General features: G+C 73.3%; 48 protein-coding genes and 1 riboswitch (1 of these 49 cut by a window edge). Of the genes, 17 read left to right on the top strand and 31 right to left on the bottom strand.

Annotated elements, in window-relative coordinates; all coding sequences use genetic code 11:
- The first annotated feature begins 295 nt into the window (after positions 1–295).
- Together ACWDEN_RS15460 and ACWDEN_RS15455 are read left to right on the top strand one after the other, a co-directional pair.
- Positions 296–1,168 carry a hypothetical protein gene (locus ACWDEN_RS15460; RefSeq protein ID WP_450859348.1) on the top strand — a complete coding sequence of 291 codons (873 nt, stop codon included), beginning with the start codon at positions 296–298 and terminating at the stop codon, positions 1,166–1,168.
- 133 nt (positions 1,169–1,301) lie between these two features.
- Positions 1,302–1,931 carry a hypothetical protein gene (locus ACWDEN_RS15455; RefSeq protein ID WP_450859346.1) on the top strand — a complete coding sequence of 210 codons (630 nt, stop codon included), beginning with the start codon at positions 1,302–1,304 and terminating at the stop codon, positions 1,929–1,931.
- Between the two features lie 284 nt (positions 1,932–2,215).
- Here ACWDEN_RS15455 and ACWDEN_RS15450 read toward each other — a convergent pair whose 3' ends face one another.
- The gene (locus ACWDEN_RS15450; protein ID WP_450859344.1) at positions 2,216–3,013 is read right to left on the bottom strand and encodes a BPL-N domain-containing protein; all 798 of its coding nucleotides are present in this window, start codon (positions 3,011–3,013) and stop codon (positions 2,216–2,218) included.
- 138 nt (positions 3,014–3,151) lie between these two features.
- On the opposite strand from ACWDEN_RS15450, the gene ACWDEN_RS15445 reads away from it, so the two are divergent.
- A complete protein-coding gene (locus ACWDEN_RS15445; RefSeq protein WP_450859379.1) occupies positions 3,152–3,733 on the top strand; it encodes a histidine phosphatase family protein in 582 nt (193 codons plus the stop codon).
- Between the two features lie 59 nt (positions 3,734–3,792).
- Here ACWDEN_RS15445 and ACWDEN_RS15440 read toward each other — a convergent pair whose 3' ends face one another.
- The 3 genes from ACWDEN_RS15440 to ACWDEN_RS15430 form a co-directional block, all read right to left on the bottom strand.
- Positions 3,793–4,545, bottom strand: a complete 753-nt coding sequence (locus ACWDEN_RS15440) for a CbtA family protein (protein ID WP_351613685.1) — start codon at positions 4,543–4,545, stop codon at positions 3,793–3,795.
- 19 nt (positions 4,546–4,564) lie between these two features.
- Complete coding sequence (locus tag ACWDEN_RS15435; protein ID WP_351613687.1) at positions 4,565–4,786, bottom strand: CbtB domain-containing protein; 222 nt, start codon at positions 4,784–4,786, stop codon at positions 4,565–4,567.
- A 37-nt stretch (positions 4,787–4,823) separates the two neighbouring features.
- Positions 4,824–4,961, bottom strand: a riboswitch (cobalamin riboswitch).
- A gap of 73 nt (positions 4,962–5,034) precedes the next feature.
- Positions 5,035–5,397, bottom strand: a complete 363-nt coding sequence (locus ACWDEN_RS15430; protein ID WP_351613694.1) for a hypothetical protein — start codon at positions 5,395–5,397, stop codon at positions 5,035–5,037.
- A gap of 324 nt (positions 5,398–5,721) precedes the next feature.
- Between ACWDEN_RS15430 and ACWDEN_RS15425 the strand changes: the two genes are divergently transcribed.
- The gene (locus ACWDEN_RS15425) at positions 5,722–6,486 is read left to right on the top strand and encodes an alpha/beta hydrolase (RefSeq protein ID WP_450859341.1); all 765 of its coding nucleotides are present in this window, start codon (positions 5,722–5,724) and stop codon (positions 6,484–6,486) included.
- A gap of 51 nt (positions 6,487–6,537) precedes the next feature.
- On the opposite strand, the gene ACWDEN_RS15420 is transcribed toward ACWDEN_RS15425, so the two are convergent.
- The 11 genes from ACWDEN_RS15420 to ACWDEN_RS15370 form a co-directional block, all read right to left on the bottom strand.
- Positions 6,538–6,864, bottom strand: a complete 327-nt coding sequence (locus tag ACWDEN_RS15420; protein WP_450859339.1) for an LmrA/YxaF family transcription factor — start codon at positions 6,862–6,864, stop codon at positions 6,538–6,540.
- Between the two features lie 108 nt (positions 6,865–6,972).
- A complete protein-coding gene (locus ACWDEN_RS15415; RefSeq protein ID WP_450859337.1) occupies positions 6,973–8,166 on the bottom strand; it encodes a sensor histidine kinase in 1,194 nt (397 codons plus the stop codon).
- Between the two features lie 333 nt (positions 8,167–8,499).
- Positions 8,500–10,236: a sodium/solute symporter gene (locus ACWDEN_RS15410; RefSeq protein ID WP_450859335.1), complete on the bottom strand. Its 1,737-nt coding sequence runs from the start codon at positions 10,234–10,236 to the stop codon at positions 8,500–8,502.
- Positions 10,237–10,267: 31 nt separating this feature from the next.
- A complete protein-coding gene (locus ACWDEN_RS15405; RefSeq protein WP_450859333.1) occupies positions 10,268–10,516 on the bottom strand; it encodes a hypothetical protein in 249 nt (82 codons plus the stop codon).
- Between the two features lie 248 nt (positions 10,517–10,764).
- A complete protein-coding gene (locus ACWDEN_RS15400) occupies positions 10,765–11,580 on the bottom strand; it encodes a LytR/AlgR family response regulator transcription factor (protein WP_351621668.1) in 816 nt (271 codons plus the stop codon).
- A 181-nt stretch (positions 11,581–11,761) separates the two neighbouring features.
- A complete protein-coding gene (locus tag ACWDEN_RS15395) occupies positions 11,762–14,131 on the bottom strand; it encodes a glycoside hydrolase family 65 protein (protein ID WP_450859330.1) in 2,370 nt (789 codons plus the stop codon).
- A gap of 2 nt (positions 14,132–14,133) precedes the next feature.
- Complete coding sequence (locus tag ACWDEN_RS15390; protein WP_450859377.1) at positions 14,134–16,218, bottom strand: xanthine dehydrogenase family protein molybdopterin-binding subunit; 2,085 nt, start codon at positions 16,216–16,218, stop codon at positions 14,134–14,136.
- 1,087 nt (positions 16,219–17,305) lie between these two features.
- Complete coding sequence (locus ACWDEN_RS15385; RefSeq protein WP_450859328.1) at positions 17,306–18,301, bottom strand: FAD binding domain-containing protein; 996 nt, start codon at positions 18,299–18,301, stop codon at positions 17,306–17,308.
- Positions 18,298–18,837, bottom strand: coding sequence for a (2Fe-2S)-binding protein (locus tag ACWDEN_RS15380; protein WP_450859326.1), 540 nt, complete (start codon positions 18,835–18,837; stop codon positions 18,298–18,300). Before ACWDEN_RS15380 ends, ACWDEN_RS15385 begins: the two co-directional genes overlap by 4 nt.
- Positions 18,838–18,931: 94 nt before the next feature.
- Positions 18,932–21,145, bottom strand: coding sequence for an RICIN domain-containing protein (locus ACWDEN_RS15375; protein ID WP_450859324.1), 2,214 nt, complete (start codon positions 21,143–21,145; stop codon positions 18,932–18,934).
- A gap of 21 nt (positions 21,146–21,166) precedes the next feature.
- The gene (locus ACWDEN_RS15370) at positions 21,167–22,525 is read right to left on the bottom strand and encodes a lectin (RefSeq protein WP_450859322.1); all 1,359 of its coding nucleotides are present in this window, start codon (positions 22,523–22,525) and stop codon (positions 21,167–21,169) included.
- 174 nt (positions 22,526–22,699) lie between these two features.
- Here ACWDEN_RS15370 and ACWDEN_RS15365 point away from each other — a divergent pair, with 174 nt between their 5' ends.
- Positions 22,700–23,443 carry a class I SAM-dependent methyltransferase gene (locus ACWDEN_RS15365; protein ID WP_450859320.1) on the top strand — a complete coding sequence of 248 codons (744 nt, stop codon included), beginning with the start codon at positions 22,700–22,702 and terminating at the stop codon, positions 23,441–23,443.
- 4 nt (positions 23,444–23,447) lie between these two features.
- Here ACWDEN_RS15365 and ACWDEN_RS15360 read toward each other — a convergent pair whose 3' ends face one another.
- A complete protein-coding gene (locus ACWDEN_RS15360) occupies positions 23,448–25,373 on the bottom strand; it encodes an ABC transporter ATP-binding protein (protein ID WP_450859375.1) in 1,926 nt (641 codons plus the stop codon).
- A gap of 96 nt (positions 25,374–25,469) precedes the next feature.
- On the opposite strand from ACWDEN_RS15360, the gene ACWDEN_RS15355 reads away from it, so the two are divergent.
- Both ACWDEN_RS15355 and ACWDEN_RS15350 read left to right on the top strand, forming a co-directional pair.
- Complete coding sequence (locus tag ACWDEN_RS15355) at positions 25,470–26,444, top strand: lysylphosphatidylglycerol synthase transmembrane domain-containing protein (protein WP_351616023.1); 975 nt, start codon at positions 25,470–25,472, stop codon at positions 26,442–26,444.
- Between the two features lie 40 nt (positions 26,445–26,484).
- Positions 26,485–27,249: a crotonase/enoyl-CoA hydratase family protein gene (locus ACWDEN_RS15350; RefSeq protein ID WP_351616020.1), complete on the top strand. Its 765-nt coding sequence runs from the start codon at positions 26,485–26,487 to the stop codon at positions 27,247–27,249.
- A 36-nt stretch (positions 27,250–27,285) separates the two neighbouring features.
- Here the strand turns inward: ACWDEN_RS15350 and ACWDEN_RS15345 are convergent, their stop codons facing one another.
- From ACWDEN_RS15345 to ACWDEN_RS15335, 3 genes are read right to left on the bottom strand one after another with little or no spacing between them, the layout of a single operon-like run.
- The gene (locus ACWDEN_RS15345) at positions 27,286–28,710 is read right to left on the bottom strand and encodes an NAD(P)/FAD-dependent oxidoreductase (protein WP_351616017.1); all 1,425 of its coding nucleotides are present in this window, start codon (positions 28,708–28,710) and stop codon (positions 27,286–27,288) included.
- Positions 28,707–30,113 carry an FAD-dependent oxidoreductase gene (locus ACWDEN_RS15340; protein WP_351616015.1) on the bottom strand — a complete coding sequence of 469 codons (1,407 nt, stop codon included), beginning with the start codon at positions 30,111–30,113 and terminating at the stop codon, positions 28,707–28,709. Before ACWDEN_RS15340 ends, ACWDEN_RS15345 begins: the two co-directional genes overlap by 4 nt.
- Positions 30,110–31,540, bottom strand: coding sequence for an FGGY family carbohydrate kinase (locus tag ACWDEN_RS15335; protein WP_351616012.1), 1,431 nt, complete (start codon positions 31,538–31,540; stop codon positions 30,110–30,112). The genes ACWDEN_RS15340 and ACWDEN_RS15335 overlap by 4 nt, the downstream gene beginning before the upstream one ends.
- Before the next feature lie 248 nt (positions 31,541–31,788).
- On the opposite strand from ACWDEN_RS15335, the gene ACWDEN_RS15330 reads away from it, so the two are divergent.
- The 3 genes from ACWDEN_RS15330 (at position 31,789) to ACWDEN_RS15320 (ending at position 35,637) form a co-directional block, all read left to right on the top strand.
- A complete protein-coding gene (locus tag ACWDEN_RS15330) occupies positions 31,789–32,775 on the top strand; it encodes a hypothetical protein (protein WP_351616010.1) in 987 nt (328 codons plus the stop codon).
- Positions 32,776–32,817: 42 nt separating this feature from the next.
- Positions 32,818–34,350 (top strand): amino acid permease, encoded by a 1,533-nt coding sequence (locus ACWDEN_RS15325; protein WP_351616008.1) that lies wholly within the window; start codon positions 32,818–32,820, stop codon positions 34,348–34,350.
- Positions 34,351–34,533: 183 nt separating this feature from the next.
- Entirely contained in the window at positions 34,534–35,637 is a 1,104-nt protein-coding gene (locus ACWDEN_RS15320) for a mechanosensitive ion channel family protein (RefSeq protein WP_351616005.1), read from the top strand.
- 638 nt (positions 35,638–36,275) lie between these two features.
- Here ACWDEN_RS15320 and ACWDEN_RS15315 read toward each other — a convergent pair.
- The 3 genes from ACWDEN_RS15315 to ACWDEN_RS15305 all read right to left on the bottom strand — a co-directional run bounded on the left by ACWDEN_RS15315 (position 36,276) and on the right by ACWDEN_RS15305 (position 37,962).
- Positions 36,276–36,704 carry a DUF7144 family membrane protein gene (locus ACWDEN_RS15315; RefSeq protein WP_351616002.1) on the bottom strand — a complete coding sequence of 143 codons (429 nt, stop codon included), beginning with the start codon at positions 36,702–36,704 and terminating at the stop codon, positions 36,276–36,278.
- A 32-nt stretch (positions 36,705–36,736) separates the two neighbouring features.
- The gene (locus ACWDEN_RS15310) at positions 36,737–37,204 is read right to left on the bottom strand and encodes an SHOCT domain-containing protein (protein ID WP_450859315.1); all 468 of its coding nucleotides are present in this window, start codon (positions 37,202–37,204) and stop codon (positions 36,737–36,739) included.
- Between the two features lie 110 nt (positions 37,205–37,314).
- Positions 37,315–37,962, bottom strand: a complete 648-nt coding sequence (locus ACWDEN_RS15305; protein WP_450859314.1) for an HdeD family acid-resistance protein — start codon at positions 37,960–37,962, stop codon at positions 37,315–37,317.
- 239 nt (positions 37,963–38,201) lie between these two features.
- On the opposite strand from ACWDEN_RS15305, the gene ACWDEN_RS15300 reads away from it, so the two are divergent.
- Positions 38,202–39,611 (top strand): DUF2252 domain-containing protein, encoded by a 1,410-nt coding sequence (locus ACWDEN_RS15300; RefSeq protein ID WP_450859312.1) that lies wholly within the window; start codon positions 38,202–38,204, stop codon positions 39,609–39,611.
- 22 nt (positions 39,612–39,633) lie between these two features.
- Here ACWDEN_RS15300 and ACWDEN_RS15295 read toward each other — a convergent pair whose 3' ends face one another.
- The 6 genes from ACWDEN_RS15295 to ACWDEN_RS15270 all read right to left on the bottom strand — a co-directional run bounded on the left by ACWDEN_RS15295 (position 39,634) and on the right by ACWDEN_RS15270 (position 48,279).
- Positions 39,634–39,831, bottom strand: coding sequence for a hypothetical protein (locus ACWDEN_RS15295; protein ID WP_351615993.1), 198 nt, complete (start codon positions 39,829–39,831; stop codon positions 39,634–39,636).
- 110 nt (positions 39,832–39,941) lie between these two features.
- The gene (locus ACWDEN_RS15290; protein WP_351615990.1) at positions 39,942–40,460 is read right to left on the bottom strand and encodes a hypothetical protein; all 519 of its coding nucleotides are present in this window, start codon (positions 40,458–40,460) and stop codon (positions 39,942–39,944) included.
- A 17-nt stretch (positions 40,461–40,477) separates the two neighbouring features.
- Positions 40,478–42,106 carry an MFS transporter gene (locus ACWDEN_RS15285; RefSeq protein ID WP_450859309.1) on the bottom strand — a complete coding sequence of 543 codons (1,629 nt, stop codon included), beginning with the start codon at positions 42,104–42,106 and terminating at the stop codon, positions 40,478–40,480.
- 145 nt (positions 42,107–42,251) lie between these two features.
- A complete protein-coding gene (locus tag ACWDEN_RS15280; protein WP_450859307.1) occupies positions 42,252–44,918 on the bottom strand; it encodes a LuxR C-terminal-related transcriptional regulator in 2,667 nt (888 codons plus the stop codon).
- Between the two features lie 209 nt (positions 44,919–45,127).
- Positions 45,128–46,366, bottom strand: coding sequence for a hypothetical protein (locus tag ACWDEN_RS15275; protein WP_450859305.1), 1,239 nt, complete (start codon positions 46,364–46,366; stop codon positions 45,128–45,130).
- A gap of 1,007 nt (positions 46,367–47,373) precedes the next feature.
- Entirely contained in the window at positions 47,374–48,279 is a 906-nt protein-coding gene (locus ACWDEN_RS15270) for a YhjD/YihY/BrkB family envelope integrity protein (protein WP_450859303.1), read from the bottom strand.
- Positions 48,280–48,516: 237 nt separating this feature from the next.
- Between ACWDEN_RS15270 and ACWDEN_RS15265 the strand changes: the two genes are divergently transcribed.
- From ACWDEN_RS15265 to ACWDEN_RS15255, 3 genes are read left to right on the top strand one after another with little or no spacing between them, the layout of a single operon-like run.
- The gene (locus ACWDEN_RS15265; RefSeq protein ID WP_351615978.1) at positions 48,517–48,975 is read left to right on the top strand and encodes a DUF6325 family protein; all 459 of its coding nucleotides are present in this window, start codon (positions 48,517–48,519) and stop codon (positions 48,973–48,975) included.
- A gap of 60 nt (positions 48,976–49,035) precedes the next feature.
- Positions 49,036–49,368 carry an SHOCT domain-containing protein gene (locus tag ACWDEN_RS15260; protein ID WP_351615976.1) on the top strand — a complete coding sequence of 111 codons (333 nt, stop codon included), beginning with the start codon at positions 49,036–49,038 and terminating at the stop codon, positions 49,366–49,368.
- 32 nt (positions 49,369–49,400) lie between these two features.
- Positions 49,401–49,811, top strand: a complete 411-nt coding sequence (locus tag ACWDEN_RS15255; RefSeq protein ID WP_351615973.1) for a DUF4186 domain-containing protein — start codon at positions 49,401–49,403, stop codon at positions 49,809–49,811.
- Here ACWDEN_RS15255 and ACWDEN_RS15250 read toward each other — a convergent pair whose 3' ends face one another.
- Complete coding sequence (locus ACWDEN_RS15250; protein WP_450859300.1) at positions 49,812–51,359, bottom strand: M1 family metallopeptidase; 1,548 nt, start codon at positions 51,357–51,359, stop codon at positions 49,812–49,814. It lies immediately after the preceding gene.
- A gap of 212 nt (positions 51,360–51,571) precedes the next feature.
- Between ACWDEN_RS15250 and ACWDEN_RS15245 the strand changes: the two genes are divergently transcribed.
- From ACWDEN_RS15245 to ACWDEN_RS15235, 3 genes are all read left to right on the top strand, one after another.
- The gene (locus ACWDEN_RS15245) at positions 51,572–53,791 is read left to right on the top strand and encodes an NADP-dependent isocitrate dehydrogenase (protein ID WP_450859298.1); all 2,220 of its coding nucleotides are present in this window, start codon (positions 51,572–51,574) and stop codon (positions 53,789–53,791) included.
- A gap of 309 nt (positions 53,792–54,100) precedes the next feature.
- Positions 54,101–54,880 carry an N-formylglutamate amidohydrolase gene (locus ACWDEN_RS15240; RefSeq protein ID WP_450859296.1) on the top strand — a complete coding sequence of 260 codons (780 nt, stop codon included), beginning with the start codon at positions 54,101–54,103 and terminating at the stop codon, positions 54,878–54,880.
- A 176-nt stretch (positions 54,881–55,056) separates the two neighbouring features.
- Positions 55,057–56,280 (top strand): cytochrome P450, encoded by a 1,224-nt coding sequence (locus ACWDEN_RS15235; protein ID WP_351615962.1) that lies wholly within the window; start codon positions 55,057–55,059, stop codon positions 56,278–56,280.
- Positions 56,281–56,294: 14 nt separating this feature from the next.
- Here ACWDEN_RS15235 and ACWDEN_RS15230 read toward each other — a convergent pair whose 3' ends face one another.
- Together ACWDEN_RS15230 and ACWDEN_RS15225 are read right to left on the bottom strand one after the other, a co-directional pair.
- The gene (locus ACWDEN_RS15230) at positions 56,295–56,774 is read right to left on the bottom strand and encodes a hypothetical protein (RefSeq protein WP_351615959.1); all 480 of its coding nucleotides are present in this window, start codon (positions 56,772–56,774) and stop codon (positions 56,295–56,297) included.
- Positions 56,771–57,344, bottom strand: the 3' portion of a protein-coding gene (locus ACWDEN_RS15225) for an RNA polymerase sigma factor (protein WP_351615956.1). Its footprint extends 65 nt past the window's final position; only the last 574 of its 639 coding nucleotides appear in the window; its start codon lies beyond the right edge, outside the window; the stop codon is at positions 56,771–56,773. The genes ACWDEN_RS15230 and ACWDEN_RS15225 overlap by 4 nt, the downstream gene beginning before the upstream one ends.

The following is a 57,344-nucleotide window of genomic DNA, read 5'->3' as shown; positions in this document are numbered from 1 at the left end:
TCGGTCGGTTGGAAGGGCGCCCGACTCTACTCGCCCGACTCGGTCGGCCGGAAAGCCACCGGGCCCCCAACTCACCCCATCCGCACGACCGGAAAGGCACCGGCCCCCCAACTCGCCCCACCCGGAGGGCGGGAAAGCCACCGGCCTCCCAACTTGCCCCACCCGGACGCCGGAAAGGCACCGGACCCCGACTCGCCCCACCCGGACGGCCGGAAAGCCACCGGACCCCGACTCGCCCCACCCGGACGGCCGGGGGTGGCCCCGCCCCCCCATACGAACACCCAACGGAGATCGCATGACCACGTACGCCCTGCCCGTCCCGAGCCGGCCCGTTGCCGCCGAGCCGCGGACCGTCTACACCGTGGCCAGCGGTGACCTGCGCCCCGCCGCCAACGTCACCTGCTGGCCGACCCAGGAGAAGCTGGAGAAGGACCTCGCCGCGGCGCTGACCGACCTCGGGTGGCAGGTCCGCCGTGGGCATGCCTTCGACGCGGCCAAGGGGCACGGCTTCATCGACAGCCAGCGCGCGGGCATCGAGGTGTTCAGGACACTGCCGAAGGACGCGCCGCTGATCGTCGTGGAAGGTGTCTGGCAGTACAGCCACCACGTCCTGGCCGGGCTGCGCGACCACCGGGGACCGATCCTGGTCGTCGCCAACTGGAGCGGCGAATTCCCGGGCCTGGTAGGCCTGTTGAACCTCGCGGGCAGCCTCACCAAGGCCGGGCGCGCGTACTCCGTGCTGTGGAGCCCGGACTTCACCGACGACTGGGCCCGCGACGGCCTGCGTACCTGGCTGGAGACCGGCACCCTCACCCACGACACCAGCCATGTCCGGCCGTTGCCGCCGCTGCCCGAGGACCCAGAGACCGAACTCGGCGTGGCCCTGGCCCGGCAGCTGCGCGAGGAGAAGGCGGTCATCGGTGTCTTCGACGAGGGCTGCATGGGCATGTACAACGCCATCATCGACGACGAGTTCCTCAACCCGCTCGGCATCTACAAGGAGCGGCTGTCGCAGAGTGCCCTGGTCGCCGAGATGAACAAGGTCTCCGACGAGGAGGCGCAGGTGGTCCGCGCCTGGCTGGACCACGCCGGCATGACCTTCCACACCGGTACGGACGAGGCCACCGAGCTCACCGACGCCCAGTTGCTCAGCCAGTTCAAGATGTAACATAGCCGCGCTGCGCATCGCCGACGACTTCGGGCTCGACGCGGTCGGCATCCAGTACCAGCAGGGCCTGAAGGACACCGTCCCGGCGAGCGACCTCGCCGAGGGTCTGCTCAACAACGTCCAGCGCCCGCCGGTGTTCAGCCGCGACGGGGCCCGTGAGCTGTACGCCGGCGCGCCGCTGCCGCACTTCAACGAGGTGGACGAGGGTGTCGCCGTCGACTCCCTGGTCACCAACCGGATCTGGACGGCGATGGGCCTGGACCCGGCCACCACGCTGCACGACATCCGCTGGGGCGAGGAGTACGACGGCCGGTTCGTGTGGGTCTTCGAGATCTCCGGCTCGGTGCCCGCCTCCCACAACGGCGGCTACCACAAGTCGTACAGCATGCGGCAGCCCCCGATGTACTTCCCGCTCGGGGGCGGCACGCTCAGCGGGGTCTCCAGGCCGGGTGAGGTCGTCTGGTCCCGGGTGTTCCTGATGGACGGCCGGCTGCATGTCGACCTCGGCCGGGCCACCGCGATCGAGCTGCCGGCGGAGGAGACCCGGCGCCGCCTCGAGGCCACCACCCCGCAGTGGCCGATCATGCACGCGGTGCTGCACGGTGTCAGCCGCGACCAGTTCATGGCCCGCCACCGCGCCAATCACCTGAACGTGGCCTACGCCCCCGACGCGGAGACGGCCGACAGGGCGCTGCGCGCCAAGGCCGCCCTCTTCGCGGAGCTGGGCGTCGAGGTCCACCTGTGCGGAGACGTGGCGCTGTAGCGGACCGGCGGGCGGCGGTCTGTCCGACGTGCGCGCCCGCCCAGGACTTCGCGGTGTTCCGCCCGGCCCCCCGTACGGGCGGAGCACCGCGAACCAGAGCAGGGCGCCGACGGTGCGGGTGAGCCGGGAGGGTGTGTGGACCGATGTCACCGGTCTGCGGGTGACGCCGTCCTGTCCGATGCCGTCGGCCGCCGGTACGAACCCGACGTACGTCTTCGGCTTGGAGGCCTGTTTCCGCTGAACCGCCGGTTCCCGCCCGGCAGGAGGGCGGGAGGCGTGGACCGCTACAGCCCCTTGACGGTCTCCTGGATGAGGTCGTGACCGAGATCGAGGCGGACGCCGTCGGGATTCCTCAGCCCCGCGTCGGAGTACCAGGAGGCATCCGCCTCCGGGTGCGGCCCGACGACTCCGACCCGCCCCTTGCCGTACGGCGCGACGACAGCGGCGGCCGTGCCGTTGTCGTACCTGGCGAGTACGGACACGTCCGCACCGCCGGCCGGCACGAAGTACGGCCCGTCCTGGAAGTACATGTGACGCCGCTTGCCCTTCCAGGTCACCGGCACGAGCGTGTCCGTCGCGTCATGGACCGAGGCGCGCGGTGAGGTGATGTACTGGTCGGTGTCGCCGGGCAGCAGGCCGAACCCCGGGTCCCTGTCGGCCAGATAGCCGCCCATGCAGAATCCGAGGTAGCGGCCGCCGGCCCGCGTCCAGTCACGGATCGCCCCGGCGGCGCCCCTCAGCTTCGTCCAGGTGCCGCCGAGATCGTCGTTGCCGCCGGGCTGTGCGTAGACGTCGGCGTCCGCCAGACCGGCCGCGGTCAGGGGGACGTCCTCGTCGGGGCCGACGTAGGCGACCGTGAACGGACGCGGGGCCTTCTTCAGCACCGCGGCGACCGCCTCGGCGCATCCGTCGCAGGCCGCGGGCCCTCGGTAGACCAACGCCAGCAGCGGCTCGGCCGCCCGCGGGGAGGAACCCGTCCCGGCACAGGCGGCGGCCGTCCCGGTGAGCAGGGTCGCGGCCGCGGCGGGAAGGACCCGGCCGAGCAGCCGGCGCCGGTCGATGGAGGGAACGGGAGGTATCACGTGCCGCCGCCTGTTCTTCCGGAGGAACCGAGCCACCCCATGATCGCCAGTCCGTGCGGTGCGCCGCAAACCCCCGGCCGGCCCGGTCGTCGGCCGGGCCTTGTGTGCCGTGCGCGGATGCTGGTACCTCTGAACCACGTGACCAGCCGAGTCCTTCTCCTCTCCCCCGCCATGAGCGCGTCGCTGCGCCAGGCCCGCTTCGACGACGGCGGCTCGATCGACGGCAGCGGAGCGGCACGTGCCCGCTCGGCGGCCGGAACCCTGCCCTCCGCGGTCCGTGTCCTCACCTCCCCCGGCGTGCGCTGCCGGGAGACGGCCGCGGCGCTGGGCCTCGACGGCCTGCAGGTAGCGGAGTTGGCGGGTCTCGACGTGGGCCGCTGGCGCGGGCGCACCCTGGAGGAGGTGGGGGCCGCCGAGCCGGAGGCGGTGGGCCGCTGGCTCACCGACCCCGAGTGCGCACCGCACGGGGGTGAGTCCGTGCGGGATCTGTGCGGACGGGTCGCGCGCTGGCTGGCCGAGGCGCAGGAGTGGGAGGGCCGTACGGTCGCCGTCGTCGAGCCGGAGGTGGTGCGGGGGGCCGTCGTCCATGCGCTCGGCATGCCCGCGGCCGTCTTCTGGCGCCTCGACGTGCCGCCGCTGACCGTGACGGAGCTCAGCGGCCGGGCCGGGCGCTGGAATCTGCGGCTGGGGTGTCCGCTTGCCGCGGCGGAGGCCGATTAGGCGGAACGGCACAGGGCCCGGCGGGCGGTTCCGCCGGGCCCTGTGCCGTACGCGGGGAGTCAGTGCGCGGCGGGAACCGCTCGCCGGTTCGCGGCCGTAACCGGCTTGGGGTTCAGCAGCCGTTCGGCCAACTCGCCGAAGGCGAGGCCGAATCCGGCCCACAGAGCGGTCTGGATCGCCAGTGCCGAGAGCCGGAACCGCCACAGCAGGGTGGCGGGGAAGCCCTTGGGCACCTCGTTGACGGCGGGCAGGAACTGGTAGGCCAGGCCGATCACGACGGTGAACGCGATCACTGCGGCCACCGTGGCCCACCAGGTGCCCAGGCGCGGGGCGAGCCGCTTGCCCAGGATGGTGGCGGCGACCGCCAGCAGGACGCTGAGCAGCATCATCAGGAAGTACAGGGTGGTCCGCTTGCCGATGGTGTCGGGGTTGCCGACCGACGGCGGGTTGGCCGGGTACTTCAGGAACGGGACGACGTACACGGCGAGCAGCGCGCAACCCGACAGCAGCAGTGCCGTGGCGCGCGGGCCGAAGCGGCCCACGCGGCCGAGGGCGAAGCAGAAGGCGAGCGCGGCGATGCCGCCGAAGGCGACGCCGTAGACGAGGACACCGGTGGCGAGGCCGGCGGTCGACTGCAGGGAGCGGGAGACGACCTCCATCTCGTGCTCGTGGGAGTGAGCCTGCTCGAAGCTGATGGCCTTGTCGACGTTCGGCTCACCGAGCACGTAGGCCACGACCAGGGCGAGCACACCGGCCGCGAGACCGGCGAGCATGCCCCGGACGAGAAGGTTCCGTACGGTTGCGGAGTTCATGGGCGCGGTGTTCGTCGCGTCAGTGGCAGGGGAAGCCCAGCAGGTGGCGGGCGTCGTGCACCCACTCGTGGACGTCCGTGCCGTTGAACACGGAGGTGGCGCCCTGCTCGGCGCCGACGAAGTAGAGCAGGATCAGCATGAGGATGCCGAAGAAGACCGCCCAGGGAGCAATCGCCTTCAGCGGCAGCTGGGCGGGAACGACGGGGGTGGTGGCTGTCGGCTGGGCGACGGTCTGCGCCATGGCAGGACCCTCCTCTGGGAGTTCGCGTCCCATCTCGGTGGTGCACAGGACGACGACCACGGGTCTGACTCACGAGCCCCTGGGGGTCCCGCATACAGTGGCGCGACCGTGCCGGATTCCCACCGGCTTCCGTTTCGCCGTCATCGATATCGGATCGACCGTACCGCGTGACGCGCGCATGGCCAAGACCGCCTCTCTCCCAAGTGATCTTCCTCTCCCAGCTGGTGGGACGGTACGGGACCGGTGGGTCAGCGGGAATCCGTGCGGCGCCGCGGCGGGGTGAAGGCGTACAGGCCGAGGATGTCCGGTAGGGGGGCCACTCCGGGGCCGCCGGAGCGGACCCAGGTGACGATGTCCTCGGTCGCGTCGGGGTCGTTGACGAGCCCGAGCCACACCGGCCGCGCGCCGGCGGCCCGGCCCGCGGCGGACGGCTGTACGACGACGACGTTGGCCTGGTCGCACACATCGAGGCAGTCGGAGATGCGCACCGGCACCTCCGCCCGCAGACGCGCGGTCTGCGCCGCGTGATCGACCCCGGTCACCTTGGGACTGCCGCAGCAGCAGTCCCGGCACACGACGACCCGGCACGGTGCCGCGCCGCTCCCCGCCACGGCGTCGTCCGACGCCTCTTCCGCCGGCCTCTCGGGCACGCCGCGTCACTCCCCGCCGTCGCCTTGTGTCGCCGGTCATCATTCCACGGCGGAGAACACCCGGTTGCGGAGGGCGTGTTCGGCCGTGCACGTGGCGGGAAAAAGGGTTGGGCGGGTTGATCATCGATCTGTTAGCTTGCAGTTGACCGTGTACCAGCCGAGGAGGTGAGACCCATGAACGCTGCATTCGTGTGGGTGCTCCCCCTCGTCGTCACGGTCGGGCGATCGACGTAGGTGTCGCCGGGAGCGCCTCGACAACAAGGCACTCCCGAAAGGCAACACGCCATGAAATCTCTGCAGTTCATCTCCGAGTCTTCCGCCGACGGCGTGATCGAACGCGACTTCACCCTGGGCGAGGTCCCCGGTGTCCTCTGGTCGCCCGCATCCGGCGCGGACCGTGCGCCCCTGGTCCTGATGGGCCACGGCGGCGGCAACCACAAGAAGCATCCTGCGATGGCGGGTCGTGCACAGCTCCTGGTGAGCGGCTGCGGCTTCCACGTCGCCTGTATCGACGCGCCCGGTCACGGCGACCGGCCGCGCACGGCACACGACGAGCAGGAGATCGCCGAGCTGTTCCGGGCCAGGGCGGCGGGCGAGCCGGAAGGCCCGGTCGTCGTGCGCTACAACGCCCACCTGGCGGAGCTCGCCGTCCCCGAATGGCAGGCGACCCTGGACGCCCTCCAGGAGCTTCCGGAAATCGGCGCCGATGGGCCGGTCGGCTACTTCGGCATCAACATGGGCACCGCGATCGGCGTGCCGCTGGTGGCGATCGAGCCCAGGATCACGGCCGCGGTCTTCGGTCAGCACTGGCCCGACGTCCTGGCGGAGAAGGCGAAGCAGATCACCGTCCCGATCGAGTACGACATGCAGTGGGACGACGAGCACATCCCGCGCGAGGCCAGTCTGGCGCTGTTCGACGCCTTCGCCTCGAAGGAGAAGTCGCTGCACGCCAACGCGGGCAGGCACAAGGAGCTCCCCCGGTTCGAGGCCGCCAGCGCGGTCCGGTTCTTCGCCTGGCATCTCGGCCGAACGGCCACCGTGCCGGCGTGACATGAGCGGTGGCGGGTCGGGGCCGCGCATCCACGTCGCGGCCCCTGGCCGTCAGGCCGGGCGGGCGAGTGCGTCGGTGAGCAGCGTTTCGAGTTCCTGGGCGACACGGTCGAGCGGCCGCATGCTGCGCTGGGCGCGGCACATGGCGATGGCTCCCTCGGCGGCCGCCACGACGAGCGCCGCGAGCCCGGGCGCCCGGTCGGGAGCCGCGCCGTGCGCCGTCAGCGCCTCGGTCAGATCGGGGGTATGGCGGGCGTCGTTCGAGAGGTCGGCGTCCACGCACGAGCGCCGGTACGCGATGGCGGCCGGACCGCCGTACGCCGTCGCCGCGGCGGCCACGCTCCGCGAGCCGGGCGCGTCGAGCGCGATCGTCTGCATCCCGGGCTCCGATGTCGCCGCCGTCGCCACCCACAGGTCGGCCGCCTTCCCGCAGCTCCCTGACATCCGGGACCGCCGCCGGGACTCCTGGGCCGTGCACCCTCGTTCCTAGGGCTGCGCGGGCCGGGCCTGGATGCCGGGGCGGAACTTCGGGACGCGGAGGGTGATCTTCGTGCCCGCTCCGACACCGGTCTCGATGACGAGGCCGTGGTCGTCGCCGTAGACCTGGCGGAGCCGGCGGTCGACGTTGCTCAGGCCGATGCCGCTGGCGGGGCCGGCCGTGCCGCGCAGGATCGCGCGCAGGCGTTCCGGTTCCATGCCGATGCCGTCGTCCTCGATGACGACCCGGGCCTCGGTGCCCTCGTCCTCGGCGACGATCGTGACCCCGATGCGCTCCACGGCCCCCTCCAGCCCGTGTTTGAGGGCGTTCTCGACGAGGGGCTGCAGGCACAGGAAGGGCAGCGTCACGGGCAGCACCTCGGGGGCGATGCGCAGGGTGACCTGCAGGCGGCGGCCGAAGCGGGCGCGGGCGAGTTCCAGGTACTGCTCGATGGAGCGCAACTCCTCCGCGAGGGTGGTGAAGTCGCCGCCGCGGCGGAAGGAGTAGCGGGTGAAGTCGGCGAATTCCTGGAGAAGTTCACGTGCGCGCTCGGGGTCGGTGCGGACGAAGGAGGCGATGCTCGCGAGGGAGTTGTAGATGAAGTGCGGGGAGATCTGGGCGCGCAGGGCCCGGACCTCGGCCTCGTGGGCGCTGGTGCGGGCCCGGTCGAGGCCCGCGAGCTCGAGTTCCAGGGTGAGCCGACGGGCCGCCTCCTCGCCGGCCCGGGCGACGGCGGTGGACTCGCCGGCGGCGAACACGACAAGGGCGCCGTGGGCGCCGCCGTCGGCGGAGAGCGGCACGAGGGCACCCCAGCGGACGGGGCAGCCGGCGTCGTCGCAGGACAGCGGGAAGGTCCGGGCGCGGGGTGGGCGGGCGAGGTGTGCCGGCACCTCCGCGCGGTGGTGTTCGCCGGCGCCGTCCCAGGCGAGCACGGCGGTGTCGTCGGTGAGGGCGAGGGCGGGGGTGCCGAGCAGGGGGCGCAGCCTGCGGACGGTCTTGCGGGCGGTGTCCGGGGTGAGCCCGGCACGCAGGGGTGCCGCGGCGAGCGCGGCGGCGTGCAGGCCATGGGCCAGGGCGCGCGCCCCGTCACGGTCGGCCGAGTGCTCCTGCTGCCGGCGCGCCGCCCCGTGCCCGAGGGCGGCACCGAGCACGAACAGCCCGAGGCCGGCGAGAAAGAGCGCCGCGGTACCGAGGACGGTCATGGGTGACGCGGGTTCGAGCCGGCGGGGCGGGTGCCGGAGCGCCGGGGGTCGCCGCCGGCCGCCGAGTAGCCGGTCCGCCCGGAGTCTCCTCGGTGCCGGCGAGCGCCGGGGGCCGGGCGGTTCGGGCGCGCGGCGCGTTCGCACCGGTGTCGGCGACAGCCGGGACCTGGCCGATGCCGCCCGGACTCCCGGCCCTCCCCGTGCCGCCCGGCGTCAGGGCCGTGCCCGTGCCGTCGAGCCGCGTGGTCCTGCCGGTGTTGTGGCGCGGCGTGGTCTCCGACGGGTGCCCCGGTTCGGATGTCCGTGTCACTGGTCTGCACAACGGCTCCTCGGTCACGTCGTCGCCGGTCCGGGGCGGGTGAGGGCGGGGGGTTCGGGGAGGTGGAGGCGGGCCATGGTGGCGGCGGTGCCGGGTGGGACGCGGCTGCGGGTGGCCAGGGAGATCAGGACCATCGCGGCGAAGCCCACGGGGACGGACCACACCGCGGGCCAGGCCAGCAGGGTGTGCAGCCAGCCGGAGCGGGCACCGCCGGCGATGGTGGCCGTCACCGCGGTGAGCGCCGAACCGCCGCCGAGGACGAGCCCGGCGATCGCGCCCGGCGGGGTCAGGCCGCGCCACCAGATGCCGAGGACGAGCAGCGGAGCGAACGAGGACGCGGAGACGGCGAAGGCGAGTCCGACCGCGTCGGCCACGGGCAGATCGCTGACCACGGCAGCCGCAGCCGTCGGCACCGCGATCGCGGGCAGCGTGGCGAGCCGGAAGTGGCGGACGCCGAGCGTGGGCAGCACGTCCTGGGCGAGGACGCCCGCGACGGACATGGTGAGCCCGGACGCCGTGGAGAGGAACGCCGCGCAGGCGCCCCCGGCGACCAGCGCGCCGAGCAGGTCCCCGCCGACCCCGCCGAGCAGCCGCTGCGGCAGGACGAGCACCGCCGCGTCGGTGTCGCCGGTCAGGAGCAGGTCGGGGGCGTACAGGCGGCCGAGCATGCCGTACAGGGGGATGAGCAGGTAGAACGCGCCGAGCAGGCCGAGCACGCTCACGGTGGTGCGGCGGGCGGCGCGGCCGTCGGGGTTGGTGTAGAAGCGGACGACGACGTGCGGAAGGCCCATGGTGCCGAGGAAGGTGGCGAGGATCAGCCCGTAGGTGGCGTACAGGCCGTGCTGTTCGCGGTCCGAGGACAGCGGCATGGCCCAGCTGGAGGGCACGGTACGGCCGGCCGCCCGGTCCGGCAGCGGGACCCGGGCGCCCGCCGGGAAGCGCAGGGCGCTCTCCGCGCCGATGCGGTGCCGGCCCTCGCCGAGCCGCAGCGGCGCTCCGTGCACCGCGCGTCCGTCGACGGTCCCGGACGCGGTCACCCGGACCGGCTCGCGCACGGTGAGGGTGAGTGGCCGGTCGACGCGTACCTCGGTGGAGCGGTGGAAGACGGGCCGGTCGTCCCAGGCGGGTGCCGGGGCGTGGTCTGCGCGCCAGGCAAGCAGCAGGAACACCACGGGCACCAGCAGGGCGGTGAGTTTCAGCCAGTACTGGAAGGCCTGGACGAAGGTGATGCTGCGCATCCCGCCGGCGGCGACGGCGCCGGTGACCACGGCGGCGACGACGAGACCGCCGAGCCAGCCGGGCGCGCCGGTGAGCAGCCGCAGGGTGAGGCCGGCGCCGCGCAGCTGGGGCAGCAGGTACAGCCAGCCGATGCCGACGACCAGCACACCGGCGATCCGGCGCACCGCCCGGGACTCCAGCCGGGCCTCGGCGAAGTCGGGCAGGGTGTAGGCGCCGGAGCGGCGCAGCGGGGCGGCGACGAAGGCCAGCAGGACCAGGAAGCCGGCGGTGTAGCCGATGGGGAACCACAGCATGTCGACGCCCTGGGCGAGGACGAGTCCGGCGACGCCGAGGAAGGAGGCTGCGGACAGGTACTCGCCGCTGACCGCGCAGGCGTTGAGGCGGGGCCCGACGGTGCGCGAGGCGACGTAGAAGTCGGAGGTGGTTCGGGAGATGCGCAGGCCGAGCCCGCCGACGAGGACCGTGGCGAGGATCACGGCCGTCACGCCCACGATGCCGTACGTCTGGTTCACCGGCCGGCCCCGGCGGTAGGTCGGCGCATGGTCAGGGGTGTTCCGCGGGAGCGCCGGCGGCCGCGTCGGTCTCGTTGCGCTCGGCGCGGCGGACGTACCAGGCGCCGATGGCCAGCAGGGCGGGGTACGGCGCCACGCCCAGGACGAGCCATACGGCCAGGGGGACGCGGGGTGCGGCGCCGGTGAGCGGCAGGATGCGCAGGAGTACGGGGAGCAGGCCGAGCGGGATCGCGAGGAGGGCCGTGGTGACGAGCGCGGCCGTCAGCTGACGGCGTATCAACTGCTCCGGTAACACCTCGGATTGGGGGTGTGACGGGGGTGCCGGGCGCGGTGCGGGCGTACCGACGGCGGGGCGCGGCCGTCCGGTGACCACCTCTCTGCGAGGGACGGATTCGGCACCCATGACGCACTCCCCGACGCAGCGGTGATCACCTTGTGCTGCGGCGAGTGTACGCAGCGGGCCGGGGCCGAGACAGCGGATGGACGAGAATCGCCACAGGTCCGTCACCCGGCAACCGCTTCCCGTGCTCAACGGGCCCTGCCTGCCGCGTGTCTGGCCAGCAGGTCTCGCAGTTCCCGGGCGTTGCGCCGGCTCACGGCCAGGACGCGGTCTCCGATCCTTACGGTCACGTTGCCGCCGTCCAGGCGGAGTTCCTCGATGCGGCCGAGGGCGACGAGCCGGCTGCGGTGGATGCGCACGAACCCGCGTGCGCGCCACTGTTCCTCCAGGGTGGACAGGGCGACGCGCACCAGGTGGCTGCCGTGCGGGGTGTGCAGTCGCGCGTAGTCGCCCTGGGCCTCGACATAGGTGATGTCGGCGATGGGCACGAACCGTGTCACCCCGCCCAGTTCGACGGGGACCTGATCACCGGAGGCGGGCGCCTGCTCGGGCGTGGTCGCGGCGTGGGCGGCGGCCGGCCGGGGTCCCTGCCCGGCCCGGACCAGTTCGGCGACCCGGCGTACGGCCTCGGCGAAGCGCTCCCTGCGGAGGGGCTTGAGCAGGTAGTCGACGGCCTTGAGGTCGAAGGCGCGGACGGCGAAGTCGTCGTGGGCGGTGACGAAGACGATCAGCGGCGGGGCGGCGAACCCGCCCAGCAGGCGGGCGAGTTCGAGGCCGTCGAGTCCCGGCATGTTGATGTCCAGGAAGACGACGTCGATGGCGTCCTCGCCGTCCGGCCCGTCCGCCCTGGCCCGGCCGAGCCGGCGCAGCGCCTCGGTGGGTCCCGCCGCCGGCGCCACGGTGCCGATCCGGGGGTCCCGCTGCAGGAGGTACAACAGCTCCTCGAGCGCGGGCTCCTCGTCGTCCACCGCCAGCACACGCAAGGGAGCCTCGCTCGCGCTCATCCCCGCCCTCTCCTTCCCGTTTCAATCACTCACCAGGTGCATGGTGGCCGTCCCGTCCGTCCGCGTCGAGATCGCGTGCGCCGCTGACGCGGCCGGCCCGTGCCGTCGATCGTGTGCCGCGCCCTCGTGCCCCGTCACGCCCGCGCGACGAAGCCGGACACCGGTACGGCCCCGCGCCCCTTCACTCCGGGACCACCAGCCGTGCCGCCTCCCCCGGGCCCACCGGAACCACCCGGTCGCGCAGGCAGACGTCGATGGGGGCGCGGTCGGAGTCCGGTACGGCGATCTCCAGCAGGCCGCTGCGCAGGTGCAGATGGACGCCCCAGTGGCCGTGGTAGCGGATGGCGAAGCCGTAGGAGGAGAGTTCGGGGAGTGGGACCGGGTCGAGGCACAGGGCGCCGTTGCGGGTCTCCAGGCCGGTCAGTCCGCGTTGGACGAGGTCGAGGGTGCCGCCCATGGCGCCGAGGTGGATGCCCTCGCCGGTGGTGCCGCCCTGCAGGTCGGCGATGTCGCCGCGCAGCGCCTCCTGGACGAAGGTCCAGGCGTCGGTACGGCGGGCGCGGGTGAGGACCCAGCCGTGGACCAGGCCGCTCAGGGTGGAGCCGTGGCTGGTGCGGTGCAGGTAGTGGTCGACGGTCGCGGTCCAGGTCCGTTCGTCCAGGCGACAGCCCAGCCGGTCGAAGAGGGAGCGGAGTTCGGCGACCGAGAAGAGGTAGCCGAGCATCAGCACGTCGGCCTGTTTGGACGCCTTGTAGCGGTTGACGGTGTCGCCCTCGGCCTCCAGGATCCGGTCGAGGCGGCGGATGTCGTCGTACCGCTTGCGGTAGTCGTCCCAGTCCAGCTCGGCGAGGTCGCCGTAGCCCTCGAACTGGCTGATCACCCCGTCGTGGAAGGGGATGTGGAGGGTGCGGGAGATCTCCTCCCAGCGGGCGGGCTCGTCCTCGTCCAGGCCGATGCTCTCGGCGAGTTCCTCGCGGCGCGGCTCGGGCATGGTGGTCAGCAGGTCCAGGGCGCGGGCGAGCACCCACGCGGCGGTGACGTTCGTGTACGCGTTGTCGTCCAGACCCGGCCGGGCCGCGCCGGGGTAGGCGTCGTGGTACTCGTCGGGGCCCATCACCCCCCGGATGCGGTACCGGCCGAGGCGGTCGTCGTAGCGGGCCGAGTCCGCCCAGAAGCGCGCGATCTGCAGCAGCATCTCGGCGCCCTCGCCGTGCAGGAAGTCGGTGTCCCCGGTGGCCTCGCAGTACTGCCAGATGTTGTAGGCCACCGCCGAACCGACGTGGTGCTGCAGCCGGGAGTGGTCCGGCACCCAGCGGCCGGAGCGGGGGTTGAGGTGGAGTTCCGGGGCCTCCTCGCGGCCGTCGCTGCCGCTCTGCCACGGGTAGAGCGCGCCGCGCCGGCCGAGTTCGCGGGCCGCGTGGCAGGCGGCGTCCAGGCGCCGGTGCCGGTAGTGGAGCAGGGCGCGGGAGACCTCGGGGAGGTGCAGGTTGAGGTAGGGCAGGACGAAGAGTTCGTCCCAGAAGACATGGCCGCGGTAGGCCTCGCCGTGCAGTCCGCGGGCGGGGACGCCGGCGTCGAGGTCGGCCGTGTGCGGCGACAGCGTCTGCAGCACGTGGAACAGGTGCAGGCGCAGGATGCTGCCCGCCTCGCCGGGCACCTCCAGCGCGGTGCGCCGCCACAGCTGGTCCCAGGCGGTGGCGTGCGCCTCCAGCAGTGCGTCGAAGTCGGGGGCGGCACCGACCCGGTCGACGGCCGCGTCCAGCGGGTCACCTATGGCGGGGTCGTGCGAGGTGTGCAGGGCGACCGTCTTGTCGACGGTGACGGTACGGCCGGGTGCCAGGCGCAGCCGCACGTGCTGGACGGCGCGCAGGGCCTCGTGCGCCGTCGCCACCGGCGCCTCGGCGGACAGCCGGGCCGCCAGGACGCTTTCGATACGGGACGTGCGGGTGTGGCAGCGCAGCCACATCGCGCCGTGTGCGGCGAGACCGGTCCGGATCTGGGTGAGGTGCCGGCCGTCCAGGTCCCGGTAGCGGGCCACGCCGGCGTTGGTGACGCGTCCGTCCAGCGCGGCCTCGACCTCCAGCTCGGTCCCGTCGCCCTCGATGGTGAACTCCGTGCGCAGCGCGGCGACATGACGGTCGGCCAGGTGGACCAGGCGCAGCTGGCGCACATGGAGTGTGGCGCCGCCGTCGAGGACGTAGCTGGTGCGGCGTTCCAGCAGGCCGGGCTCGAGATGGATGGTCAGGTGGTGCTCGGTGACGGGGTCGGAGTCCGGGGTGAGCCAGGCACCGCCCGCCGGCCGGAAGCGCAGCGGCAGCCAGTTGGGGAGGTTGACCATGTCCTCGCTCTCGACCCGGCGTCCGGCGACCTCGGAGGTGAGCCGGTCGTAGCAGCCGGCCACGTAGGTGCCCGGGTAGTGGATGTCGTCCGCGGTGCACTCGGGCAGCGCCCCGCGGGTGGCGAAGTACCCGTTGCCCAGGGTGCACAGCGACTCCCGCAGGCGTTCCTCCTCCGGCCGGTAGCCCTCGTACTCCCAGGTCGGCCCCGTCACGGTCACCCCTCGGACAGCAGGCCGGCGAGGATCCGGTCGGGGGTGAGCGGCAGGTCGCGGAAGCGGATGCCGGTGGCGTGGTGTACGGCGTTGCCGATGGCGGCCGCGGTGCCGACGATGCCGATCTCGCCGATGCCCTTGCTGCCCATGGGGTTGAGGTGCGGGTCGTCCTCGGCGATCCAGTCGGCCTCGATGGCGGGCACGTCGGCATGGGCGGGCACGTGGTAGGAGGCGAGGTCCGCCTCGGGGAAGTCGCCGAACGCGCGGTCCAGGGTGCTGTGTTCGGTGAGGGCCATGCCGAGGCCCATGGTCATGCCGCCGGTGAACTGGGAGCGGGCGGTACGGGAGTTGAGGATCCGCCCGGCGGCGAAGATCCCGAGCAGCCGCCGTACCCGGGTCTCGCCGGTGACGGTGTCGACGGCGACCTCGGCGAAGTGGGCCCCGAAGGCGTGCCGGGCGTAGGGGCTGTCGGCGTCGGCCTGCCCGGCGGTGTCGGCGTGGGTCTCGATGCCGTCGGCGGGCAGCGCTCCGGTGTGCGCGGCGAGCCGGGAGGCCAGCTCGGTACAGGCCTCGTGCACGGCCCAGCCCCAGGAGGCGGTGCCCATGGAGCCGCCGGCCAGCCAGGCCGACGGCAGATCGCTGTGCCCGATCTCGGTGCGGACCCGGTCGAGGGGCGCGCCGAGGGCGTCGGCGGCGATCTGGGCGAGGACGGTACGGGCCCCGGTGCCGATGTCGGTCGCGTTGATCCGGACGACGAAGGTGCCGTCGGGCAGGGCCCGGGCGGTCGCGGTGGCCGGGACGGCCGCGGCCGGGTAGGTGGCCGCGGCCACGCCGGTGCCGATGAGCAGCGGGCCCTCGCGGCGCCTGCCCGGACGTGGGTCACGCCCGTCCCAGCGGAAGCGGCGGGCGCCCTCCCGTAGGCACTCCACCAGGTGCCGGCTGCTGAACGGTTTGCCGCTGCCCGGCTCCCGCTCGGGTTCGTTGCGGACGCGCAGCTCCACCGGGTCGGTGCCGAGGGCGCAGGCGAGTTCGTCCACGGCCGACTCCAGGGCGTACATGCCGGGCGCCTCGCCGGGGGCGCGCATCCAGGACGGGCTGGGCACGTCGAGCGGGACCACCCGGTGGGAGCTGAGCAGGGCCGGGGTGGCGTACATGACGCGTGAGGGCACCGCGGCCTGCTCGACGAACTCCTTCACCCGGGAGGTGTGGGTGGTCGCCTCGTGCAGCACGGCGGTGAGGCGGCCGTCCGCGTTCGCGCTGAGGCGGAGGCGCTGCACGGTGGGGGCGCGGTGGCCGACGGTCGTGGGCAGGTGGCGGCGGGGGCAGGCGAGGGTGACGGGCCGGCCGGTGCGTCGGGCGGCCATCGCGGCGAGGACGACGTCCGGGCGCGGGGTGCCCTTGGAGCCGAAGCCGCCGCCGACGTGCTCGGTGACGGCGGTGACGTGGTCCTCGGGCAGCTCGAACAGCTGGGCCAGGACCTCCCGCACGGTCGTACCGCCCTGGCTGGAGGTGTACACGGTGAGCCGGTCCCCGTCCCAGTGGGCCGTGCTGGTGTGCGGCTCCATGGGGTGATTGTGCAGCGGCGGCACCCGGTAGGTGACGTCGACACGGACGTCGGCGGCGGCGTAGGCGGCCTGCGGGTCACCGTGCTCGACGCGGCCCGGATAACCGGCGTTGGCCTCCTGGGGCTCGTAGGCGTCCGGGTGCTCCGGGTCGAGATCGGCGTGGTGGGGTTCGGCCGTGTAGGTGACCCGTACCGCCCGGGCGGCCGCGCGGGCCGTCTCCAGGGTGTCGGCGACGGCCAGGGCCACGCACCAGCCCCGGTGCGGCACGTGCGGGCCCTGCAGCACGGCGAGCGTGGCGTCCTCGGGTACGGCGAGACGCGGGGCGTCGTCGGGGGTGAGGACGGCGAGGACACCGGGCAGCGCGAGGGCGGCCGAGGCGTCGACGGAGGTGACCCGGCCCCGGGCGATCGCGGCGGGCACGGGCCAGGCGTGTGCGCGCCCGGGCAGGACGTACTCGCCCGCGTAACGGGCTGCGCCGGTGACCTTCTCCCGCCCCTCCCGACGCTCGACGGGGGCGCCCAGGGCGCTGCCGGGGCCCGGCCGCCCTCCTGGCCGGCGCTCGCCGGGAGCCCCGGTCGGGGTGGCGGGGGCCGTGTGCCGCACGTCCCGGCGCTCCTCGGGCACACCCAGGCCGCTACCGGGGCCGACGTGCCCTCCTGACCGACCCTCACCGAGAGCCCCGGTGATGCCGGCGCCCGCGTTCCGTACGTCCGTGCGCTCTTCGAACCCGCCCAAGGCACCGCCAGCACCCGGACGCCCTCCGGGCCGGCCTCCGCCGCAAGACCCGGTGCCGACGGCCGCGTTCTCTTCGGACCGGCACTCTTCCGGCGCACCTAGGGCACTACCAGTACCCGGACGCCCTCCCGGCCGGCCTCCACCGCAAGACCCGGTGCCGGCGGCCGCGTTCTCTGCCGACCGGCACTCTTCCGGCGCGCCCAAGCCGCCACCGGGAGCCGGGTGCGCTCCTGACCGGCGCCCGCCGAGAGCCCCAGTGGCGCCGGCGACCGGGTTCCCAACGTCCCGGCGCGATTCCGGCGCACCCAGGGCACTACCAGGGGCCGGGCGCCCTCCCGGTCGACGTCCGCCGGAAGCCCCGGTGCCGGCGGTCGCGTTCTCTGCCGACCGGCACTCTTCCGGCGCACCCAGGGCACTACCAGTACCCGGGCGCCCTCCCGGCCGGCGTCCGCCGGAAGCCCCGGTGCCGGCGGTCGCGTTCTCTGCCGACGGGCACTCTTCCGGCGCACCCAGGGCACTACCAGTACCCGGACGCCCTCCCGGCCGGCCTCCACCGCAAGACCCGGTGCCGACGGCCGCGTTCTCTGCCGACCGGCACTCTTCCGGCGCGCCCAAGCCGCCACCGGGAGCCGGGTGCGCTCCTGACCGGCGCCCGCCGAGAGCCCCAGTGGCGCCGACGACCGGGTTCCCACCGTCCCGGCACGATTCCGCCGCACCCAGGGCACTACCAGGGGCCGGGCGCCCTCCCGGTCGACGTCCGCCGGAAGACCCGGAGGGGGTAGTGGGGGCCGTGGGTCGTGCGCGGTCTTCGGGGGTGCCCGGGGGGTTGGCGGTCATGGGGTCCTCCTGGTCTGCTCGCTCCTGCCGTGCCGGCTCAGGCCACCGCCGGGGCCGGGGCGAGGCGGTTCAGGACGTCGAGGGCGAGATTGCGGGCGAGGGGCACCTTGTAGGCGTTGTCCCGCAGCGGCTCGGCGTGCGCGAGTTCCAGCGCCACGGCTCCCTCGAAGGCCTCGGGCGTCGCGGGGGCGCCCAGCAGGGCCAGCTCGGTGTGCCGGGCCCGCCAGGGCCGGTGGGCGAGCCCGCCGAAGGCGATCCCCGCGTGGTCGATGACGCCGTCCGCGACCCGCAGCACGACGGCGACGGACGCGAGGGCGAAGGCGTACGACGCCCGGTCGCGGGCCTTGCGGTAGGCGGACGGGACGCCGGCGGTGGCGGCCGGGAGCAGCACGCCGGTGATCAGTTCGCCGGGGCTGATCCAGGTGTCCCGGTCGGGATGCTCGCCCGGCAGCCGGTGGAACTCGGCCGCCGGAAGGCGCCGGGTGCCCTCGGTGCCGTACAGCTCGACCTGGGCGTCCAGCGCGGCGAGGGCGACGGCCATGTCGGACGGGTTGGTGGCGATGCAGTGCTCCGAGTGGCCGAGGACGGCGTGGTCGCGGTGGACGCCCTCCCTCGCGCCGCAGCCGGTGCCGGGCTCGCGTTTGTTGCAGGGTTTGTCCAGGTCCTGGAAGTAGGGGCAGCGGGTGCGCTGCAGCAGGTTGCCGCCGGTGGTGGCGGCGTTGCGCAGCTGCCCGGAGGCGCCCGAGAGGAGCGCCTGGGACAGCGCGGGGTAGCGGTCGCGGACGCGGGGGTCGGCGGCCAGGTCGCTGTTGCGCACGGTGGCGCCGACGCGCAGGGAGCCGTCGGGCAGCTCCTCGATCGTGGCCAGGGGCAGCCGGCCGACGTCGATGAGCAGGGCGGGTCGCTCGACGCCGAGTTTCATCAGGTCGACCAGGTTGGTGCCGCCGGCCAGATAGCGGGCGCCGGGGTGGGCGGCGTACGCCTCGACGGCCTCCTGGAGGCTGCCGGGCCTGAGGTATCCGAAGCCGTTCACCGGATCACGTCCTCCACCGCCTCGACGATGCGCGGGTAGGCGCCGCAGCGGCACAGGTTGCCGCTCAGGCGCTCGCGGATCTCGGCCCGGTCCAGCGGGACGGGCCGGCCGGAGGGGGCCGCGGGATCGGTGACGTGGGACGGGTGGCCGGCCGCTGCCTCGGCGATCATGCCGACGGCCGAGCAGATCTGCCCGGGGGTGCAGTAGCCGCACTGGAAGGCGTCGCGGTCGAGGAAGGCCCGCTGCAGCGGGTGGGGCTCCTCGCCGTCCCCGCCGAGGCCCTCGACGGTGGTGATCTCGCTGCCGTCGAGGGCGACCGCGAGCAGCAGGCAGCTGTTGACGCGGCGGCCGTCGGCCAGCACGGTGCAGGCACCGCACTGGCCGTGGTCGCAGCCCTTCTTCGACCCGGTGAGGCCGAGGTCCTCGCGGAGCAGGTCCAGCAGGACACGCCGGTGGTCGACGTGCAGGGTGTGGGGCTTCCCGTTGACCCGGAGGGTGATCTCCGATGCGGGAGAGAGCTGGTTTTCTCTGGTCATGGCAGGGGTGGCCTTCCGGACGGGCCCTGGTGTCCGTCCAGACCGCGTATCCACGCGACGGCGCCTCACACGTCAGGCAGGCCACACCCTTCGCTCACGGGTAGCGGACCAGGTCCGCGACGTTGCTCGAGGAGTTCGAGGGTCCTCCGGTGGTGTTGATGACGTGGCTGATGGTGCCGGTGCCGCCCAGGGAGACGGTGACCATGCTGGTGAAGTCGACGTTCGGGTTGCTCGGCACCTCGAAGGCACGGTCGGCGGTCACACTCGGGTTGACGTTGAAGTAGCAGTAGCTGCCGAGTCCGTACGCCTGGTGGCTGGTGACGGAGTCTGCGACCTTGTAGGCGGCGTAGCCGCGTGTGGAGCCGTTCATCCAGGCGGACTGGTTCGGCGGGTCGTAGGGCATCTCGTTCTGGAAGAAGTAGGTGCGGCCGCCGTTGCCGTTCCAGAGCACCTGGTACTTCTGGAAGTGCTCCACGAACAGGCCGTACATCGTCACGTCGTCGCCGTTGACGACGAGCCCGGTGTCGGCGGTGTTGCTGGTCCAGCCGACGCCGCTGCCGTGGTCGGCGCGCCAGAGCCACATGTGGTCGCCGATGACGTTGTCGCTGTTGACGACGAGGCCGGTGGCCGCCTTGCCGACGCCCGCGCCGCCGATGCGGAAGTAGACGTCGTGCAGGGAGGTCGGGTCGGCCGCGTGGGAGGCGGTGGAGCCGGCCGGCCCGACCTCGAGCAGGGTCTTCGAGCTGGTGGTGCCGGCGTCGAAGAGCAGGCCCGCGATCCTGACGCCGTCGACGTCGGCGACGGTCATCGCGGTGATGCCGTTGTCGGGGACGAAGGTGGCGAGCCCGAGGCCGAGGACGACCGTGTGGGGGCGGGTCACCTGCAGGGTCTGGTCGAGGTGGTAGACGCCGGGCGTGACGAGCAGGTTCTGCCCCGCCGCGAGGGCCGCGTTGATCTGTGCGGCGGTGGCGCCGGGCTTGACGACGTAGAACTGGCTGAGCGGCAGCGAGGTGCCGGACGGGCTGCCGCTCCCCCAGCTGGTGGCCGTGGAGTTGGAGCGTACGGACGGCACGAACACCTGGTAGTTCCCGGAGCCGTCGACGTACAGGAACGGCTTCTCGCGGGTGACCGGGCTCTGGGCGACGGTGGTGTACGGCGGGTTGGGGAAGCTGGTGGCGGGGACGCCCTGGCTGCCGACGAACACCATGTTCCAGTTGGACCCGGTCCAGCCGCCGAGCTGGGAGTTGCGGGTCAGCCACTGCTGCTGGGTGCCGGAGTCGACCCGTCCGTCCACCTTGCTGTCGGCGAGATAGCCGCCGGAGGACCAGCCGCCGTCGTCGAGGGCGAGGTTGCCGCGCAGATGCATCCGGCGGTACGGCGCGGCCTGCGAGACGGCCCAGCGGTCGCTGCCGTTCGTGGGGTTGACCGAGAGGTTCTCGGCGCCGCGCCAGAAGTTCTGCGTGGCGTTGCCCTGGAACCAGTCGGCCTCGGCGTGCACGGCGCCGTTGATCGAGACCGCGTCCGGGGTCAGGCCGAGGCCCAGCACCTGGGTGTAGAAGCCGACGTTGACGTCCGCGCTGTAGGCGCCGGGCTTGAACAGGACGGCGTAGCGCTGGGCGCCGAACTGGTTGGTCTCCTGCTGCTTGAAGATCGCGTCCAGCTTGCTCTGTATGGCGGAGGACGACATGGACGGGTCGAAGACGACGACGTTCGGACCGAGGTCCGGGTTCGTGGCCGACTGGGTCACGGGGACCACCTGGAAGCGCTGGGCGGCGGTGCCGTTGCAGGTGTACTGCTGGAGCTGCACGCTGTCGGCGGTCGAGGCACCGGGGTCGTCCAGGCACTTGCCGCTGTTCTTGTTGACGAGGTGGAAGGCGCCGCCGCCGTTGTCCACGGCCTGCCACTGCTGGTTGGCGCCGCCGCCGTAACTCCACAGCTGGACGGGCGCGTTGTCGGCGGTGGACACGTCGGTGACGTCGACGGACTTGCCGGTGTCGTTGCGGTTGTCGAGGTGGACGTAGCCGTTGCCGGCGTCGGTGAGGCTCCACTGCTGGGCGGCGCTGCCGTTGCAGGTGTACTGCTGGACGGGGGTGCCGTTGGCGGTGGCCGCGGCCTTGGCGTCCAGGCACTTGCCGCTCGCGGCGTTGATGACGGTCGTGAAGCCGGTCGGCAGGGCGGCGGCCCGGGCGGTGGCGGCGTGCGCGGGTCCGGCGCCGAGCAGGGGGGTGGGCCCGGCGGTGAGCAGGGCGGCGGCCGCCGCGGCGACGAGGGCGACGGCCGTCGGTCTGCGGCGTGGACGGGGAAACACGAGTTCTCCTGGGGGGCGGGGTCAGCCGGTGTAGGCGGCGAAGACGCGGGTGTAGTCCCAGTCGGACTGGGCGACGCCGGAGCAGCTGTCGGCGGGGCCGCCGGTGCACGGCCGGTCACGGTTGGCGGACCAGAAGGTGAGCCGGGCGAGGTGGTGCGCCTGCGCGTAGGCCAGGATGGTCCGGAAGTCGTTCACCGTGACGGTCTCGTTGTTGTCGGTGATGCCGTTCATGGACGAGATGCCCATGTCCCGGTAGGCCTGGTCGTCGCTGTAGCCGTATGCGTTCTTCAGTGCGTTCTTCAGACCCTCGGCCGCCTGGGTGGTCAGGTTGCCCATGTTCTGTCCGGCGCCGCCGAAGTCGAACGGCATGATGGCCCAGGCGTCCACGGTCAGCCCGGAGGACGCGGCGCGGTCGATGAGGCTGGTGTCGGGCCCGCTCTGCCCGGTGCCCTGGGTGATGTACACCTTCAGCCCCGGGTTGTCGGCCTTCACGGTCTTCAGCGCGTCCACGGTGCGCTGCTGCACGGTGGCGTTGCTGTAGGCGTCGGCCTCGATGTCGATGTCGATCGCCTTCAGGCCGTAGGCGTTGACGACCTTCTGGTAGGCCGCCGCCAGCTCGCCCGCGCTGGAGCAGGAGCTCTCCAGCTTGTTGCCGCTGTAGCCGCCGAAGGAGGGGATCACGTCACCGCCGTCGGCCCGCACGGTGTCGACCGTCTGCTGGTCGGCCCCGCCGGTCAGGGGGCGGCTGCCGTCCCACTGCGGGTTGCAGTAGCCGTTGCTGAGCACGAAGGCGAGGGTGAACCACTTCACGCCGGTGGCCTGGGTGATGGTGGCGGGGTCGGGCGGGCTGCCCCAGCCGTTGTAGAGGTACGGCGCGACGGCCATGGGCGCGGACGGGGTGCCGTCGCCCCCGCTCGCGGGTGCGTTCCACTTCTGGTTGGCGCCGCCGCTGCAGCTCCAGATCTGTGTCCGGGTGCCGTTGGCGGAGTTGTTGCCGGTGACGTCCAGGCACTTGTTCGCCTGGGGGTTGACGATGTCGTGGGCGGCGGTGACGGTCCACTTCTGGTTCGCGCCGCCGGTACAGCTCCACAGCTGTACCTTGGCGCCGTCGGCGGTCGAATCGCCGGTCACGTCCAGGCACTTGCCGAGGGCGCGGATGGTGCCGTCGGTGCCGACCGTCCACTGCTGGGCGTTCGTGCCGTTGCAGTCGTAGAGCTGGACGGGCGTGCCGTCGGCCGAGTTGGCGCCGGCGACGTCGAGGCACTTGCCGGCGAGCCCGGTGATGGCGCCGGTGGCGGCCTGGGCGGGGGCGGCGGTGAGCAGTCCGGCGGAGAGCGCGAGGACGGCGAGCGGGACTGCGGTGGGGAGTGGTCTGGCCATGTACGGGCGGCCTCTCGCGTGGGGGGTTTGGGGTCCAACACCGGTGAACAGAGTGGGCATTGGGGTGTCCGCTGGCTTTGTTTAAGGCGTGAAACTAAAGGTCCGGACCAGTGGAGTCAAGAGGCACGGCAGCAACTCGCCACGCCTGCACGGAGATTCGGCGATGATGGCCGCGTGATCGACTACGACGAGGAGGCCCGGGGGTACGACGCGTCCCGGGGTGGGGAACCGCGCGCCCGGGCGGCTGCGCAGGCTCTGGAGGAGCTGCTGCCCCAGGGCCCCGGGACGGTGCTGGACCTCGCGTGCGGGACCGGCATCGTCACCAGGAGGCTGCGACGGCCGGGGCGGACGGTGCTCGGTGCGGACCGCTCGGAAGGGATGCTCGGGCTCGCCTCTCGGCGCGTGCCGCGCGGTGTGATCCGCGCCGACGCGACCCGGCTGCCCCTGAGGCCGGGCTGCGTGGACGCGGTGGTGATCGTCTGGCTGCTCCATCTGCTGCCCGAGCCGGCCGCCGTACTCGCCGAGGCGGCCCGGGTGCTCAGGCCCGGCGGTGTCCTCGTCACCACCGTCGACAAGGACGGCGCCTACTTCGTGCCGGACAGCGACGTCGCCCGGGCCACGGCCGGCCTCCGGGAGCGGTATCGCCCCCGGGTCCCGGACGACCGCGCCCGGGTGCGGGAGCGGGCGGCCGCGCATGGGCTGCGGCCGGCCGGCGAGGCCGTGTTCCCGGGCGCCGGCCAGGGACGCAGTCCGCGCCGCTGGCGGGAGGTCATCGAATCGGGCCGGATCCCGTGGTGCGCGCAGGCCGGGCCGGAGCAGGCGGCCGAGGTGTGCGGGCGGCTCGCGGCCCTGCCGGAGCAGGACCGCGCTCGCCCGGATCCGCTGTACCGGCTTCTCGCACTGAAGAAGACGGCATAGCCGCTCAGACCGTCGGCACCTCGGCCACGAGCGCTTCCGCCGCCGTCTCCTCCCCCGGCGCCCGCACCGCACCCTCCCGCCCCGCGAACTGCGTCCGGTACAGCTCCGCGTACCGGCCCTGCGCCGCCAGCAGCTCCTCGTGCGTGCCGCGCTCCACGATCCGGCCGGACTCCACGACGAGGATCAGGTCGGCGGCCCGGACCGTGGACAGGCGATGGGCGATGACCACGGCGGTGCGGCCCTCCAGGGCCTCGGTGAGCGCCTCCTGGACGGCCGCCTCCGAGGTGTTGTCCAGGTGGGCGGTGGCCTCGTCCAGGATGACCACGCGCTGGCGGGCCAGCAGCAGCCGGGCGATGGTCATCCGCTGGCGTTCGCCGCCGGAGAGCCGGTAGCCGCGCTCGCCGACCACCGTGTCCAGGCCGTCCGGCAGGGACCGTACGACCTCGGCCAGGCGGGCGCGGCCGAGCGCGTCCCAGAGGTCCTCGTCCGTGGCGTCGGGGCGGGCGAGGAGGAGGTTGGCGCGGACCGTGTCGTGGAAGAGGTGGCCGTCCTGGGTGACCATGCCGAGGGTGCCGCGCAGGGAGGCGGCGGTCACGTCGCGGACGTCCACCCCGCCGATCCGGACGGCACCGGCGTCGACGTCGTACAGGCGCGGCAGCAGCTGGGCGATGGTGGACTTGCCGGCGCCGGAGGAGCCGACGAGGGCGACGGTCCGGCCGGGTTCGGCGCGGAAGGAGATACCGTGCAGGACCTCGGAGCCGCCGCGGGTGTCGAGGGCGGCGACCTCCTCCAGGGAGGCGAGGGAGACCTGGTCGGCGGCCGGGTAGGAGAAGCGGACGTCGTCGAACTCGACGGCGACGGGTCCCTCGGGGACCTCCCGGGCGTCCGGCTTCTCCTCGATCAGCGGCTTCAGGTCCAGCACCTCGAAGACCCGCTCGAAGCTGACGAGAGCGCTCATCACCTCGACCCGGGCACCGGCCAGCGCGGTGAGCGGGGCGTACAGGCGGGTCAGCAGCAGGGCGAGGGAGACGACCGCGCCCGCCTTCAGGGTGCCGTGCAGCGCGAACCAGCCGCCGAGGCCGTAGACGAGGGCCAGTGCGAGGGCGGACACCAGCGTGAGGGAGGTGATGAACACCGACTGGGCCGTGGCCGTGCGCACACCGATGTCCCGCACCCTCGCCGCGCGGGCCGCGAACTCCGCCGACTCCTCCTCCGGGCGGCCGAACAGCTTGACCAGGGTGGCGCCGGGCGCGGAGAAGCGCTCGGTCATCCGGGTGCCCATGGCCGCGTTCAGCGCCGCCGCCTCGCGCTGCATGCGGGCCATCCGGGTGCCCATGCGGCGGGCCGGCAGCACGAACACCGGCAGCAGCACCAGCGCGAGCAGGGTGATCTGCCAGGACAGGGTGAGCATCACCGCGAGGGTGAGCAGCAGGGTGACCAGGTTGCTGACCACGCCGGACAGGGTGTTGGCGAACGCCCGCTGGGCGCCGATCACGTCGTTGTTGAGTCGGCTGACCAGCGCTCCCGTACGAGTCCGTGTGAAGAACGCGACGGGCATGCGCTGCACATGATCGAACACAGCCGTTCTGAGGTCGAGGATGAGTCCCTCCCCGAGCGTCGCCGACAGGCGCCGGCCGAGGATGCCGAGCCCCGCCTCCGCGAGGGCGACGAGCGCGATGAGCAGGGAGAGCCGGACCACCGTGCCGGAGTCGTGCCCCGCCACGATCGCGTCGACGACGCGGCCGGCGAGCACTGGGGTGGCCACGGCGAGCAGCGCGGTCACCACCCCGAGCACCACGAACCGGGCGATGCCCGCGCGGTGCGGGCGGGCGAAGGCGGCGATACGGCGCAGCGTGGCTCGGGCGAAAGGCCGGCGCTCGTCCTGCGCGTTCATGACACTATGCAGCTGCATCCATGCGGTGGTCTCCATGCTCATGGAAGAGAACGTAGAACCTCAAGCTTCGTTGAGGTCAATGTTCCCGCCTTTTCACCCGCCGTTGGGACGGTCCGGAGAACCTCTGCGGATGTGACTGCCGTCCCGCTCTCCCCACCTCCCCGGGGACGACTCCCCCGTCGCGTCCCCGTCCGTCAGGTGCTGTGCCTGGTGCCGCTTTTGCTCGTCGCCGTGGTCGCCGTACGGAACCGCTCCCTGCTCGCCGAGGGCTTCGGCCAGCTGCGCACCGCCTCCTGGCCGTGGCTGCTCGCGGCGGCCGGCGCCACCTGTCTGACCTGGGTGGCCGCCGCGTTCACCCGCCAGGGCGCGGTGGTGCAGCCGCTGCCGAAGGGGCGGCTGCTGGCCACCCAGTTCGCGGCGGCCTCGGCGAACCACCTGCTGCCCACGGGGCTGGGCGCGGGCGCGGTGAACCTGCGGTTCATGACCGTGTGCGGGGTGCCGCTCGCCCGCTCCTCGGCCGCGCTCGCCCTGTATCTGCTGGCCGAGTCCGTGGGCCGGCTCGGTCTGCTGTCCGTGCTGCTGCTGGCCTTCCCCGACGCGCTGCGGCTCGGCCCGCTGCTGCCGGACGGCTCGGCCCTGCCGCTGCTGCTGGGCGCGGGCGGCCTGCTGGTGGTGGCGGCGGGCGTGGTGGCCCTCGTACGACCGCTGCGCGCCCGCGTGCACGCCTTCGTCCGGGATGCCCTCGGCGAGGCGCGGTCGGTGCACACCCGGCCGGCCCGTGCCCTGGCGCTGTGGGGCGGCTCGCTGGCCTTCCCCGCGCTGCAGGCGGCCGGTCTCGCCGCGGTCGGCCAGGCGCTGCGGCTGCCGGTGCCGGTGGCGCACATGGCGCTCGCCTACCTCGCGGCGACCGTCGCGGTGGCGCTGGTGCCGACACCGGGCGGGCTCGGCTCGGTCGAGGCCGCCCTGATCGTGGCCCTGATGGCGGTGGGCGGCCCGGCCGCGGTGGCCACGGCGGTGGTGCTCGCCTACCGCATCATCACCGTGTGGGTGCCGCTGCTGCCGGGGGCGCTGACGCTGGGGGCGCTGGTACGGTTCAAGGTCATCTGAGGCACAGTGGCCTTCCGAACCAGAACGAGGAGGGCCTGCCATGCCGGTCCGCGTGGAGCGCACGGAGTACGTCACCACGGTCGTCCTCTCCCGGCCTACGGCCCGCAACGCGGTGGACGGTCCCACGGCCGCCGAACTCGCCGACGCCTTCCGGGAGTTCGAGGAGGACGACGGGGCCCGCGTCGCGGTGCTGTGGGGCGAGGGCGGCACGTTCTGCGCGGGGGCGGACCTGAAGGCGATCGGCACCGAGCGCGGCAACCGTGTGGCCGAGGACGGTGACGGCCCGATGGGGCCGACCCGGATGCGGCTGTCGAAGCCGGTGATCGCGGCGGTGGCCGGGCACGCGGTCGCGGGCGGTCTCGAACTCGCGCTCTGGTGCGATCTGCGGGTCGCGGAGGAGGACGCCGTGTTCGGGGTGTTCTGCCGCCGCTGGGGCGTGCCGCTGATCGACGGCGGCACGGTACGGCTGCCCCGGCTGATCGGCACCAGCCGGGCCATGGACATGATCCTCACCGGCCGCCCCGTACCGGCCCGGGAGGCCTACGAGATCGGGCTAGCCAACCGGGTGGTGCCGACGGGACGCGCCCGCGCCGAGGCCGAGGCGCTGGCCGCGGACATCGCCCGCTTCCCCCAGGCCTGCCTGCGCAGCGACCGCGCGTCGGTCCTCGACCAGGAGGGGCTGGACGAGGAGGCGGCGCTGCGGGGTGAACTCCGGTACGGCCTGGAGGTGTTGGCCCAGAGCGCGGAGGGCGCCGCACGGTTCGCGTCCGGGTCCGGGCGGCACGGTTCGTTCACCGATCTGTGAGCGCTCGTCACGCACGGCACTGACAACGGGCCCGCTTCAGCCCACGCTCACCCGTACCTCACCGCCCTTCGGGTCGGCCTGGCCCGTCCAGCGGGCCGTGAGGGTCAGGGTGCGGTTGGGCAGCGCGGTCCCGAGGCCCGGCCGCGCGCGGAGCAGGAGGCGGCCGTCCTGATGGACCTGGAGGACCGGGCGGGTCAGCGGGGCGTCGGTGCGCAGGACGTAGCGGGCGGGCGGGTCGGCGGGGTTGACGCGGTTCGGGGCGATCCAGCGCAGCGGGGCCCCGACGGCGAGCGGGACTCCCGGGTCCGGCCAGGGGGCGCCCGCCAGGAAGTCCAGGACGGCACCGGCCACCCGGGCGCCCTCGGCGGCCGCCGTGCCGGCCCGCTCGACGGCGTGCAGGACGTTCCCGGCCGCGAAGACTCCGGGGCGCGAGGTGTGCAAGCCGCCGTCGACGGCGGGGCCGCGGGTGCCGGGATCCAGGGTGAGGGCGCCGCGGCGGGCCAGTTCGTGGTCGGGGACGAAGTCACCCGTGAACACGACGGTGTCGCAGGCCAGTACGGCCGTGCGCCCGTCGCGTCGGCGCACGCGGACCCCGGACAGGCGGCCGTGGCCGAGGAGTTCGGCGACCGTGGTGTGCGTCAGCAGCGGAACGCGGTCGCGCAGGCGGGCCGACCCGGCGCGCGCCCGGCCTGTCTGGGCCCGCGGGTGTTCCGTGACCAGGGCGACGACCTCGGCGCCGGCCGCGCGCACGGTGGCGGCCGCCGCGTACGAGACGTCCTCGGCACCGACGACGACCGCGCGGGTGCCGATGTGCTGCCCGTACAGGTGGACCGCCTGCTGGAGTTCTCCGGTCGTGTAGACCCCGGCGGGGCGGGTGCCGGGCACCAGCCGGGCGGTGCGCGGACGTTCACGGGCACCGGTGGCCAGCACGACGGCCCGCGCCTCGATGTTCTCCGGCCCGCCGGGACCGACGGCGCTGAGCACCGTACCGGCACGGGATCCGGCGGCCCCGGACACCGGACCGCCACCGGTGCCGCTTCCCGCGGGCCCGGCCGCGGAGTCCGCAAGGCCCGACCCCACGCCGGAGACGCCTGCCACCACCGGGCCCCCACCACCCGGCCCCGCGCCGGACCGCCCAGCCGCACCCCCGTCCGGAAGTCCCGCCCCGGGCGCCGACAGCCCCGTGCACGCCCAGTCCAGGACCGTCACCCCGGTCCGGATCACCGCGCCCGCCCGCCCGGCGGCCTCGGTGAGCAGACGGGCGTAGGCGGATCCGGTCAGCGGGTGCGTCCACGTGCCGAAGCCGCCGTGTGCGCAGTGCCGCGGGACTCCGCCCGCCTCGGTCTCCCGCTCCAGCACCTCCACGCGCCCCGCCCCGGCGGCGGCCAGCCGTGCGGCGGCCGCGAGTCCGGCGGGGCCGGCACCGACGACGAGGACGTCGATCAGGCGAGGGCTCGTCATGACCGCCCCCTTCCCCGTTCGAACAGCTCCCGTACCGCCGCCCCGCAGGAGAACCCCTGGCACCGGCCCGCCCGGGCCCGGGTGCGGCGGCGCAGGCCCTCCAGGGTGCGGGGCGGGATCGTCCCGGCGAGGGCGTCCCGGATCTCGCCGCGGGAGACGCGCTCGCAGTGGCACACGAGGGTGCCGTACTCGGGGTCGGCGGCGATGAGTTCGGGCCGCTGGTAGGGGCGCGGGAAGGCCTCGCCGAGGTTGGGCATGGTCACCGGCTCCGGCTCGCGCACCGGGCCGAGCTCGAGCCCCGTGCCGGCCAGCAGGCCGGTGACATGGGCGGCGATGGCCAGGGACGCGGTCAGGCCGGTGGAGCGGATGCCGCCGACGGTGACGTACGCCTGCTCGGGGTGGGCGGCGATGCGATAGTCCTCCTGCCCGGTGGCCGCGCGCAGCCCGGCGTAGACGGCGGTGACCTCCTCGTCCAGGAGGGCGGGCAGGATCCGGCGGCCCTTGGTCCGCAGTCCGGCCAGGCCGTCGCCGGTGGAGCCGGTGGCCCGCTTGTCGTCCAGGTCCTCGGCGGTGGGGCCGAGCAGCACGTTGCCGTAGACCGTCGGTGCGACCAGGACGCCCTTGCCGAGCGCGGTCGGTACGGGCAGCAGGATGTGCCGGACGAGCGGGCGGGCGAACTTGTCGTACACCAGGAGCTGGCCGCGGCGCGGGGTGACGGTGAAGTCCTCGTGGCCGAGCAGCCGGTCGACGGTGTCGGCGTGGAGTCCGGCCGCGTTGACCAGGTGGCGGGCGTGCAGGGTCCCACGGGAGGTGGACAGCCGGTGGCCGCTTCGCCAACTCGCCTGCTGCACCTTGGTGTTCAGGTGCAGGTCCACTCCGGCGCGGACCGCCTGGGTGGCGTAGGCCAGGGTCGTCGTCCAGGGGCAGATGATGCTCTCGCCGGGCACGTGCAGGGCGCCGAGCGCGCCGGGGCCGAGGTGGGGTTCGCGGGCGTACAGCTCGTCGGGGCCGAGCAGGCGCGTCTCGTGGCAGCCGTTGCGCTCGGCCTTCCCGGCCAGCCGGGGCAGGGTGGCGAGCTGCTCCTCGTCCCAGGCGACCAGGAGGGCGCCGACCCGTTCGACGGGGATGCCGGACTCGGCCGCGTAGGCACCGAGCCGGTCGTGGCCCTCCCGGACCAGCCGGGCCTCCAGGGTGCCGGGGGCCGCGTCGAAACCGGTGTGCAGGATCGCCGTGTTGGCCTTGGAGGTGCCCTGCCCGACGTCGTCCTGGGCCTCGACCAGGGCGACGCGCAGGCGCGGGTGGCGGGCGAGTTCCCGGGCGATGGCGCAGCCGACGACCCCGGCGCCGACGATCGCGACGTCGTACGCCGTCGTGGGCAGCGGGCCTTCCGCGGTGACGGTCATGAGCCGAGCAGGGCCGCGACGGCGGCCCGGAAACCGGCCCGGCGTTCGGCGGCCCGGTCGGCGGCGATGCGGGGTTCGTACACGGCGGCGGGCTTCCAGTCGGGCAGGGCCCGTGCGACGCCCAGGGTAGGGTCCGCGCCCAGGCGGGCGAGGGCGGCCGCGCCGAGTGCGGTGGCGTCGGGCAGCGCGGACACCTCGACGGGGCGTTGCAGCAGGTCGGCCTGGGTCTGCATGAGCAGGGCCGAGCGGGTCAGGCCGCCGTCGACGCGGAGCGTGTCCAGCGGGGCGCCGAGGTCGGCGGCGGCCGCGTCGGCGAGTTCGGCGACCTGGGCGGCGATGCCCTCGCACAGGGCGCGCACCAGATGGCCGGGGCCGGTGTCGAGGCCGAGTCCGGTGAGCGAGCCGCGCAGGTCGCCGCGCCACCAGGGGGCGGCGAGTCCGGCGAGGGCAGGGACGAAGGTGACGCCGCCGCTGTCCGGGACGGTGCCGCCCACGGGGTCGAGGTCGGCGGCGGAGGAGATGATGCCGAGGTCGCAGAGCCAGCGGACGGCGGAGGCCGCGGTGTAGACCTGGCCGTCGAGGCAGTAGCTGGTCGCACCGGCCAGCCGCCAGGCGACACAGCTGACCAGGCCGGAGGTGCCGCGCCGGGGCCGGTCGCCGGTGTGGGCCAGCAGGAACGCGCCGGTGCCGTAGGTGCACTTGGCGGTGCCGGGTGCGGTGACGCGCTGGGCGAGCAGGGCGGCCTGCTGGTCGACGATCAGTCCGGTGAGCGGGATCTCGCGGCCGAACGCCGTGGTGGTGCCGACCGGCCCGGCGGCGTCGGTCACCTCGGGGAGGCGCTCGTCGGACAGGCCGTACATCTCCAGCGCCCTCGGCGACCACTGGGCGCGGTCCAGGTCGAGGAGCTGGGTACGGCCGGCGGTGGCGGCGTCGGTGGCGAAGGCGCCGGTGAGGCGGTGGACCAGCCAGGCGTCGGAGGTGGTGACGACGCCCTCGCGGGTGAGGTGGCGGCGGATCCAGGCCATCTTGGGGGCGGCGAAGTACGGGTCCAGGGGCAGCCCCGTCAGCTGACTCAACTCCTCGGCGTGCCCGGCGAGTTCGCCGCACACGGTCTCGGCGCGCCGGTCCTGCCACACCAGGGCGTCGGTGAGCGGGCGGCCGTCGGCCGGGTCCCAGGCGAGGACGGTCTCGCCCTGGTTGGCGAGGCCGAGCGCCACGACGTCCTCGCCGGCCTCGGCGAGCGCCTGCCGGCCGGCGTCGACCACGGAGTCGTACAGCTCGGCCGGGTCCGCCTCGACCAGCCCTCCGGGCAGGTACCGGGGGCGGACCCCGGCGAACCCGGAGCCCAGGACGCCGCGTTCCGGGCAGACCACGAGGGCCTTGGTGCCGGACGTGCCCTGGTCGACGGCGAGCACCGGACCCGTCATCGCGCCTTACCCCGCTCCGCACCGAAGATCACCGCGCCAGCCTGCCGCCGCGGCGGGACGGCGTCAAGCACCCTTGGGCGGCCAACTGGCTGAACAATCGGTTGAGTTGGTAACAATGGCAAGGCGGAACCCACGCCTCTATAGTGACCGCCGACCAGCACCCCACACCTCCGTCCGCCCACAGGAGGGCTGTTGCCACGCCACCCCGCCAGCTCGCCCGCGCCCCAGTGGCCCGGGGCAGTCGGCTGATGGCCAGAGAAGGACCCCGTCCCTCCTACGACCCCGCCGGCCCCGACCACGCCCTGCGCGCCGCGCTCCAGGATCTGCGCACCGGGCGCTGGATGGCCATGCGCACACTGCTCGCGGACACCCCGCCCGGAGGGCGGTGGACCCAGCGCACCCAGGTCCTCGCGGCGGCCGCCGCCGGCACCGACGTGGTGCGCGCCTGGCTCACGGAGGAGCCGGACAGCGTGCACGCCGCGGTGATGCGGGCGCGGGTCGGGGTGGAGCGGGCACTGCGCGCCCGGCGCGAGAAGCACCGCCGTACCCACGAGTTGTGGATCGAGGCCTGGGACGCCGCCCAGTCCGCCACCGGGATCGCCCCGCGGGACCCGGTGCCCTGGGTGTGCCTGCTGGCGCTGGCCCAGCTGGATCCGGAGCAGCGCTGGGAGGAGCACCGGGTGCCCGCGCCCGAACCGATGCTGCCGCCGGGACCCTGGGGGCTGCTGGCGGAGGCCCACGGACGCGACCCGTACAACCGCGAGGCCCACCACCGGATGCTCCAGTTCCTGTACGTGCGCGACGGCTCGGGCCGGCTCGCGCAGGCCGCGGGCTACGCCCAGTGGGCCGCCGGGCAGGCGCCCCCCGGCTCGGCACTGCACCTGCTGCCGCTGTACGTCCGCGTCGAGCGCTACCGGCGCGACAGCGGGCACGACGCGGCACTCGACCTGCACTGGGTGGCGGAGGACGCGGCCCGCGAGGCGCGGCACGCCCTGCACTCCTGGTTCGAGCACACCCACCGCGCCGAGCGCTCGCTGCCGGACCTCAACCACCTGGCCCACGCCCTGTGGGGGTCGCTCCGGTTCCCCGACGCGGCAAGGGTGTTCGACGCCATCGGCCCGTACTTCACTCCGCCGCCCTGGATGTACCGCACGCCCGACCGCGACCGTGCCGTGGAGGTCTTCATCCAGGCCCGGGACCGCTGCCGGGCCGCCGCGGACGGCTCCCGCTCGTGAACCGCCCCTGTCCTCGCCCCTCTTGACCCGGAGGTCCCCCGCATGTCCCCCACCCCCGATCCCGTGCCCTCGGCCGGCCTGCCCCAGCAGGACGAGGAGCAGCGGCTGCGCGAACTCGGCTACCGGCCGGTGCTGGCCCGCCGCATGGGCGGCTTCGGCAACTTCGCGATCAGCTTCTCGGTGATCTCGGTCCTGTCCGGCTGCATGACCCTGTACGGCTTCGGCCTGAACACCGGCGGCCCGGCCGTGATGCTGTGGGGCTGGGCGGGCGTCGGCCTGTTCGTGCTGTGCGTGGGCCTCGCGCTCGCCGAGGTCACCAGCGCCTACCCGACCTCCGGCGCGCTGTACTACATGGCGGACCGGCTCGGCGGCCGGCGCTGGGGCTGGTACACGGGCTGGCTGAACCTGCTCGGTCTGCTCGGCGCGATCGCCGGTATCGACTACGGCGCCGCCCTGTTCACCGGCGCGTTCGCGAACCTGCAGTGGGGCTTCACGCCGACGCCCGGCAGGACGATGCTCATCTTCTGCGCCATCCTGCTGCTGCACGCGGTGCTGAACCTGTTCGGCGTCCGCCTGGTCAGCCTGCTGAACTCGGTGAGCGTGTGGTGGCATCTGGCGGGTGTCGCGCTGATCGTCGGCGCGCTCGCGATCGTCCCCGACCACCACCGGTCGGCGTCCTTCGTGTTCACGAAGTTCGTCAACGAGACCGGCTGGCACAACCCGCTCTACGTCGCGGCGATCGGCCTGCTGCTCGCCCAGTACACCTTCTCCGGCTACGACGCCTCCGCGCACCTGTCCGAGGAGACCTCGCAGGCCTCGGTGTCCGCGGCGCGCGGCATCGTGCGGTCCATCTGGGCGTCCTGGATCGCGGGTTTCGTGCTGCTCGCCGGTCTGACCTTCGCCATCCAGAACTACGACGCCACGCGCAACACCGCCACGGGGGTGCCGCCCGCGCAGATCCTGCTCGACGGCCTGGGCACCGGCGGCGCGAGCGCGCTGCTCCTGGTGGTGATCGTCGCCCAGCTGTTCTGCGGAAACGCCGAGGTCGCCGCGGCCAGCCGGATGGTGTTCGCGTTCAGCCGCGACGGCGCGCTGCCCGGCTCGCAGCTGTGGCGCACGGTGAGCGGCCGCACCCAGACACCGGTGGCCGCCGTGTGGCTGTCCGTCGTCGTGGCGGGTGTCCTCGCCCTGCCGTCGCTGTACTCGGCGACGGCGTACAACGCGGTGACCGCCATCAACGTCATCGGCATCACCCCCGCCTACGCCATCCCGGTGCTGCTGCGGCTGCGCGCGGGCGACCGTTTCCGGCCGGGGCCGTGGCAACTGGGCCGCTGGAGCAAGCCGATCGGCTGGATCGCGGTGGTCTGGGTGGCCTGTGTGACCGTGCTGTTCTGCCTGCCGCAGGCCTCGCCGGTCACGGTCGACACGATGAACTACGCGTCGGTGGCGCTCGCCGTCGTCCTGGTCCTCGCGACCCTCTGGTGGTACATCGCCCGCCGCTCGTACGGCACGCCCACCGCGGCCGCGTACGGCAGCGACCGCGACCAGGCCGAACTCGCGGAGGGCATCGTCTGAGCCACCTGCCCGAAGAGCGCCGGTCCGGGTGCGAACTGGCGTTCCGGATGCGGCAGGATGAGCGATCGCGCCGGTCACCGGGGTTTGTCCGGCCGGCGCGATCGCACATCCCGCACATCGAGCAGGTGACAACGTGACGAGACCTCACAACTCCGCAGCAGGCGCGCGCCCCGGAGGTGACCGGTGAACCGCGCGCTGACCCTGGACGACCTCGTCCTCGCCGGCATCGCGGTGGCGGCGGGCCTGTTGCTGGCCTTCCTGTCCCGCGCCCTGCTGCGCTGGCTGGCCAAGCACGCCAAACGGACCCGCTGGAGCGGCGACGACGTCATCGTGGACGCGCTGCGCTCGGTCGTGCCGTGGGCGGCGATCGCGGGCGGTGCGGCGGCGGCCGCGGCCGTGCTGCCGCTGACGCGGACCGTGCAGCACCACACCGACCAGTTCCTCGAGGTGTGGCTGATCTTCGTGGTGACCCTGTCCGCGGCCCGGGTGATCGCCGGACTCGTCCGTACGGTCACCCAGTCCCGCTCGGGCGTGGCGGGCTCGGCGACCATCTTCGTCAACATCACCCGGATCCTGGTCCTCGCCATCGGCTTCCTGGTGGTCCTGCAGACCCTCGGCATCTCCATCGCGCCCCTGCTGACCGCCCTGGGCGTCGGCGGTCTGGCGGTCGCCCTCGCCCTGCAGGACACCCTCGCCAACCTCTTCGCGGGCATCCACATCCTGGCCTCCAAGACGGTCCAGCCGGGCGACTACATCCGCCTCGGCAGCGGCGAGGAGGGGTACGTCGTCGACATCAACTGGCGCCAGACGACGGTCCGTCAGCTGTCCAACAACCTGGTGGTCATCCCCAACGGCCAGCTCGCCAAGGCCAACATGACCAACTACACGCATCCCGAGCAGCGGTTGACGGTGCTGGTGCAGGTCGGGGTGGGCTACGACGCCGACCTGGAGCACGTGGAGCGCGTGACGGCGGAGGTCGTCGCGGAGACCATGCGCGAGGTGGAGGGCGCCGTACCGGACCACGAGCCCGCCATCCGCTTCCACACCTTCGGCGACTCCCGCATCGGCTTCACGGTGATCCTCGGCGTCGGCGAGTTCAGCGACCAGTACCGCATCAAGCACGAGTTCATCAAGCGCCTCCACCGCCGCTACCGCACGGAGGGCATCACCATCCCCGCCCCCGCCCGCACGGTGACTCTCCAGCAGGGCGCGGTGGCGATTCCACTACAGCGCAGCGGAGAGAACGCCACACCGGGCTCCGCCCGGGACGAGCAACACCTCTACTGAAACAACCGGGGGCTACCGGGGCGACCACCGGCGGCAGCCCGGCCGCCGGCGCCCCGCAGGGACAACCACCGCCCCGGCACCCACACCCGAAGCCGGCCACGGCGGCACAACCACGCCCCGGCCGGCGGCACCCGACATGCACAGGCACGCAACGGGCTCCGCCCGGGACGAGCAACACCTCTACTGAAACAACCGGGGCTGCCGCGGCGACCACCGGGCGGCAGCCCGACCGCCGGCGCCCCGCAGGGACAACCACCGCCCCGGCACCCACACGCCCAAGCCGGCCACGGCGGCACAACCACGAGCAACACCTCTACTGAACAACTGAGGCCGACCGGGGGGCGCCGCGGGACCGGTGTCGGCAGGCCGCCCGGGCGGTCGCAAGACGTGCGATGCCGTGGGCGAACGCAGCCAGGACGGACGGCCGGAAACGTCGGCACTCTCCGCCTCCTCGGCAGCGCCGTGGGCTGGAGGGAGTCCACCGTCGTGATGAAGTCGGCGACCTCGCCGGCACCGCCGGCCGGCCGTCACCCCGCGTTCGCCGTCCAGCAGCGAGGCGTAGACGCTGGGCGGGGCCGAAGCGCGGGGCGCACCGCCGGTCGGCGGTCGTGCCGGGCGGCACCGGGGCCGCGGTCCGGCTACGGGCTCTTGGCGGATTCCTGCCCCTGGACCACGCACAGGGCCCAGATGACGAAGCCGGAGACGGCGATCATCACGACGGACCACACCGGGTAGTACGGCAGGGACAGGAAGTTGGCGATGATCACCAGGCCGGCGATGGCCACGCCGGCGACACGTGCCCACATCGACGGTCCGAACAGACCGAAGCTGACGATCACGGCGATCGCGCCCAGGACCAGATGGATCCATCCCCAGCTCGTCAGATCGAACTTGAAGACGTAGTTGGGCGTCGTGACGAAGACGTTGTCCTGAGCGATCGCCATGATGCCCCGGAACACGCCGAGCAGCCCGGCGATCATCAGCATGACGCCCGCGAAGGAGGTCAGGCCGCCCGCCCATGCCTGCTTGGTGCTGCGGGTGTGGGCGCGGGAGGGGGTCGTGGTCATGGGTGGCCTCGATTCGTTCTCGTGGACGCGTCTCAGCGCCCGGTGGAGGTGTGTACGCTGTCGCCGGGCCGGGCCGGGCCGGCACCGCTGAGGACCAGCTCCTTCGCCCTGCGGAACTCGTCGTCGGTGATCTCACCCCGGGAGCGCATGGCGGAGAGCTTGGTGAGCTCGTCGGCGCTGCTGGTGCCGGTCGCGCCCTGCGCGGTCTGCCGCACATAGGAGTCGAAGGCCTCCTGCTGGGCGCGCGCCTGCGCAACTTCCCGCCGCCCCATGCCCTTGCCGCGGGCGATCAGGTAGACGAAGACGCCCAGGAAGGGCAGCGCGATCACGAACAACGTCCAGCCGGCCTTGCCCCAGCCGCCCATGTCGTCGTCGCGGAAGATGTCGACGATGACCCGGAACAGCAGGACGAACCACATGATCCACAGGAAGAACACCAGCATGGTCATGAAGGCACCCAGCACCGGGTAGTCGTACGCGAGGTAGGTCTGCGCGGTCATGTCATTCCTCCGTCCGGGGCACCGGCTCGCCGAGCCGGTTTCTGCCGTTCTCACCGTGCACCCCACGAGGGAGGGGCGTCCTCACCCGATGCGGGTGATCGTGCCGGGGATCAGTCAGCGGAGCCGGGTACGTCCGGCGGCATGCCGCTCCGGCGCAGTGCGGCCCGCCACGCGAAGGCGGTCACCAGCTCGGCCAGGCCCAGCAGCACGAGCCACAGGCCGAGCAGCCGGGTCAGCGCCCGTGCCGACTCCGCGGGCAGCGCCAGCACCACGATCCCGGCGACGATGCCGAGCAGCGCGGCGCCCAGGACGACCCAGCGGTGCGGAAGGTCCTTGGCGGCGATCGCCGGGTAGAGGGTGAGGAGGCCGGACGCCAGCCACAGAAGCCCGACGATCAGCGACAGCGCGGTGATGGTCTGCAGCGGATTGCGCAGGCAGAGCACGCCCGCCAGGACGTACAGCACCGCGACCAGCAGACCGGCGAGCCGGTCCCCGTGGTCCTCCCGCGCGAACGCCGTCACGCACCGGATCGCGCCGGTGAGCAGCAGGTAGAGGCCGATGAGCACCGCGAGGACGTGCAGTGTCTCGTCCGGCCAGACGAGAATCAGCGCCCCTGGTACGAGCGTCACGATCGCCGCCCCGAGGATCCAGGTCCAGGAGCGGGCGATCGCCGTCATGGCCTGTGCGGGGCCGGTGGCCGCCTCGCCGGGCAGATGCGACAGGCCGGCCCGCTGCGCCTCTCCACGCGGTTCGGTCATGGCTCCTCCTCGCGCGATGGGATCAGGCCGCTCACGGACTCTCGGCGGGGCGGCCCACGGCCCCTCGAGGGCACAGCCTGCCGGGGCGGCCGCCGCTCCGGATCACCCGCCGCGGGTGATCCCTCCTCCCGGTCCGGGCGCTGGGGTGGACCCGACGGGCGCACGGCCCTTGTTCCGGCGCCCCGCGCGAGCCCGGTCCCGGCGGCGGAGCACGGGCCGCAGGACCAGGAGAGTGGATCATGACCGCACCGAGTGCCGTCACCGTCTCGTCGTCACCGGCCGACCGGGCGGCCCACGGCAGGCAGGCGCGCAGGCGCGCCCCGCGCTCGGGCCACGGCGAGTTCGAGCCCGCGCCGCACCGGCCGGACGTCATCGACGTACTGGAGCACCAATCGACCGGCCGGGTACCGGAGTTGGTGCCCATCCGCTACGGCCGCATGCTCGCGTCCCCGTTCCGCTTCTACCGTGGTGCGGCGGCGGTCATGGCGACGGACCTGGGCACGCTGCCGGACACCGGGCTCCAGGTCCAGTTGTGCGGGGACGCGCAGCTGCTGAACTTCGGGCTGCTGGCGTCGCCCGAACGGCATCTGGTCTTCGACATCAACGACTTCGACGAGACGTTCCCGGGCCCGTTCGAATGGGACGTCAAACGGCTGGCGGCCAGTTTCGTCATCGCGGCGCGGGCCAACGGTTTCACGGAGCGGGAGCAGGACGACGCGGCGGGCGCCTGCGTGCGGGCGTACCGGGAGCGGATGCGGGAGTTCGCCGGCATGCGCACGCTGGACATCTGGTACGCCCAGGACGACGCCGACGTGATGCGCGAGTTGCTGGCCACCTCGATGAGCGGGGAGACCAGGCGCCGTACGGCCGAGGCGGCCTCGCGCGCCCGTACCCGGACGCACCTGCGGGCGTACGCCAAGCTCACCCGGCTCACGCCGGAGGGCCGGCGGATCGCGGCGGACCCGCCGCTGGTCACCCCGCTGCGGGAACTGCGCGGCCAGTCCTCGGGCGAGGAGGAGGACAAGGAGCTCCAGACGCTGCTGGAGTCGTACGCGCGGACCCTGCCCGCGGACCGGCGGCACCTGCTGAGCCGCTTCCGGCTGGTGGACATGGCCCGGAAGGTGGTCGGGGTCGGCAGCGTCGGCACCCGGTGCTGGATCCTGCTGCTGCTCGGCCGCGACGACGACGATCCGCTGCTGCTGCAGGCCAAGGAGGCACAGGAGTCGGTGCTGGCGGCACACACCGGCGGCGAACGGTACGACAACCAGGGCCGCAGGGTGGTGACCGGCCAGCGGCTCCTCCAGGCCGCCGGTGACATCTTCCTGGGGTGGACGCACGTCGTGGGCCTCGACGGGCGCGGACGGGACTTCTACGTACGGCAGTTGTGGGACTGGAAGGGCAGTTTCCGGCCGGAGACCTGGGACCCGGTTCTGCTGCGGCTGGTCGCCCGGGTGTGCGGGGCGTCGCTGGCACGGGCCCACGCCCGGTCCGGCGATTCCGTCGCCATCTCCGCCTACCTCGGGGGCACCGACCGCTTCGACCGTGCGCTGGCCCGGTTCGCGCAGGCCTACGCGGACCGCAATGAGCGGGACTTCGAGGCGCTGGGCGAGGCCGTGCGCGCGGGGCGGATCGTGGCGGCCGATCGGTGAGTGACCGTACGCCGGGTGGCGGTCACTCCGGTACTTGCCGCATCTCCACGACCCGCAGGCCCAGGGACTGGCAGCGGTTCAGCAGCCCGTACAGGTGCGCCTCGTCGACGACGGGACCGAACAGCACCGTCTGACCGGACATCTTCACGTGATCCAGCTCCGGGAAGGCCTTGGTGAGGGTCTCCGACATGTGTCCATCGACGCGGATCTCGTAGCGCATGGGCCGTACTCCCGCCGCGGGCCGCTGCGGTCTGCCTGCGGACTTGCTGCGATCCTGCTCCGCCCGGCCGCGCCGGGCCTCACCCGGCGCAGGTGACCGGGGGCCGGGCTTCAGTGGCTCAGCGCGATCTTGAAGGTGATGATCGCCAGGCCGAGCAGCAGATTGACCGCGGCGGTGCCCGCCACCAGCCGCCACGACGCTCCGGCCTGCCGTGCGCCGGCCGCGGACCAGCCCACCTGGCCTGCCACCGCGACGGCGACCGCCAGCCAGGCCGCGCCGCCGACGTCCAGGCCGAGCAGCGGGCTGACGGCGATGGCGAGGGCGGGCGGGACGGCCGCCTCGACGATCGGCCACTCCTCTCGGCACACCCGCAGGACCGTCGGCCGGTCCAGTGCCCGTTGCGCGAGACGGGCCCCGAACAGCTGGGCATGGACGTGGCCGACCCAGAAGACGAGGCCGGTGAGCAACAGCAGCATCACCAGTTGCAGACGGGGGAACTGTCCCAGGCCACCGGCGCCGATCACCACCGACGCCGCCAGCATCGATCCGTACACCGCACCCGTGTAGTCGGCGTGGGCGCGGCGCTCGGTGCGGCGTTCCCGGGCCGTGGTGCGGCCGGTCGAGGACATCGCCGTGGCCTTCCCGCTCACTCCGTGGCGCCGGTGGCGCCGGCCGGTGCGCCGCCCTGCGACGGCTGTGGACGGCGGGACGGCGCGGTCGGCAGGTGCCGGGTGACGAGGAAGCTCGCCAGGGTGATGCCGCCGGTGGCGAGGATCGCCGACTTCAGGCCGTAGAGCTGTGCCGAGGCGTACGAGCCGGTGAGGGCGTCGACCTCGGACGGCGGCAGTCCGGCGTGCTGGGCGGCCGAGCGCACCTGGTCGGTGGGCACGAAGCTGACCCCGGCCTCCAGGTGGACGCCGGTCTGCTGCCGGGTCTGGGCCGACAGCCGGGGGTTGCTCTCCACCTCCGTGGTGAACGCGTGCACCAGCGCGCCGATGAGGACCGAACCGATGAGCGCGGTACCCAGCGCCGAGCCCAGGTTCTGCGCCGTGAACTGCAGGCCGCCGACCTCGCTGCGTTCCGCCTCGCCGACGCTGGACTGGACGACGTTGCCCAGCTGGGAGGCGAGCAGCCCCATGCCGATGCCGAGCACCGCCATGGCGCCGGCGAACTGAGCGTTGTCGATCTTCGTTTCGATGGTGGCGAGCAGCCAGACGATGGCCGCCGCCAGCGTGAGCAGGCCGATCCGGACGACCCGGCGCGGCCCCATGGCGCGGCCGGCCCGCGCGGCGCCGAGGGAGGTGACGAGCATGGTGACGGACACCGGAAGCAGCCTGAGCCCGGTCTGGAAGGCGTCGAAGCCCTGCACCACCTGCAGGTACAGCGGAATGGTGAAGAACAGTCCCAGCAGGATCAGGTTCTGGCTCAGCAGGGTGAGCAGGCCGGAGCGCAGGGGCGGCACGCCGAACAGCGACAGGTGCACCAGGGGGTCGGCGCCCGCGGCCTCCCGCCCGCGGTCCCAGTGCGCGAACAGGGCCAGTACGGCCACCCCGGCGGCGACGACGAAGAGGGTGGGCGCGAAGCCGAGGACGGTGAAGGGCGGGTTGCGCGGCTTGACCCAGCCCCAGGTGCTGCTCTGCAGCACGCCGAGCACGCCGAGCCCGAGTCCGCCCGCCGAGAGGACCGCGCCGACCACGTCCAGCCGGGGCGGCGGTCCGGTCCGCGCGGCCTCCTTGATGACCCGATGGCACAGCAGGATGACGAGGACGACGACGACCTCGCCCGCGAAGACCAGCCGCCAGGTCAGGTACGTCGTCACCCAGCCGCCCAGCAGCGGGCCCACGGCGATACCGGCGCCCGCCAGTCCGCCGATCACACCGTAGGCGACGGCCCGGTCCCTGCCCCGGTAGGACTCGGCGACCAGGGCCGCCATGGCGGGCAGCACCATCGCGGCGCCGAGCCCCTCGATCACCGACCAGCCCAGGGTGAGCACCCACAGGGTGGGCGCCAGGGCGGTGAGGGCCGAACCGGTGCCGTAGACGACCAGGCCGAGCAGGAACAGCCGACGGCGGCCGTGGATGTCGCCGAGCCTGCCGCCGATGATCATGAACGCGGCCATGACCAGCGCGTACAGCGTGATGACGGCCTGGATGGCGGTGACCTCGGTGTGGAAGTCCTCGACCAGCCGGCTGATGGAGACGTTCATGACGGACGTGTCCAGGACCATCAGGAACTGGGCTGTCCCGAGCACCATCAGAGCGCGCCAATGTCCCACGGTGTCCACCACCTCGCCCGGGTGCTCCCGGCCGCTCGCGCGGTCCCGTGACGACCGCCCCGGCCTGCCCGGCCGCCGTCTTCATCGCAGCGGGGACCGCCGCCTCGGCGCCTCACCCGTCACGGGCGAACCACCCGGCCGGAGGTCAGATCAGCCCGTGGTCGCGGGCGCGGCGCACCGCCTCGGCGCGCCCGTTCACCCCGAGTTTCCGGTAGGCGCTCTTGAGGTGGGTCTTCACCGTGTTGACCGAGACGTACAGGTCGGCGGCGATCTCCTCCGTGGACATCAGGTCGGCCAGCCTGCCCACGACCTCGCGCTCGCGTCCGCTCAGCTCCTCGACGACCAGGGACGAGCCGTCCGCGGCCGCTCCCGGGCCGCCGGGCGGGGCGGGGTGGCCCAAGGTGAGCCAGCCCGCGGCCAGATCCTGCAGAGGCGGTGAGTCCAGCAGATGCCGGATGCGCGGTCCGGCTTCGAGGAAGGGGCGCCGCAGCCGCTCCCGCCGGGCCTGCAGCAGGGCACCGGCGAGCAGTTTGCGAGCGGCGGCGACGTCCGTCTCCTGGGCGGCCCCGGCACGCACCAGCGCGCACCGCACGGCCGCCCTCGGGCCGGTGCACCGTTGCGTCCGCATGTGGTCGAGCAGGCCGAGCGCGGCTTCCTGGTCCCCCGCGGCGAACCTCGCCCAGGCCAGCTCCGCCGCCCACGGGGGCTCACCGTCGCAGGAGACGTCGTCGAGCACCTTCAGGGCGCTTTCCGTGCGGCCCTCGGCCAGATGGGCGGCGGAGGCGACCAGCGCCCTCTGGGCCTCCGCCCAGGGCGAGTTCACCAGGGCCGGCACATCGAGGTCGGCCGCCGCCGCGGCGGCCCGTGGCTCCCCCCGCGACAGCAGCAGCCGGGAGGTCGCGAGGGCCCGGCCGGCGGCCGTCACCGGATCGCGCGGGGCGCCCGAGGCCGCCGCCTCGTCCAGCAGGGCCTGTGCCTCGGGCAGTTCGTCGCGGTCGACGGCCACGGCCGCCAGCACCAGCTGCCCGAGGCCCGCGCCGGGGAAGCCGGGGTCGCGCAGGCCGAACCGCTCCGTCTCCCTCAGGGCCGCCCGGGCCTTGCGCTCCGCCCGGCAGAGCCAGCCGTTCAGGTAGTCGATCAGCGCGAGCTGGCCGAGGGAGTCCTCGCGCGGCAGCGTCGTCGCGACGCCGCCGGGGCATCCGGCCACGGCGGACAGGGCGGCGCGGGCGTCGTCGAAACGCCCGGCCCACAGCCGGGCCGCGCCCACATGGGTCAGCAGCAGGGCGCTGAACTCGGGGTGTGTGTCCAGCAACTCGGCGGAGACCTCGCCCCACAGCCGCTCCGCCGTCGTCGCGGCCTGCTCGGCCATGCCGGGCGAGCCGGTCAGCCGGGCCGCCAGGGACTGCAGCAGCACCAGGCTCAGCCGGGCCGCGGCGTCCGGCTGCGCGGCCAGGCGCTCCTCGGCCCGGCGCAGCTGGACCAGGCCGCGTTCCACATCGCCCCGGGACAGCTCGCGCGCGGCGCGCACCAGGTCCGCCGCCGCGCTCGTGGCCTCGGGGCCCATCCGGGAGAACAGCTCGACGAGGTCGTTCGCGCGCAGGCCGGTGAAGAGCCGGCCGATGGCCAGGTCGTCGACGAGGGTCCGGGTGGTGAAGTTCCAGTCGCCGGCGGCCGCGCCGTGCGCCAGCGCCTCGGGCAGGGCTCCGGAGGCGTGCAGCCACTGCGCGGCACGACGGTGCAGTTCGGTCTCGAGCCCGGGCGAACGGAACCGCAGGTGGGCCCGGAGTATTTCACCGAAGAGGGGGTGCAGGCGGTACCACGAGTGCCCGAGGTCCTCCACGAACGCGTTCTGGCTGTGCAGTGCGGCGAGGATCGGCTCGGCACCGCCGCGGCCGGTCAGCTCCGCGACCAGCTCGGGGGAGAAGCGCTCCACGACACTGACTCTCAGCAGGAGGTCCTGCACCCGGGCCGGCTGCCGCTTCAGCACCTCGGTGAGCAGGAAGTCGGCGATCGTGCTCCGGCCCGCCTCGAAGTCCCGCAGATACGCCGCCGGGTCCGGGCTCTGCCGGGCGGCCAGGGCGCACAGGCGCAGCCCGGCGGCCCAGCCCCCGGTGCGTTCCACCAGCGCGCGAACGGCCGCCGTGGGCAGGCGCAGTCCGTGCAGCTCCAGGAGCGCGGCGGCCTCCTCGACGGTGAAGGCCAGCTCGGCGCCCCGGATCTCGGTCATGGCCCCGGCAGCCCGGTAGCGGTGCAGCGGCAGCAGCGGCTCGGTGCGGGTGACGACAACCAGGCGCAGCCCCCGCCCGGCGTGGTGCAGGACGAACTCCAGCTGTTCCGCGATCCGTGCGGAGGTCACCCGGTCGAACTCGTCCAGCACGAGGAGGACGGGCCGCTCCAGCCCGCTCAGTTCGTGCGCGAGACGGGACAGCAGCCCGTGGTCCACGCGGCTCGCGTCGCCGGGGCAGCCGATGTCGGACGGCAGCGGTACTCCGGCGGCACGCAGGGCCTCGAGCACATACGCCCAGAACACTCCGCAGCCCTGGTCCTCCGCCTCGGTGGTGAACCAGGCCACTGGTTGCCGGAGCCGGGCGGCCCAGTCCGCGACCAGCAGGGTCTTGCCCGCGCCGGCCGAGCCGTTGACCATCGTCAGCGGTGTTCCGAAGGCCTGGTCGAGGTGTTCGGCGAGCCGCGGACGGCGCACGAACACGGCCGGCGTGGCCGGCAGGGCGAACCGGGTCCGGAGAAAGGGTTCGCCCAGCGGATCGACGTGTGTGACGGCCGATCGCCTCGAGTTCTTCTGCCGCGTGGTCACAGGGTCACCGCCCTGTCGTCGGGCCTGCGGAGCGAGCTCCACTCGATCAGGATCCCAGTTTTCCGGCCCCGGCGCAGGTCGGACCGGGCCGCTCGGCCCACCCCCACACCTCCCCGCCCCCACGCCCCCACGCCCCACACGTCCCCGCAGTGCGGGTCAGGTTCCTCCCACGGGAGGCGCGCGCGGCCCGGCTCCGTGAAATGCCCCGGTCAGTGCTCGCCCCCGGCCGGCCGCGGCTCCCCGCGCGTCGCGTTCAGCTGCACGCGCCCGGCGGCCGCCAGCAGGGCGAGCACCGCCAGGACGCCGAGCAGTACGAGGACCAGCAGCAGGACGGTGAGCACCGTCGGATGGTTCCAGAGCGCGAAGACGAGCGCGATGATCAGCAGGACGAGGAGCGTGACGGCCCGGCGGTAGGCCAGCGCCCACGCGCCGACCCGCCCGGCGCCGACGTGATGGGCGGCCGCCCAGCGCGCCGCGGAGTCCGCCGTGTGGTCGGAGTAGCCCCGGACGGCCACGGGCAGCCGTCCCGGCCCGACGAAATAGGCACCCAGCGCGACGACCACGCCGAGAACGACGGCCGTACGCAGGCTGACCCGCAGGAAGCGGAGAAGGGTGTCGAAGACTGCTCCGGCGGCAGCCCTGGACTGCACCTGGGGCGGCAGGTGGTCGAGGTAGTAGCTCCGCGCCACGACCAGGCCGATGGCCACGACCAGGCAGGCGAAGGCGGCGCCCAGCGCGGTGCGTGCCAGGGCCCGGCGCCGGTGGTGGGCCAGGAACACCCCTGCGACGCCGAGGAGGACGACGATCACCGGGAACCAGTTCCCGACGATGTCGAGGAGGCGCGCGCCCTTGCGGAACTTGGCGAGCTCGTCGGAGTGGAACAGCACCAGCTGCTTGTTCACCTGCGGGATCTTCTCGGCGGGTTTCAGGCCCGCGTCGACCAGTTCCTTCTTGACCCGGTCGACGGCCGTGCCCACGTCCAGGGTGACCGTGCCGTCGCTGACCCCGAACGCGCCGCGTCCCTTGCCGGTCAGGGCGTGCACGACGGCGTTGTGGGCGCCGCGGTTGGCTTCGCGCCACACCGTCGCGAACGCGTTGCTGTGGACGACGCGGGTGGCGATCTTGGTCACGGCCGAGTCCACGGCGGAGTCGATCTGCGGTCCGAGCCGGCTGACCGCGTCGGCGGCGATCGGCGGCAGACCCTGGGACTGCAGCCAGGAGGCGATGTCCCCGGCGACCCGCTTGCCGTCCACGTGAGTGCCGACCGCCTCGGTGATCCGGTGGACCGCCGCGTCCTGGACCGCGGGTTCGGTGGCCAGGGGCGCGACCGTGGCCACATAGCGGTCGGTGTCGAGCGCGATGTCGTGCACCCAGGTGGCCAGGAGCGCGACGGGTACGAGGATGCAGGTCAGCACGATGAGCACGGCGGAGGCGGTGTTCCGCGCCATCCGACCCGCGACGGACCCGGAACCCGCGGAGCGGCCACCGGGCGGCCCCACCTGACCACCACCGGGCGGGCCCGCCGGAGGACCCCCGGGAGGCTTTCCCTGCCCACCACCGCCGGGCGGCTGCCCGTGCCCACCACCGGAGGGGCCCGCCTGACCACCGCCGGAGGGGCCTGCCTGACCACCGCCGGAGGGGCCCGCCTGACCCCCGCCGGAGGGGCCCGCCTGACCACCGCCGGAGGGGCCCGCCTGACCACCGCCGGAGGGGCCCGCCTGACCACCGCCGGACGGGCCCACCGGACCACCGCCGGAGGGGCCCACCGGACCTCCGCCGGACGGCGTTCCCTGCCCACCACCGCCGGGCGGCTGCCCTTGCCCACCACCGGAGGGGCCCGCCTGACCACCACCCGGCGGGCCTGCCAACGGACCCCCGGGCAGCTTCCCCTGACCACCACCCGGCGGGCCTGCCAACGGACCCCCGGGCAGCTTCTCCTGCCCACCGCCAGAGGAGCCCCCTTGACCACCACCGGACGGGCCCACCGGACCTCCGCCGGACGGCTTTCCCTGCCCACCACCGCCAGGCGGCTCCCCGTGCCCACCACCGGACGGACTCACCGGACCACCAGGCGACAGTCCCCGCCCACCACCAGACGGACCCACCTGACCACCGCCGGGCGGGCCCGCCTGGGCACCACCGTTCGAGCTCGGCTGCTCGCCGCCGCTCGTGCCCAGGTGGTCCGGCGGATCCGGGGCAGGGTCGGGCCGACGCGCGTCCCGGGCCGGCCGGTCCGCCTCGCCGCCCGGTGGGTTCGCGCCCCAATCCCCTGCGCCGCCCGGCGAGTTCGCACCGGCTCGGTCCGGCCCGTGTGCCTCAGTCGGCCGGTGCGGATCCGGCTCCGGTGACTGCGGGTCGGGCGGCGTGGTCATGGACCCTCCGGCGTGGTGGTTACCTGGACAGCACCATTGCCTCAGCCCCGCGGACGCTCCGCGCGCCGGGCGGTCCGGACGGGCTACCCCGGCCCCTGCCCCGGCGCGCCTTCACCTGCCGCGTGCTCACGGTCGCGCAGCGGGGGCGGGCTGCCGAGGCGTGCCGCCAGGAAGGGCTCCTGCGCCAGTACGGCGCCCACGCTGACGGCGACGGCCGTGGCGACGCAGACCACGATCAGCCAGGACAGGAGCACGAACACGGACCCCACGGAACCGTAACTGGCGAGGGCGCGGTTGAGAGCCCGCGGCATGTACACGCGCGCGGTCACCGCCAGCGTGGTGAGGACGGTCGCCGTGATCAGAGCACCCGGCAGCAGGGGCTTCCAGCCGACCTTGCCGCCGAGCAGCAGATGCTGGGTCCACCACCACAGGCCCACCTGGCTGACCCAGGTGAGGGGGATGCCGAGCCAGGCACCGGCTCCGAAGCCGTCACGCAACGGGCCCTGGAGCACCAGGACACCGATCCACAGGACCAGCCAGGCCAGCCACCGCCAGGCGGCGATTCGAGTCCCGGTGCGCGGGATCTCCCAGGCTCGCTTGCACAGACGTTGCATCGCCCGGCTGACGGCGGTGGCGGACAGCAGCACCATCAGTACGCCCACCACGCCGGTGGTCTGCTTCAGGTCGTCGGACGTGGGCTGGAGCACCTGCTCCAGCTGGGCACGCGCCGCACCCGTCAGTCCGAAGACCGCTGTCACCGACGCGACCAGCTCACGGCGCACCGCCGCCGGAGCGTACGCCGCGACGACGAACAGCAGCGGGACCGCGGTCAGGAAGGACTGCGCCGCGATGCGCGTACCGGAATCGAAGATGTTCACGGACACCATGCGGTCCGCGACATGCGTGACGACGGGGAACCGGCTCTCCGCCCGCTGATGCACCGATTTCGCCCGGGCGATCAGCTTGTGCGCACGTCCTGCCGTCGCCATCAGGGTCCCAGGGGGAAACTCTGCGGGCACGCCCGGTCCCCGCCTGCTGACGGCACCCCGACGGTCGGCATGACCTCGCTCCTTTCGCTGCGTCCAGGGTGAGGGGCCGCGCCCCCCGCGGCACTCCGGAGTCGTCCGGTGATCCGCTGCCCACCAGCCGACGCCCGCTGAAATATGCGAGCCCTGGCGCCGCGTGTTGGACTGGATACCGATTCCCATGCGTCTCGAGGAGAGGTCATGGACAGCGTCGAAGAGATGGGGCCCGTCGACTACCTGGTCATCGAGTTCCCCGGCAACCGGATGACGGGGGAGGCGTTCCCGCTGCTGGTCGATCTCGTCGACCGCGGCATCGTCCGGATCATCGACCTGGCCTTCGTCCGCAAGGAGACCGACGGTTCCGTCGTCGGTCTGGAGATGAAGGACCTCGGCGAGGAAACGGATCTGACGATCTTCGAGGGAGCGTCGGCGGGCGTGCTCGACCAGAGTGACCTGGACGAGGCGGCCAACGCGCTGGAGCCGGGCAACTCGGCCGCGGTGCTGGTGTACGAGAACCTGTGGGCCGCTCCCCTGGCCGCCGCGCTCAGGCGCAGCGGGGCCCAGCTCGTCGCGAGCGGCCGTATCCCGGTGCAGGCGCTGCTGGCGGCGCTGGACGCCACGGAGGAGACGGTGCCGCCCGGCGGCTCCACGGCAGCCTGAACCGGCACCGCGCCGATCCCGCACCGCTCCCGCACCGATCCCCTTGGGAGATGACCGAACATGCCCGGACTGCTTCGCGGCGTCGCCCGCACAGCCGTGGTCGCCGGAACCGCCACCGCCGTGTCCAACCGCGTCTCGCGGCGGCAGGCCGGCCGCTGGGCGCAGCAGGACTACGAACGGCAGCAACAACCGTACGAGCAGCAGCAGTACGCACAGCCGCAGTACGCGCAACCGCAACAGGCGGCGCCGTCCGCTCCCGCCGCACCGCCGGCCGCGGCCCCCGACGCGATGACCGAGAGGATCAACCAGCTCAAGCAGCTGGCCGATCTGAAGGCCCAGGGTGTCCTGACGGAGGAGGAGTTCCAAGCCCAGAAGCGCCTGCTGCTGGGCTGAGCCGCGTCGAGACGACGTACGCTCGCGGCAGCATGACCACCTCGCCGGACCCCTCTTCCCTGGACCAGCGGCTGGACGCGCTCGCGCTCCAGCCGTTCCGGGCGCGGTTCCACCTGCGCGGACGGGACCGGGCGACCGCCGAGCTCAAAGGACCGGCGACGATCCGGTGGCACGCCTACGACCTGATCGCGAAGCGGCTGGCGCCCGCCGAGCCGTACAAGGACGGCAAGCAGACGCCGTACCGCGGCCATCCGGTCTTCGTCGCGCAGCACGCGACCGCCACCTGCTGCCGGGGCTGCCTGGAGCGCTGGCACGGCATTCCCAGGGGGCGGGAGCTGACCCGTGCCGAGCACGTGTACGTGGTCGAGGTGATCTGCCGGTGGATCGGGCGGGAGATGGCGGGCGGGGCAGGGAGCGGTCCCGGCCCCGCCCGCCGGGGATGATCAGAGCGTGGCCGAGTTCTCGTGCCAGTGGCCGCCGCGCCTGCTGTGCGGGGCCATGAGGGACGAGCTCACCGGGGTCACGGTCCAGTCGGGGTGGCCCGGCATGCGCGGGGTCTTCGTGCCGTACAGCCAGTCCCGCAGGAAGCCCGTCAGGTCCTGGCCGGAGACCTCCGAGGCGACGGTGATGTAGTCCTCCGTCGACGCCGAGGAGTTCCGGTACCGGTCCAGGAAGCCGCGCTCGACGGCGTGGAAGACGTCCTCGCCGACGACCTGCCGCAGCACGTACAGGACCAGGACGCCGCCCGTGTAGCGCTGGCTGTCGAAGAGGTTGACGGCGTTCGGGGCGGCGACCGGGCCGGAGTCGTGCCGCCACTGGTCGCCGAGGCCGTAGGTGTACTTCATACGGTCCTCGAAGGTGCTGTAGCCGAGCGAGTCGGTCCAGCCGCGCTCGTAGCGGTAGAGCAGCCCGTAGTAGTCGGCGTGGCCCTCGTTCAGCCACAGGTCGGCCCAGGTGGCGGGGCTGACCAGGTTGCCGAACCAGGAGTGGACCAGCTCGTGCATCATGTGCGAGCCGATCTTCTTCTCCTCCTGGAGCAGGAAGTTCGGCTTGTACAGGGTGAGGGTCTGGGTCTCCAGGCCGGTGAAGTCGAAGGCCTTCGGGTCGTCGGAGTTGCACGGCAGCAGCCCGTACGTCTCGAAGGGGAACGCCCCGAGCCGCTGCTCGATCCAGTCCACCAGCCCGGGGGTCAGCGCGAGCGCCGGTTCGAGAGCGGCGGCGCGGGCGGTCGGGACGACGTCGCGCAGCGGCAGCCCGTGCGGGCCCTGGCGGTCCTTGACGACGTAGTCCCCGACCGTGATCTGCACCAGCTCGGTGGCCATCGGTTCCCGGGACTCGTAGGTGTACGCGGTCAGGCCGCCGTCGAGGCTCTCCGTGCCGGTGAGGAGGCCGTTCGCCACCGCGCGGAGCCCGTCCGGGACGGTGAGGCGGAAGGTGAAACGGGCCTTGTCCGACGGGTGGTCGTTGCACGGGAAGACGGTGTGCGCGGAGTTCGGCTGCGGGCAGATCGCGAAGCCGTCCGGGGTGGGCACCCAGGCCGTGTGCGCGAGGGTGCGGTGTGGATCGGCGGAGTAGGTGACGCAGACGGTGGCCGCCGCGTCCGCCGGGAGCGGCCCGGCGGGGGTGATCCGCAGTTTCTCGTCCGCCTGCTCCCAGTCGGCCGTCCGGCCGCAGACGGACACGGAGCGTATGTCCAGGCCGAGCGCGTCGAGGGAGAACCGGGTCAGCGCGCCGGTGGTGTGGATCCGCAGGGTGGCGGTGGAATCCACCCGCTGGGTCATGGGGTCGTAGGCGAGGTCGAGGTGGTACGACGACACGCCGTAGCCGTCGTTGCCGAGGGTGGGGAAGACAGGGTCGCCGAGGGTCTCGGGGCCCGGCTCCCCCGTCCGCCTCACGGTGCCGGCCGCCCGCGCCGGGGAGCCGACGGCCAGCGCCGTGGCCGTACCGATCAGGGCGGCCGCCGGGGCCGTCACTCTGCTGCGATATCTCATGGTCCGCCTCCGCTCGGGCGGCCGGGTGGTCGGTCCGGCCGCCGGTCGTTGACGATCACCGTGGTCGGTGGTGATCGTTTGTCATGACCACTGAGGGCGGCTGCCGGTTGCACCGGCGCGGCACCTTTCCGGCCGGGACCCCTGTCGAACGGATCCCGATCACGAGATATCTTGATGTCGAGCAATGTTGCAGACGTGGAGCGGAGCACCCGGTGACTGACTCGACCATCATCTACACCTACACAGACGAGGCCCCGGCCCTGGCGACGCATTCGTTCCTGCCGGTGATCCAGGCGTACGCCTCGCAGGCCGGTGTGCCCGTGACCACCCGGGACATCTCGCTGGCCGGACGCATCATCGCCCACTTCCCGGAGTACCTGAACGAGGACCAGCGCATCCCGGACGCGCTGGCCGAGCTGGGTGACCTGGCCAAGACGCCCGCCGCCAACATCGTCAAGCTGCCGAACATCTCGGCGTCCATCCCGCAGCTGCGCGCCGCCGTCGCCGAGCTGCAGGGCAAGGGCTACGCGCTGCCGGACTACCCGGACGACCCGAAGACCGACGAGGAGCGCGAGATCCGCGCCCGCTACGACAAGGTCAAGGGCTCCGCGGTCAACCCGGTCCTGCGTGAGGGCAACTCCGACCGCCGCGCCCCGGCCTCGGTGAAGAACTACGCCAAGACCCACCCCCACCGCATGGGCGCCTGGACCCCCGAGTCCAAGACCAATGTGACGACCATGGGCGAGAACGACTTCCGCTCCACCGAGAAGTCCGTCGTCATCGCCGAGGACGGCGCGCTGAAGATCGAGCTGGTCGGCGAGGACGGCACCACCACCGTGCTGCGCGAGTCCGTCCCGGTGCTCAAGGACGAGGTCGTCGACGCCTCCGTCATGCACGTGGCCGAGCTGGAGCAGTTCCTCGCCGCGCAGGTCGCCCGCGCCAAGCAGGAGGGCGTCCTGTTCTCCGTGCACCTGAAGGCCACGATGATGAAGGTCTCCGACCCGATCATCTTCGGTCACGTGGTGCGCGCCTTCTTCCCGAAGACGTTCGCGAAGTACGGCGAGACCCTCAAGGCGGCCGGCCTCACCCCGAACGACGGCCTCGGCGGCATCCTCAAGGGCCTGGAGAACCTGCCCGAGGGCGCCGAGATCAAGGCCTCCTTCGACGCCGAGATCGCCGAGGGCCCGGCCCTGGCGATGGTCGACTCCGACAAGGGCATCACCAACCTGCACGTCCCCTCGGACGTCATCGTCGACGCCTCCATGCCGGCGATGATCCGCACCTCCGGCCACATGTGGGGCCCGGACGGCCAGGAGGCCGACACCCTCGCCGTCATCCCGGACTCCTCCTACGCCGGTGTCTACCAGGCCGTCATCGAGGACTGCCGGGCCAACGGCGCCTACGACCCGTCCACCATGGGCTCGGTCCCGAACGTCGGCCTGATGGCGCAGAAGGCCGAGGAGTACGGCTCCCACGACAAGACCTTCGAGGTCCCGGCCGCGGGTACCGTCCGCCTGGTCGACCAGGCCGGCACCGTGCTCATCGAGCAGCCGGTCGCGCAGGGCGACATCTTCCGCGCCTGCCAGACCAAGGACGCCCCGATCCGCGACTGGGTCAAGCTGGCCGTCACCCGCGCTCGCGCCACCGGCGACCCGGCGGTGTTCTGGCTGGACGAGAACCGCGCCCACGACGCGCAGCTCATCGCCAAGGTCAAGCAGTACCTGCCGGAGCACGACACCGAGGGCCTGGACATCAGGATCCTGTCCCCGGTCGAGGCCACCAAGCTGTCGGTGGAGCGCATCCGCCGCGGCGAGAACACCATCTCCGTGACGGGCAACGTCCTGCGTGACTACCTGACCGACCTCTTCCCCATCCTGGAGCTGGGCACCAGCGCCAAGATGCTGTCGGTCGTCCCGCTGATGGCGGGCGGCGGCCTGTTCGAGACCGGCGCCGGCGGCTCCGCGCCGAAGCACGTCCAGCAGCTGGTCAAGGAGAACTACCTCCGCTGGGACTCCCTCGGTGAGTTCTTCGCGCTGGTCCCCTCCTTCGAGCAGTACGCGGCGGCCACCGGCAACGCCCGCGCCAAGGTCCTCGCCGACACCCTCGACCGCGCCACGGCGACCTTCCTCAACGAGGACAAGTCCCCGACCCGGCGCGTCGGCGGCATCGACAACCGCGGCAGCCACTTCTACCTGTCCCTGTACTGGGCGCAGGAGCTGGCCCGGCAGACCGACGACGCCGACCTGGCCAAGGCCTTCGCTCCGCTCGCCGAGACCCTCGCCGCGAACGAGCAGAAGATCGTGGACGAGCTGATCGCCGTCCAGGGCAAGCCGGCCGACATCGGCGGCTACTACCAGGTCGACAAGGCCAAGGCGGACGCGGTCATGCGCCCGTCGGCCACCTGGAACGAGGCGCTGGCGTCCCTGAGCTGACGCCTGCGGCGCCAGTGCCTGCGGCGCCCGAACCGCCCTCATGAGTGCCCCTCCGCCCCGGCCGGCAGCAACACCGGCCGGGGCGGAGGCATGTACAGGGCGGCGGGGCAAGCAGGCGCCCCGGGCGTGGAGTTGCCGGGGCTCACTCACCAGTCGCGGGGCACGGTCAGCTCCTGCACGTCCGCGTCCCGCTCGCCCAGGGCGAGCCGGATCGCCCTCCCCTTGTCCGGCTCCCGCCGTCCCTGACGCGTCACCGCTGTGGCACCTTGATGCTGCACCACGCCACTGACAACACCCCCGGAGCCACCTGTGTCCTCCTTCGAACTCCTCCCCGGTGCCCCCGCCTCCCCCGTCCTGCTGCACGTGCCGCACTCGGCGCGGGCGATCCCCGAGGACGTGCGCCGGGGGATCGTGCTGGACGACGCCGCGCTGGAGCGGGAGTTGGACCACATCACGGACGCGCACACGGCCGAGCTCGCCGGGGCGGCCGCCGCTCTGGCCACCGTCACGCCCTGGCGGTTCGTGAACCGGCTGTCGCGGCTGGTCGTGGACCCGGAGCGGTTCCCGGACGAGCGCGAGGAGATGACGGCCGCCGGCATGGGCGCCGTGTACACCCGGACCACGCACCGGAGCAGACTACGGCCCGCGGACACCGACCCGGAGCCGCTGCTGGAGCGGTACTTCCGGCCGTACGCGCGGGCCATGACCGAGGCGGTCGCCGGACGGCTGGCGGCGACCGGGCGGGCCGTGGTGATCGACGTGCACTCCTACCCGACCGAGCCCCTCCCCTACGAGCTGCACGGCACCGGGCCGCGTCCGCCGGTGTGTCTGGGGACGGACGCCTTCCACACCCCGCCGGAGCTGACCGAGGCGGCCCGCACGGCGTTCGCGGACTGCGGGGGGATCGGGCTGGACAGCCCCTTCGCCGGAACGTACGTACCGCTGGAGTTCTACGGCACCGACGCCCGGGTCGGCGCCCTGATGGTGGAGATACGGCGAGACACCTATATGGCGGAGCCGGGCGGACCGGCCGGGCAGGGCCTCGACCGCCTGGCCACAGCACTGGCCGCGCTGGTCGACGCAGCCTGAGCGCCCCGAAGGGCCGCGGGTTGTGTCAAGGTGCGGCTCCGCCGCGTGGGCGCGACCAGCCGCAATCGGCGCTGCGCACGCCCGGCGGCACAGAGCGGCACCCCCGTGGGCGCAAAGCCCTCCACCTGGACCACTCCGACAGGACAGCCACCACTCCCCGTACCAAGGTGGTGCGCATGACCGAGGAGACGACGCTCACCGGCCACGCCCCGCCGCCCGTACGGGACTGGCCCACCCCCGACCTGGACGGAACCGACTTCGACCCGGTCCTCGCCGGCCTGATGCGCGAGGGTCCGCTGACCCGGATCCGGCTGCCGTTCGGCGAGGGCTGGGCGTGGCTGGCGACCCGCCACGACGACGTGAAGCTGATCACCAACGACCCGCGGTTCAGCCGCAGCGAGGTGACCCGCCGTCAGGTGACCCGGATGGCGCCGAACTTCGCGCCCCGCCCAGGCTCGCTGGCCTGGGCCGACCAGCCCGACCACAACCGGCTGCGCAAGCCGGTCGCCGGCGCCTTCACGGTGAGCGCCATGAAGCGGCTGCGGCCCCGCGCGCAGGAGATCCTGGACGCGCTGGTGGACGGCGTCGTACGGGACGGGCCGCCGGCCGATCTGATCGCGCGGGTGCTGGAGCCGTTCCCGCTCACCGTCGTCAGCGAGGTGATGGGCGTACCCGCCGCAGACCGGGCGCAGGTGCACGCCTGGACCCGGGAGATCATCTCCACCAACGGTGCCGAGGCGGCCGGCCGGGCCAAGGAGGGCCTGTACGGGTGGATCACCACGACCGTCCGGGCCCGGGCCCACAGCCCCGGCGAGGACGTCTACTCGATGCTGGGCGGGGCCGTGGCGCGCGGGGAGATCAGCGAACAGGAGGCCGTCGGGCTGGCCGGCCCGCTGCAGATCGGCGGCGAGGCCGTCACACACAACTGCGGCCAGATGCTGTATCTGATGCTGACCCGGCCGGAGCTGATGGAGCGGATGCGCGCGCGGCCCGAGGCCCGTGGCGCCGTGCTGGACGAGCTCTTCCGGTGGATCCCGCACCGCAACTCGGTCGGGCTCGCCCGGATCGCGCTGGAGGACGTGGAGATCGCCGGCCACCGGATCACCGCGGGCGAGCCGGTCTACGTCTCCTACCTCGCCGCCAACCGCGACCCGGCCGTCTTCCCGGACCCGGACCGCATCGACCCCGACCGCGAACCCAACCCGCACGTGGCCTTCGGCAACGGCCCGCACTTCTGCACCGGCACGCTGCTGGCCCGGCTGCAGACCGAGCTGCTGGTGGACACCCTGCTGGACCGGCTGCCCGGCCTGCGGCTCGCGGTGCCGGCCGAGGAGGTGCGCTGGCGGCACCGGACGATGATCCGCGGGCCGAGGACGCTGCCCGTGACCTGGTCCGTGTGACGTCCTGAGCCGGATCACGCCCGCAGCCACTCCGTGACGATCACCTCCGCGCCGGTCCGCAGCCTGAGGGCGAACGGGCCGGCCGGTGGTGTGTCGCTGGTGAAGCGGCCGAGGGTGTCGGCCGTGACCGGGCGGGCGGTCTGCGGGCCGCCGAGCACCTCGATGCGCGCGGACTGCGGCGGCAGCACCTGGCCGATCAGCCCGTCCTCGGTGACCTCGACGTCGACGGTGACCTCGCCCGCGCTGAACGTCAGCATCCGGGGGGCGTCCGTCACGCCCCTGACCGGCAGCGCGTCCACGAGCGAGTCGAAGGTCAGCTCGGCGATCCTCGCGTCCAGGTCGTGGAACGCGTAGGCATCCAGGGCGAGTTGGAGCAGGGCGTCCGGGACGGGGTCGAGGACGGCGGCCGCCTGGCGCAGTTCCTCCTCCAGCAGGGAGTCCGCCAACTCCTCGTCCGTCCCGCCCGGTTCCGGGAACCGATGGTCGTTGTTCACGCCGCACCCCGTGCGTTCATCCGGGCCCGCAGCCGGCGCAGACAGCGCTGGCGCAGTGGTCCGATACTGCCGACCGCGATACCGAGCGCGGCCGAGATCTCACCGTAGCTGGGCGGCGGGGAGGCCACCAGCACGCGCAGCAGCTGCCGGCAGCGCTCCCCCATTCCGTCCAGCTCCTGCCACAGGCGGCGTACCCGCTCGGCCCGGTCCGCCGCCTCCTCCGAATCGATCAGCGACTCCTCCGGGGTCCGGTCGTCGCTGGCCCGGTCCAGCACCAGCGGATCGTCCGTCAGGGTCAGCCGGGTCAGGCTCCTGAGCACTTTCAGGCACTCGTGGCGGGCCGTACTGGCCAGCCAGGAACCCGTCTTGTCGGGTTCGCGGATCCGGCCCAGGTGCTGGGCGAAGCGGAACCACACGGTCTGGTAGACCTCGTGCCCGTCGGCGTCGGAGAGCCGGTGTGCGCGCACGACCGACCACACCAGCGGACTCATCCCTTCCACCAGCGCCTTCCAGGCCGCGGCGTCCCCGTCGACGGCGGACCGGACGAGCGCGCCGACCTCTGTTCGGTCC

The organism is Streptomyces sp. NPDC001153, assembly GCF_053598315.1.
The sequence above is the reverse complement of the archived record's forward strand: the minus strand, read 5'-3'. Positions and strand labels throughout refer to the sequence as shown.

Coding starts and splice junctions, on each gene's coding strand:
- ACWDEN_RS15340 (WP_351616015.1), bottom strand. CDS start 30,113: ATGACCGTCACCGCGGAAGGCCCGCTGCCCACGACGGCGTACGACGTC.
- ACWDEN_RS15325 (WP_351616008.1), top strand. CDS start 32,818: ATGTCCCCCACCCCCGATCCCGTGCCCTCGGCCGGCCTGCCCCAGCAG.
- ACWDEN_RS15305 (WP_450859314.1), bottom strand. CDS start 37,962: ATGACCGAACCGCGTGGAGAGGCGCAGCGGGCCGGCCTGTCGCATCTG.
- ACWDEN_RS15460 (WP_450859348.1), top strand. CDS start 296: ATGACCACGTACGCCCTGCCCGTCCCGAGCCGGCCCGTTGCCGCCGAG.
- ACWDEN_RS15345 (WP_351616017.1), bottom strand. CDS start 28,710: ATGACGAGCCCTCGCCTGATCGACGTCCTCGTCGTCGGTGCCGGCCCC.
- ACWDEN_RS15440 (WP_351613685.1), bottom strand. CDS start 4,545: ATGAACTCCGCAACCGTACGGAACCTTCTCGTCCGGGGCATGCTCGCC.
- ACWDEN_RS15265 (WP_351615978.1), top strand. CDS start 48,517: ATGGACAGCGTCGAAGAGATGGGGCCCGTCGACTACCTGGTCATCGAG.
- ACWDEN_RS15260 (WP_351615976.1), top strand. CDS start 49,036: ATGCCCGGACTGCTTCGCGGCGTCGCCCGCACAGCCGTGGTCGCCGGA.
- ACWDEN_RS15310 (WP_450859315.1), bottom strand. CDS start 37,204: ATGACCGCGCAGACCTACCTCGCGTACGACTACCCGGTGCTGGGTGCC.
- ACWDEN_RS15425 (WP_450859341.1), top strand. CDS start 5,722: ATGAAATCTCTGCAGTTCATCTCCGAGTCTTCCGCCGACGGCGTGATC.
- ACWDEN_RS15330 (WP_351616010.1), top strand. CDS start 31,789: ATGGCCAGAGAAGGACCCCGTCCCTCCTACGACCCCGCCGGCCCCGAC.
- ACWDEN_RS15400 (WP_351621668.1), bottom strand. CDS start 11,580: ATGAGCGCGAGCGAGGCTCCCTTGCGTGTGCTGGCGGTGGACGACGAG.
- ACWDEN_RS15350 (WP_351616020.1), top strand. CDS start 26,485: ATGCCGGTCCGCGTGGAGCGCACGGAGTACGTCACCACGGTCGTCCTC.
- ACWDEN_RS15415 (WP_450859337.1), bottom strand. CDS start 8,166: ATGACCGTCCTCGGTACCGCGGCGCTCTTTCTCGCCGGCCTCGGGCTG.
- ACWDEN_RS15315 (WP_351616002.1), bottom strand. CDS start 36,704: ATGACCACGACCCCCTCCCGCGCCCACACCCGCAGCACCAAGCAGGCA.
- ACWDEN_RS15420 (WP_450859339.1), bottom strand. CDS start 6,864: ATGCAGACGATCGCGCTCGACGCGCCCGGCTCGCGGAGCGTGGCCGCC.
- ACWDEN_RS15335 (WP_351616012.1), bottom strand. CDS start 31,540: ATGACGGGTCCGGTGCTCGCCGTCGACCAGGGCACGTCCGGCACCAAG.
- ACWDEN_RS15275 (WP_450859305.1), bottom strand. CDS start 46,366: ATGGCGCGGAACACCGCCTCCGCCGTGCTCATCGTGCTGACCTGCATC.
- ACWDEN_RS15435 (WP_351613687.1), bottom strand. CDS start 4,786: ATGGCGCAGACCGTCGCCCAGCCGACAGCCACCACCCCCGTCGTTCCC.
- ACWDEN_RS15255 (WP_351615973.1), top strand. CDS start 49,401: ATGACCACCTCGCCGGACCCCTCTTCCCTGGACCAGCGGCTGGACGCG.
- ACWDEN_RS15380 (WP_450859326.1), bottom strand. CDS start 18,837: ATGACCAGAGAAAACCAGCTCTCTCCCGCATCGGAGATCACCCTCCGG.
- ACWDEN_RS15290 (WP_351615990.1), bottom strand. CDS start 40,460: ATGTCCTCGACCGGCCGCACCACGGCCCGGGAACGCCGCACCGAGCGC.
- ACWDEN_RS15360 (WP_450859375.1), bottom strand. CDS start 25,373: ATGGAGACCACCGCATGGATGCAGCTGCATAGTGTCATGAACGCGCAG.
- ACWDEN_RS15300 (WP_450859312.1), top strand. CDS start 38,202: ATGACCGCACCGAGTGCCGTCACCGTCTCGTCGTCACCGGCCGACCGG.
- ACWDEN_RS15270 (WP_450859303.1), bottom strand. CDS start 48,279: ATGGCGACGGCAGGACGTGCGCACAAGCTGATCGCCCGGGCGAAATCG.
- ACWDEN_RS15295 (WP_351615993.1), bottom strand. CDS start 39,831: ATGCGCTACGAGATCCGCGTCGATGGACACATGTCGGAGACCCTCACC.
- ACWDEN_RS15370 (WP_450859322.1), bottom strand. CDS start 22,525: ATGGCCAGACCACTCCCCACCGCAGTCCCGCTCGCCGTCCTCGCGCTC.
- ACWDEN_RS15235 (WP_351615962.1), top strand. CDS start 55,057: ATGACCGAGGAGACGACGCTCACCGGCCACGCCCCGCCGCCCGTACGG.
- ACWDEN_RS15250 (WP_450859300.1), bottom strand. CDS start 51,359: ATGAGATATCGCAGCAGAGTGACGGCCCCGGCGGCCGCCCTGATCGGT.